The 55,820-nt window shown below is 72.4% G+C and carries 48 protein-coding genes and 4 pseudogenes (1 of these 52 cut by a window edge); 26 read left to right on the forward strand and 26 right to left on the reverse strand.

The annotated features are described in order from the left end of the window. Positions 1-92: 92 nt before the first annotated feature. The 3 genes from ACFWBW_RS01555 to ACFWBW_RS01565 are packed head-to-tail and all read right to left on the reverse strand — an operon-like array spanning position 93 to position 2,875. Positions 93-521: a hypothetical protein gene (locus ACFWBW_RS01555; protein ID WP_385367476.1), complete on the reverse strand. Its 429-nt coding sequence runs from the start codon at positions 519-521 to the stop codon at positions 93-95. A gap of 52 nt (positions 522-573) precedes the next feature. After that, positions 574-1,074 (reverse strand): NUDIX domain-containing protein, encoded by a 501-nt coding sequence (locus ACFWBW_RS01560; RefSeq protein WP_385367477.1) that lies wholly within the window; start codon positions 1,072-1,074, stop codon positions 574-576. A 37-nt stretch (positions 1,075-1,111) separates the two neighbouring features. Then, complete coding sequence (locus tag ACFWBW_RS01565) at positions 1,112-2,875, reverse strand: BCCT family transporter (RefSeq protein ID WP_385367478.1); 1,764 nt, start codon at positions 2,873-2,875, stop codon at positions 1,112-1,114. A gap of 144 nt (positions 2,876-3,019) precedes the next feature. On the opposite strand from ACFWBW_RS01565, the gene ACFWBW_RS01570 reads away from it, so the two are divergent. After that, the gene (locus ACFWBW_RS01570; RefSeq protein ID WP_385367479.1) at positions 3,020-4,168 is read left to right on the forward strand and encodes a glycerate kinase; all 1,149 of its coding nucleotides are present in this window, start codon (positions 3,020-3,022) and stop codon (positions 4,166-4,168) included. A gap of 202 nt (positions 4,169-4,370) precedes the next feature. Here the strand turns inward: ACFWBW_RS01570 and ACFWBW_RS01575 are convergent. Next, a pseudogene (locus ACFWBW_RS01575) lies at positions 4,371-4,958 on the reverse strand (cysteine hydrolase family protein); the annotation flags it as partial. A gap of 701 nt (positions 4,959-5,659) precedes the next feature. Here ACFWBW_RS01575 and ACFWBW_RS01580 point away from each other — a divergent pair. Both ACFWBW_RS01580 and ACFWBW_RS01585 read left to right on the forward strand, forming a co-directional pair. Further along, complete coding sequence (locus ACFWBW_RS01580) at positions 5,660-6,655, forward strand: GlxA family transcriptional regulator (RefSeq protein WP_385367480.1); 996 nt, start codon at positions 5,660-5,662, stop codon at positions 6,653-6,655. Continuing rightward, positions 6,652-9,486, forward strand: coding sequence for a SpoIIE family protein phosphatase (locus ACFWBW_RS01585; protein WP_385367481.1), 2,835 nt, complete (start codon positions 6,652-6,654; stop codon positions 9,484-9,486). Before ACFWBW_RS01580 ends, ACFWBW_RS01585 begins: the two co-directional genes overlap by 4 nt. 42 nt (positions 9,487-9,528) lie before the next feature. On the opposite strand, the gene ACFWBW_RS01590 is transcribed toward ACFWBW_RS01585, so the two are convergent. The 3 genes from ACFWBW_RS01590 to recQ form a co-directional block, all read right to left on the reverse strand. Further along, positions 9,529-10,128 carry a GNAT family N-acetyltransferase gene (locus ACFWBW_RS01590; RefSeq protein WP_385367482.1) on the reverse strand — a complete coding sequence of 200 codons (600 nt, stop codon included), beginning with the start codon at positions 10,126-10,128 and terminating at the stop codon, positions 9,529-9,531. A gap of 57 nt (positions 10,129-10,185) precedes the next feature. Continuing rightward, on the reverse strand, positions 10,186-12,237 hold the full coding sequence (locus ACFWBW_RS01595) for a SpoIIE family protein phosphatase (RefSeq protein ID WP_385367483.1): 2,052 nt from the start codon (positions 12,235-12,237) through the stop codon (positions 10,186-10,188). Between the two features lie 116 nt (positions 12,238-12,353). Then, positions 12,354-14,438: a DNA helicase RecQ gene (gene recQ, locus ACFWBW_RS01600; RefSeq protein ID WP_385367484.1), complete on the reverse strand. Its 2,085-nt coding sequence runs from the start codon at positions 14,436-14,438 to the stop codon at positions 12,354-12,356. 174 nt (positions 14,439-14,612) lie between these two features. On the opposite strand from recQ, the gene ACFWBW_RS01605 reads away from it, so the two are divergent. The 3 genes from ACFWBW_RS01605 to ACFWBW_RS01615 all read left to right on the forward strand — a co-directional run bounded on the left by ACFWBW_RS01605 (position 14,613) and on the right by ACFWBW_RS01615 (position 17,344). Then, entirely contained in the window at positions 14,613-15,383 is a 771-nt protein-coding gene (locus ACFWBW_RS01605) for a maleate cis-trans isomerase (protein WP_385367485.1), read from the forward strand. A 114-nt stretch (positions 15,384-15,497) separates the two neighbouring features. Next, positions 15,498-16,322, forward strand: coding sequence for a PP2C family protein-serine/threonine phosphatase (locus ACFWBW_RS01610; protein WP_385367486.1), 825 nt, complete (start codon positions 15,498-15,500; stop codon positions 16,320-16,322). A 74-nt stretch (positions 16,323-16,396) separates the two neighbouring features. Beyond that, positions 16,397-17,344, forward strand: coding sequence for an MASE1 domain-containing protein (locus ACFWBW_RS01615; RefSeq protein ID WP_385367487.1), 948 nt, complete (start codon positions 16,397-16,399; stop codon positions 17,342-17,344). 252 nt (positions 17,345-17,596) lie between these two features. Here ACFWBW_RS01615 and ACFWBW_RS01620 read toward each other — a convergent pair whose 3' ends face one another. After that, the gene (locus ACFWBW_RS01620; RefSeq protein ID WP_385367488.1) at positions 17,597-18,817 is read right to left on the reverse strand and encodes an aromatic amino acid transaminase; all 1,221 of its coding nucleotides are present in this window, start codon (positions 18,815-18,817) and stop codon (positions 17,597-17,599) included. Then, entirely contained in the window at positions 18,810-19,787 is a 978-nt protein-coding gene (locus ACFWBW_RS01625; RefSeq protein WP_385367489.1) for a DMT family transporter, read from the reverse strand. Before ACFWBW_RS01625 ends, ACFWBW_RS01620 begins: the two co-directional genes overlap by 8 nt. A 135-nt stretch (positions 19,788-19,922) precedes the next feature. Between ACFWBW_RS01625 and ACFWBW_RS01630 the strand changes: the two genes are divergently transcribed. After that, on the forward strand, positions 19,923-20,411 hold the full coding sequence (locus ACFWBW_RS01630) for an Lrp/AsnC family transcriptional regulator (RefSeq protein ID WP_385367490.1): 489 nt from the start codon (positions 19,923-19,925) through the stop codon (positions 20,409-20,411). A 69-nt stretch (positions 20,412-20,480) separates the two neighbouring features. Here the strand turns inward: ACFWBW_RS01630 and ACFWBW_RS01635 are convergent, their stop codons facing one another. The 3 genes from ACFWBW_RS01635 to ACFWBW_RS01645 form a co-directional block, all read right to left on the reverse strand. After that, positions 20,481-22,166, reverse strand: a complete 1,686-nt coding sequence (locus ACFWBW_RS01635; RefSeq protein ID WP_385367491.1) for an alpha/beta fold hydrolase — start codon at positions 22,164-22,166, stop codon at positions 20,481-20,483. 89 nt (positions 22,167-22,255) lie between these two features. Beyond that, on the reverse strand, positions 22,256-22,813 hold the full coding sequence (locus tag ACFWBW_RS01640) for a TetR/AcrR family transcriptional regulator (RefSeq protein WP_385367492.1): 558 nt from the start codon (positions 22,811-22,813) through the stop codon (positions 22,256-22,258). Positions 22,814-23,040: 227 nt separating this feature from the next. Then, a complete protein-coding gene (locus ACFWBW_RS01645; RefSeq protein WP_385367493.1) occupies positions 23,041-23,550 on the reverse strand; it encodes a hypothetical protein in 510 nt (169 codons plus the stop codon). 119 nt (positions 23,551-23,669) lie between these two features. Between ACFWBW_RS01645 and ACFWBW_RS01650 the strand changes: the two genes are divergently transcribed. The 4 genes from ACFWBW_RS01650 (at position 23,670) to ACFWBW_RS01665 (ending at position 27,087) form a co-directional block, all read left to right on the forward strand. Then, positions 23,670-24,179 carry a hypothetical protein gene (locus ACFWBW_RS01650; RefSeq protein WP_385367494.1) on the forward strand — a complete coding sequence of 170 codons (510 nt, stop codon included), beginning with the start codon at positions 23,670-23,672 and terminating at the stop codon, positions 24,177-24,179. Between the two features lie 3 nt (positions 24,180-24,182). Further along, positions 24,183-24,929 (forward strand): hypothetical protein, encoded by a 747-nt coding sequence (locus ACFWBW_RS01655; RefSeq protein WP_385367495.1) that lies wholly within the window; start codon positions 24,183-24,185, stop codon positions 24,927-24,929. 276 nt (positions 24,930-25,205) lie between these two features. After that, the gene (locus ACFWBW_RS01660; protein WP_385367496.1) at positions 25,206-25,649 is read left to right on the forward strand and encodes a hypothetical protein; all 444 of its coding nucleotides are present in this window, start codon (positions 25,206-25,208) and stop codon (positions 25,647-25,649) included. Between the two features lie 100 nt (positions 25,650-25,749). After that, the gene (locus tag ACFWBW_RS01665) at positions 25,750-27,087 is read left to right on the forward strand and encodes a Dyp-type peroxidase (RefSeq protein WP_385367497.1); all 1,338 of its coding nucleotides are present in this window, start codon (positions 25,750-25,752) and stop codon (positions 27,085-27,087) included. A gap of 20 nt (positions 27,088-27,107) precedes the next feature. On the opposite strand, the gene ACFWBW_RS01670 is transcribed toward ACFWBW_RS01665, so the two are convergent. The 3 genes from ACFWBW_RS01670 to ACFWBW_RS01680 form a co-directional block, all read right to left on the reverse strand. Next, positions 27,108-27,875, reverse strand: coding sequence for a hypothetical protein (locus ACFWBW_RS01670; RefSeq protein ID WP_385367498.1), 768 nt, complete (start codon positions 27,873-27,875; stop codon positions 27,108-27,110). 341 nt (positions 27,876-28,216) lie between these two features. Continuing rightward, positions 28,217-28,726 carry an O-acetyl-ADP-ribose deacetylase gene (locus ACFWBW_RS01675; protein WP_385367499.1) on the reverse strand — a complete coding sequence of 170 codons (510 nt, stop codon included), beginning with the start codon at positions 28,724-28,726 and terminating at the stop codon, positions 28,217-28,219. A gap of 65 nt (positions 28,727-28,791) precedes the next feature. Further along, positions 28,792-29,283 (reverse strand): MarR family winged helix-turn-helix transcriptional regulator, encoded by a 492-nt coding sequence (locus ACFWBW_RS01680; protein WP_385367500.1) that lies wholly within the window; start codon positions 29,281-29,283, stop codon positions 28,792-28,794. Positions 29,284-29,706: 423 nt separating this feature from the next. Here ACFWBW_RS01680 and ACFWBW_RS01685 point away from each other — a divergent pair. The 4 genes and pseudogenes from ACFWBW_RS01685 to ACFWBW_RS01700 form a co-directional block, all read left to right on the forward strand. Continuing rightward, a pseudogene (locus tag ACFWBW_RS01685) lies at positions 29,707-29,835 on the forward strand (inorganic phosphate transporter); the annotation flags it as partial. Positions 29,836-29,959: 124 nt separating this feature from the next. Continuing rightward, positions 29,960-30,166: pseudogene (locus tag ACFWBW_RS01690) on the forward strand (inorganic phosphate transporter); the annotation flags it as partial. A gap of 73 nt (positions 30,167-30,239) precedes the next feature. Continuing rightward, positions 30,240-30,539, forward strand: coding sequence for a hypothetical protein (locus ACFWBW_RS01695; RefSeq protein WP_385367683.1), 300 nt, complete (start codon positions 30,240-30,242; stop codon positions 30,537-30,539). 36 nt (positions 30,540-30,575) lie between these two features. Next, positions 30,576-31,739: an aromatic acid exporter family protein gene (locus tag ACFWBW_RS01700; protein ID WP_385367501.1), complete on the forward strand. Its 1,164-nt coding sequence runs from the start codon at positions 30,576-30,578 to the stop codon at positions 31,737-31,739. Positions 31,740-31,776: 37 nt separating this feature from the next. Here ACFWBW_RS01700 and ACFWBW_RS01705 read toward each other — a convergent pair whose 3' ends face one another. From ACFWBW_RS01705 to ACFWBW_RS01720, 4 genes are all read right to left on the reverse strand, one after another. Then, positions 31,777-33,198, reverse strand: a complete 1,422-nt coding sequence (locus ACFWBW_RS01705; RefSeq protein WP_385367502.1) for a phytoene desaturase family protein — start codon at positions 33,196-33,198, stop codon at positions 31,777-31,779. A 132-nt stretch (positions 33,199-33,330) separates the two neighbouring features. After that, entirely contained in the window at positions 33,331-34,155 is an 825-nt protein-coding gene (locus ACFWBW_RS01710) for an inositol monophosphatase family protein (protein ID WP_385367503.1), read from the reverse strand. A gap of 342 nt (positions 34,156-34,497) precedes the next feature. Beyond that, positions 34,498-34,779: a hypothetical protein gene (locus ACFWBW_RS01715; RefSeq protein ID WP_385367504.1), complete on the reverse strand. Its 282-nt coding sequence runs from the start codon at positions 34,777-34,779 to the stop codon at positions 34,498-34,500. Positions 34,780-34,939: 160 nt separating this feature from the next. Beyond that, complete coding sequence (locus ACFWBW_RS01720) at positions 34,940-37,402, reverse strand: tetratricopeptide repeat protein (RefSeq protein ID WP_385367505.1); 2,463 nt, start codon at positions 37,400-37,402, stop codon at positions 34,940-34,942. Positions 37,403-37,618: 216 nt separating this feature from the next. On the opposite strand from ACFWBW_RS01720, the gene ACFWBW_RS01725 reads away from it, so the two are divergent. The 3 genes from ACFWBW_RS01725 to ACFWBW_RS01735 all read left to right on the forward strand — a co-directional run bounded on the left by ACFWBW_RS01725 (position 37,619) and on the right by ACFWBW_RS01735 (position 39,639). Next, complete coding sequence (locus tag ACFWBW_RS01725; RefSeq protein WP_385367506.1) at positions 37,619-38,074, forward strand: carboxymuconolactone decarboxylase family protein; 456 nt, start codon at positions 37,619-37,621, stop codon at positions 38,072-38,074. Positions 38,075-38,145: 71 nt separating this feature from the next. After that, positions 38,146-38,637 (forward strand): iron chaperone, encoded by a 492-nt coding sequence (locus ACFWBW_RS01730; protein WP_385367507.1) that lies wholly within the window; start codon positions 38,146-38,148, stop codon positions 38,635-38,637. A 168-nt stretch (positions 38,638-38,805) separates the two neighbouring features. Further along, positions 38,806-39,639: a hypothetical protein gene (locus ACFWBW_RS01735; protein WP_385367508.1), complete on the forward strand. Its 834-nt coding sequence runs from the start codon at positions 38,806-38,808 to the stop codon at positions 39,637-39,639. A gap of 24 nt (positions 39,640-39,663) precedes the next feature. Here ACFWBW_RS01735 and ACFWBW_RS01740 read toward each other — a convergent pair whose 3' ends face one another. Then, positions 39,664-39,993: a hypothetical protein gene (locus ACFWBW_RS01740; protein ID WP_385367509.1), complete on the reverse strand. Its 330-nt coding sequence runs from the start codon at positions 39,991-39,993 to the stop codon at positions 39,664-39,666. Between the two features lie 173 nt (positions 39,994-40,166). Then, positions 40,167-40,523 (reverse strand): annotated as a pseudogene (locus tag ACFWBW_RS01745) (DNA-binding response regulator); the annotation flags it as partial. Between the two features lie 317 nt (positions 40,524-40,840). Between ACFWBW_RS01745 and ACFWBW_RS01750 the strand changes: the two are divergent. The 8 genes from ACFWBW_RS01750 to ACFWBW_RS01785 all read left to right on the forward strand — a co-directional run bounded on the left by ACFWBW_RS01750 (position 40,841) and on the right by ACFWBW_RS01785 (position 49,483). Further along, positions 40,841-41,452: a hypothetical protein gene (locus ACFWBW_RS01750; protein ID WP_385367510.1), complete on the forward strand. Its 612-nt coding sequence runs from the start codon at positions 40,841-40,843 to the stop codon at positions 41,450-41,452. Between the two features lie 108 nt (positions 41,453-41,560). Then, on the forward strand, positions 41,561-42,226 hold the full coding sequence (locus ACFWBW_RS01755; protein ID WP_385367511.1) for a toxin-antitoxin system, toxin component: 666 nt from the start codon (positions 41,561-41,563) through the stop codon (positions 42,224-42,226). A 2-nt stretch (positions 42,227-42,228) separates the two neighbouring features. Continuing rightward, complete coding sequence (locus tag ACFWBW_RS01760) at positions 42,229-43,437, forward strand: MAB_1171c family putative transporter (RefSeq protein ID WP_385367512.1); 1,209 nt, start codon at positions 42,229-42,231, stop codon at positions 43,435-43,437. Between the two features lie 40 nt (positions 43,438-43,477). After that, positions 43,478-44,659 (forward strand): MAB_1171c family putative transporter, encoded by a 1,182-nt coding sequence (locus ACFWBW_RS01765; protein ID WP_385367513.1) that lies wholly within the window; start codon positions 43,478-43,480, stop codon positions 44,657-44,659. 98 nt (positions 44,660-44,757) lie between these two features. Further along, on the forward strand, positions 44,758-46,020 hold the full coding sequence (locus tag ACFWBW_RS01770; protein WP_385367514.1) for an NADH:flavin oxidoreductase/NADH oxidase family protein: 1,263 nt from the start codon (positions 44,758-44,760) through the stop codon (positions 46,018-46,020). 177 nt (positions 46,021-46,197) lie between these two features. Then, positions 46,198-46,776, forward strand: coding sequence for a toxin-antitoxin system, toxin component (locus ACFWBW_RS01775; RefSeq protein ID WP_385367515.1), 579 nt, complete (start codon positions 46,198-46,200; stop codon positions 46,774-46,776). Next, the gene (locus ACFWBW_RS01780) at positions 46,773-47,945 is read left to right on the forward strand and encodes an MAB_1171c family putative transporter (RefSeq protein WP_385367516.1); all 1,173 of its coding nucleotides are present in this window, start codon (positions 46,773-46,775) and stop codon (positions 47,943-47,945) included. Before ACFWBW_RS01775 ends, ACFWBW_RS01780 begins: the two co-directional genes overlap by 4 nt. 92 nt (positions 47,946-48,037) lie before the next feature. Beyond that, positions 48,038-49,483 (forward strand): pyridine nucleotide-disulfide oxidoreductase, encoded by a 1,446-nt coding sequence (locus ACFWBW_RS01785; protein ID WP_385367517.1) that lies wholly within the window; start codon positions 48,038-48,040, stop codon positions 49,481-49,483. Between the two features lie 83 nt (positions 49,484-49,566). Here ACFWBW_RS01785 and ACFWBW_RS01790 read toward each other — a convergent pair whose 3' ends face one another. From ACFWBW_RS01790 to ACFWBW_RS01810, 5 genes are all read right to left on the reverse strand, one after another. Further along, positions 49,567-50,583, reverse strand: a complete 1,017-nt coding sequence (locus ACFWBW_RS01790; RefSeq protein ID WP_385367518.1) for a TIGR03842 family LLM class F420-dependent oxidoreductase — start codon at positions 50,581-50,583, stop codon at positions 49,567-49,569. Between the two features lie 42 nt (positions 50,584-50,625). Continuing rightward, entirely contained in the window at positions 50,626-52,029 is a 1,404-nt protein-coding gene (hydA, locus tag ACFWBW_RS01795; RefSeq protein ID WP_385367519.1) for a dihydropyrimidinase, read from the reverse strand. Between the two features lie 17 nt (positions 52,030-52,046). Beyond that, positions 52,047-53,342 carry an aspartate aminotransferase family protein gene (locus tag ACFWBW_RS01800; protein WP_385367520.1) on the reverse strand — a complete coding sequence of 432 codons (1,296 nt, stop codon included), beginning with the start codon at positions 53,340-53,342 and terminating at the stop codon, positions 52,047-52,049. Beyond that, entirely contained in the window at positions 53,339-54,181 is an 843-nt protein-coding gene (locus ACFWBW_RS01805) for a nitrilase-related carbon-nitrogen hydrolase (protein ID WP_385367521.1), read from the reverse strand. Before ACFWBW_RS01805 ends, ACFWBW_RS01800 begins: the two co-directional genes overlap by 4 nt. A 174-nt stretch (positions 54,182-54,355) precedes the next feature. Continuing rightward, positions 54,356-55,820, reverse strand: partial view of a hypothetical protein gene (locus ACFWBW_RS01810; RefSeq protein ID WP_385367522.1) — the 3' portion only. It continues 473 nt past the right edge of the window; 1,465 of the gene's 1,938 nt are visible here — the last part of the coding sequence; its start codon lies off the right edge, out of view — the gene reads right to left on this strand; it ends in the stop codon at positions 54,356-54,358.

The raw sequence follows: 55,820 nt of genomic DNA on the forward strand, positions 1-55,820 counted from the left end.
CTCCCGCGTACTGGACGTACTCGGGTGCCCCGGCAGTGCGGCGAGGTGCGGTGCCGGGCGGCGCGGACCCGGCAAGATCCGAAAGAGACGGCCTATATGACCACCAGCGGGACCAGCAGTGCGAAGGCGGCGCCGGCCTCGACCGCGTAGCCGTACAGGGACGGGTGCTGGACGGGGGCCGCGAGCAGGACCACGCTCTGCTGGGCGGCGGCGGCCCCCACCCAGTCGGCGTCGGCTCCGAGGCCGCCCTGGTACCAGCCCTCGCAGGCGCCGGGGCCGGTGACGGCGAGGACGTCGTCCTCGCGGCGGTAGAAGGCCTGCCAGCCCTCGGCCGGCACGGACCAGGCCTCGAAGTCGGTGAACTGGGCCCAGCCGCCGTCCCGGATCGCGGTGTCGAACATCCAGACCGGCACCCCCTCGGGAGTGACCTCGCCGCTCTCCTGCTGGTCGGTGGTGAAGTGGACCATGGGCAGCGCGTCGGGCCCGTCGGCGGTGCTGGGCCAGGCGTACATCGTGATCATCTGCTGAATTCTGTCCTGCTCGGTGTAGGCACGGAATAACGAGCGGAAGGGACTACGAGGCCTGCGGCCGGCGGCCGTTCTCCAGCTCGGCGGCGCCCTCGCCGGACCGCAGTACGCGGTACGCCTCCTCGGTGCGCAGGCCCAGGGATCCGAGCAGATGGTCCGTCAGCTCGGTGGGCTCCACCAGCCGCCACGAGAGCAGCTCCTCCTCCTGCAGCTTGATGGAGGCGAGCTGTGCGGCGTCGAGCACGCCGCCGTCGTAGAGGTAGGCGACGAGCGGGGGCCGGCCCGGGCCGGTCGACCAGTCGACGGCGAGCAGCCGGCCGAGCGGTACGTCTATGCCGATCTCCTCGGCGCTCTCCCGGCGGGCGGCCGTCCGCGGGGACTCCCCCGTGTCCGACTCGATGGTCCCGCCCGGCAGGGCCCAGCCCTCCCGGTAGTTGGGCTCGACGAGCAGCACCCGGCCCCGCTCGTCCCGGAAGAGCGCGGCAGCGCCGGCCAGCACCCGGGGCAGGCTCGCGATGTAGGTGGCGTAGTCATCCGTGGTGGTCACGCCGCCACCCTACCCAGCCGCCGCGGGCCCTCGGCGATCACGCTTCCGGGGTGGACCCTCCGCCGGCCGCCCCGCCGGGTCCGCCGCCGGATCCGTCCTCGCGGTCGCGGTTCCTCGACTCCGCGACGCGGCGCAGGCGCGGGTGGCGGGCCGGGCCCTGCTCGGTGATGGCGTCGCCGACCATGGCCTTGACCGCGTCCCGCAGGCCGTGCAGGGCGTGGTGGCGGACGGGTCCCGCGCCCGGGTCCTCCCGCAGCTCCTTCACCAGGGCCCAGCACAGGAGCAGCATCACGACCACGAACGGCAGCGCGACCAGGATCGTGGCCGTCTGGAGGGACTTCAGGCCGCCCGCGACGAGGAGTACGGCGGCCACGGAAGCCATCAGCACGCCCCAGGTGACCACGAGCCAGGTCGGCGGGTTCAGGGAGCCGCGGCTGGTGAGGGAGCCCATGACGAGGGAGGCGGAGTCGGCGCTGGTGACGAAGTACGTCATCACCAGGAGCATCGCGATCCACGAGGTGACCGTGCCGAGCGGGAGCGCGTCGAGCATCGCGAAGAGCGAGGCCTCGGTGCCCTCCTTGGCCTTGGCGGCCATGTCGGCGACGCCGGTGGAGTCGAGGCGGATCGCGGTGCCGCCCATGACGCAGAACCAGACGACGGTGGCTCCGCTGGGGACCAGGAGCACGCCGATGAGGAACTCGCGGATGGTGCGGCCGCGCGAGATGCGGGCGATGAAGGTGCCGACGAAGGGCGCCCAGGAGAGCCACCACGCCCAGTAGAAGATCGTCCACGCGCCGAGCCACGCGCTGTCGGTGAAGGCGCCGGTGCGGGTGGCCATCGGGAGCAGCTCGTGCAGGTAGCTGCCGACGCTCGCCGGGATCACGTCGAGGATGTAGACGGTCGGACCGAGGACGAAGACGAAGGTCATCAGGGCCGCGGCGAGCACGATGTTGATCGTGCTGAGCCATTTGACGCCCTTGTGCAGGCCGGAGAAGGCGGAGAGCACGAAGGCGGCGGACAGGGATCCGATGATGATCAGCTCGACGGTGGTCGAGTCCTCGATCCCCGTCGTGATGTTGAGCCCCTTGGCGACCTGGAGGGCGCCGAGGCCGAGGCTGGTGGCGGTGCCGAAGACGGTCGCGAAGACGGCGAGCAGGTCGATGGCCTTGCCGGGCCATCCGTTGGCCCGCTCCTCGCCCATGAGGGGGACGAAGGCGGAGCTGAGGCGGTTGCCGCGGCCCTTGCGGAAGGTCGCGTAGGCGAGGGCGAGGCCGGCGATGCCGTAGATCGCCCAGGGGGTGAGGGTCCAGTGGAAGAAGGAGTAGTCGAGCGAGGCACGGGCCGCGTCGCCGGTGCCGGGGGCGGCTCCCGAGGCCGGGGGCGGGTTCAGATAGTGGGTGAGCGGCTCGCCCACCCCGTAGAACATCAGCCCGATCCCCATGCCCGCGCTGAACATCATCGCGATCCACGCGAGGTTCGTGAACTCCGGCTCCGAGTCGTCCTTGCCGAGGCGGATCCGGCCGAAGCGGCTGATCGCGAGCACGACGCACATGACGAGGAACACATCGGCGGCGATCACGAAGAGCCACGCGAAGTTGCTCAGCACCCAGGCCAGCGCACTGCCCGAGGCCGAGTCGAAGGAACTCTTGCCCAGGGCCGCCCAGGCGACCACGGCCAGGACGGAGATCACTCCGATGGTGACGACGGTGTGGTCGGGGGTGCCGTCAGCGCCTCCGACGGGCCCTTCGGACCCGCCACCTGGGGAATCCGGACGTGGCTGTTCCAGTGAATCCGCGCTCATGCGGCCACACTATGCAGGCGTATATACCTATTTAGGGGTATGCCGCGCCGGGTGTGGCCCAGGCCACCCATGGGCATAGGAGGATCCTCCGGATAGGCTCATGGACGGCGCGACTGCACTGTTCGATAGCAAGGGATTAGCAAGGTGACGGACGGAGCAGTAACTGAGACCGCGCGCGTGCTCATCGCCGCGGACAAATTCAAGGGCTCGCTCACGGCCGTTCAGGTCGCTGAGCGGGTGACGGCCGGCCTTCGCAAGGCCGTACCGGGCGTGGAGATCGAGACCCTCCCCGTCGCGGACGGCGGCGACGGTACGGTCGCGGCCGCCGTGGCGGCCGGTTTCGAACGCCGGGAGGTACGGGTCACCGGACCGCTCGGTGACCAGGTCACGGCCGCTTTCGCCCTGCGCGAGGGCACCGCGGTGGTCGAGATGGCGGAGGCCTCCGGCCTCCAGCTGCTGCCGGCGGGTGTCTTCGCCCCGCTGACGGCGACCACCTACGGCTCCGGCGAACTGCTGAAGGCCGCACTCGACGCGGGAGCGCGCTCGATCGTCTTCGGCGTGGGCGGCAGCGCCACCACCGACGGCGGCGCGGGCATGCTGGCCGCGCTGGGCGCGGTGTTCCTGGATGCGAACGGTGAACCCGTCGGTCCGGGCGGCGGCGCGCTGGCGGCACTGGCCTCGGCGGACCTGTCCGGCGTCGACCCCCGCATCAAGGAGGTCGACTTCGTCCTGGCGAGCGACGTGGACAACCCTCTGACGGGTCCGAAGGGCGCTCCGGCGGTCTACGGCCCGCAGAAGGGGGCGTCGCCCGAGGACGTCGCGACGCTGGACGCGGCGCTGGCGCACTTCGCGGTGGTCCTGGAGAAGTCGATCGGCTCCCTGGCCGCCGAGGCGGCGGTTTCGCCCGGCGCGGGCGGAGCGGGCGGCATCGGCTACGGGGCGCTGCTGCTCGGCGCCTCGTTCCGTCCCGGCATCGAGCTGATGCTCGAGGTGCTCGGCTTCGCGCCGGCGCTGGAGCGGGCGACGCTGGTCATCACCGGCGAGGGTTCGCTGGACGAGCAGACCCTCCACGGCAAGGCGCCGGCCGGTGTCGCGGCGGCGGCCCGCGCGGCGGGCAAGGAGGTCGTGGCGGTCTGCGGACGCCTGCTGCTCACCGAGGAGGCCCTCCAGGCGGCCGGGATCCGGAAGGCCTACCCGCTCACCGGGATCGAGCCCGACCCGGCCGTGTGCATCGCCAACGCGGGGCCGCTCCTGGAGCAGGTCGCGCAGAACATCGCGGCCGAGGTCCTCTGACCCGGAGTCCGGCCCGTCCGGCGGCCCGGATCCCCTGACGGGGGTCCGGGCCGCCGGGGTTTCGCCGGCGGCCCGCCGTGCGGGGCGCGACCTACGCGGCCGCATGGGCACCGACCGCTTCGGAGCCGGCCGCTTCGGAGCCGGCCGCGTCGGAGGCCGCAGCTTCGGAGCCGGCCGCGTCGGAGGCCGCCCCGGAGGCGATCGCCTCGACGAGCTGACCGGTGGTGACGATCCGGGCGAACTGGCCGCCCTGCAGGTTGACGGCGGTGGCGGTGGCGAGTTGATCGGCCGTCAGCCGGGGCGCGCCCGGCGCGGCGGCGGCGACCAGGTCGAAGGTGTGCGTGGCGTCGAGCGGTACGAGGACGTCGTAGCCCAGGTTCCCCGCCATCCGCGCCGTGAGCTCCACGCACATGTTGGTCTGGATCCCGACGACGACGATCTGTCCGACACCCTGGGCGGTGAGCCACTCGGCGAGGTCCGGGGTGCCGTAGAAGGCGGAGTTGACGGACTTGGTGATGTGCAGGGCGGCCCCCTCCTCGCGCTCGGCGACGAAGTCCTTGAAGGGGTGGCCGGGCTGGTCCGGCCCGAAGATGGAACCGGCGGGCGACACGTGCTGGACGAGGACCACCGGGCGGCCCGATTCCTGCCACGCGTCCATCAGGGTGGCGATGTTGGCCTCGGCGGCCGGGTTGTTGCGCGGGCCCCAGTAGGTGGCGTCGTCGAAGCCCTTCTGTACGTCGATGACCAGCAGGGCACTGTTCGCGGCGATTTCGATCTTCTTGTTCGTCATGGCTCCATCCTCGGCCCGGCACGAGCCCCGGAACAGGGGCGGCGGGGACGCGAACCGATGGGATCGTGCCAACCTGGCAGCCCGCGGGAGAACCCCGCCGGCCGCCCTCGCCGAGAGCCCTGCCGAGCCCGCCCGGCCACCCCGCCGAGGCCGCCGGCCACCCCCACCAGGTCCGCCCTGACACCCCGTCGGCACGTTCCCGGGCGCCCCGCCGGAGTCCCGTCGGGCACGCCGCCAAGTCCGCCAGGGCGCCCCACCGGCTAGTGCTGTGGCCGGGAAGGTTTGCCGGGTCGCGGCGTCCGGTGCGGTGCATCGCAAGGCGGAGGGCCACGGCTCGTACCGGACGTACTTCCGCGGTCCGACAGCGCGGCGAGGCGCCGTGCCGGGCGAGGCGTCGCGACCCGGTGAACCTTCCCGGTCACAGCACTAGGTCACAGGTGCCCGGGCAGAGCCCCCCGGCGGAGCCCGCCAGGGGTCCCGCCGGGGGCCGCTTCGGGGCGCCGGGGGAACACCTCCGGCGTACGCCCTCCGCCCGAGCCCCGGCAGCCCCACCTGCCCCACGCGACCTCCAGGTGCCCCCACAGGCCACCGCAGGCTTCGCGCGGGCCTTCGCGGCCCGCTCCCGCCGGACGGCCCGCCGGAGCCCCACAGGCCCCTTCCAGCCCCCTTGTTCACCGGGGCGGGCGTGGCAGACTCACGCCATGCACCGCGTCGCGATCGTCGTACAGCCCGGCATCCGCGCCTTCGACCTGGCCGTCATCACCGAGGTCTGGGGCACCGACCTCAGCCGCCTCGGGGTTCCGCCCTTCGACATGCGCCGGTGCTCCCTGACCCCGGGGCCGATCCCGCTCCCCGGCGGGCTGACCCTGACCCCCGACCGGGGGCTCGACTGGCTCCACGGCGCCGACCTCGTCGTCGTCCCCGCGCTGGCCCGGCCCAGCGATCCGACGCCCGAACCCGTCCTCGCCGCCCTGCGGGACGCCCACGCCCGCGGCATCCCGGTGGCCGCCCTGTGCGCGGGCGCGTTCATCCTCGCCGAGGCGGGACTGCTCGCGGGCCGCCGGGCCGTGACCCACTGGGCGCTGGCCCCGACGCTGGCCGGCCGCCACCCCTCCGTACGCGTCGAGGAGGCCCCGCTCTACGTCGAGGACGACGGGGTGTGGACCTCCGCCGGGGTCGCCTCCGGCATCGACCTCTGCCTCCACCTGGTCCGCGACGCCCACGGCGCCGAGGCGGCCGCGGCCATCGCCCGGGCGATGGTGACGGGCCCTTTCCGCACCGGTGACCACGCCCAGTACCTGGACCGCCCGACCCCGGCCGCCGACCGGATCGCCGAGGCGCTGGCCGCCGTACGGGAGCGGGCGCTGGGGCGGCTGCACGAGGCGCTGGACGTGGCCACCCTGGCCCGGTGGGCCGGGATGTCGCCGCGCTCCTTCGCCCGGCACTTCGCCGCCGCGACCGGCACCACCCCGCACAAATGGCTCCTCGCCCACCGTCTGGACGAAGCCCGCAAACTGCTGGAACGGACCGACCATCCCGTCACCGAGGTGGCCCGGCGCGCCGGATTCGCCAGTGAGGTCACCTTCCGCCAGCACTTCACCGCGTACGTCGGCACGAACCCCCGCGCCTACCGCGCCGCGGCTACCGCACCAGGGCCTCCCCCAAACCCCGCGGACAGTGTTAGAAATGGCTCATGACCGGACGTTTTGGCCCACCCAGGGGCTCTGAAGGGGCGCCCGAGGACGGGCCCTCGTCCGAGCCGGGCCACGGCCGGGCCGCGCGCGGTGCCGGCCGCCCCTCCTCCCGGTTGTCCACGGGCCTCTCGCTCGGCGCGCGCACCGTCGCCGGCCAGGTCTTCGCCCTCCAGGCCGTCCTCGTCCTGGTGCTGATCACGGCGGCCGCCGCGGCCCTGTTCTTCCAGGCCCGGTACGACAGCCAGCGCGACGCCCGCAACCGCTCCCTCGCGACCGCCGAGGCCTTCGCCCACGCCCCCGGACTCCCCGCCGCGCTCAGGTCCGCCGACCCCACCGCCGAGCTCCAGCCGCTGGCCGAGGGCGCCCGCCGGGGCTCCGGCGTCGACTTCGTCGCCGTCATGACCACCGACGGGATCCGGTACACCGACTCCCGCCCCGAACTGATCGGCCGGCGCGCCACCGGCGACCTCTCCCGCGCCGTGGCCGGGCAGGCGTTCACCGAGACGTTCAAGGGGAAGCCGAGCGACGTGGTGCGCGCCGTGGTGCCCGTACGGGACTCCTCGGGCGCCGTGGTCGGCCTGGTCGCCACCGGCATCGAGGTCGCCAACGTCGGCGACGTGGTCGAGGGCCAGCTGCCCCTGCTCTTCGGCGCGGCGGCCGGCGCCCTGCTCCTGGGCACCGGTGGCGCGGCGCTCGTGAGCCGTCGGCTGCGGCGCCAGACCCGGGGCCTCGGCGAGGCCGAGATGACCCGGATGAACGAACACCACGAAGCCGTTCTGCACGCCGTCCGCGAGGGCGTGCTGATCATCGACAACGACGGCCGGCTCATCCTCGCCAACGACGAGGCCCGCCGTCTGCTCGACCTGCCGGCCGACGCCGAGCAGAGTTACGTCGGCGATCTCGGGCTCGACCCGTCCACGGCCTCGCTGCTGGCCTCCGGCCGGGTCGCCACCGACGAGGTGCACCGGTCGGGCGACCGGCTCCTCGCGGTCAACGTGCGCCCGACCAAGCCCTACGGCGGCCGCCCCACGGGCACCGTCACGACCCTGCGCGACTCCACCGAGCTCGCCGCGCTCTCCGGCCGGGCCGCGGTCGCCCGTGACCGCCTCCAGCTGCTCTACGACGCCGGTGTGCGCATCGGGACCACCCTGGACGTGGTGCGCACCGCCGAGGAGCTCTCCGAGGTCGCCGTCCCGCGGTTCGCGGACTTCGTCACCGTCGAGCTGCTGGAGCCGGTGCTGCGCGGCGAGGAGCCCGGCGGCGGGGCGCACACCGAGATGCGGCGGGCCGCCATCAGCGGGATCCGGGTGGATTCCCCGCTGCAGCCGGTGGGCGACATGATCCGCTTCGTGGTGCCGACCGCGCCGATGTCCGCGGCCCTGGACGCCGGGCGGGCGGTCCTCGCGGCCGATCTGAACCGCGCCTTCGGCTGGCGGGCCCAGGACCACGACGGGACCCGGGTGGCCCTGGACTACGGGCTGCACTCGCTGATCTCCGTACCGCTCCAGGCCCGCGGGGTGGTCCTCGGCATGGCCAACTTCTGGCGGGCCGACACCCCCGAGCCCTTCGACGAGGAGGACCTGTCCTTCGCCGAGGAGCTGGCGGCGCGGGCCGCGGTCTCCATCGACAACGCCCGCCGCTTCACGCGCGAGCACGCGGTGGCGGTGACCCTCCAGCGCAGTCTGCTGCCGCGGGTGCTGCCCGATCTGAGCGCCGTGGACGTCGCCTTCCGATACCTGCCCGCGAAGGCGGGGGTGGGCGGGGACTGGTTCGACGTGATCCCGCTCGCCGGGGCCCGGGTCGCGCTGGTCGTCGGCGACGTGGTGGGGCACGGAGTGCACGCCGCCGCCACCATGGGCCGGCTGCGGACCGCCGTGCACAACTTCTCCACCCTCGACATGCCGCCCGACGAGCTGCTGGGCCACCTCGACGAGCTGATCGACCGGATCGACCAGGACGAGTCCTCGGCCGACGAGGGCTCCGGGGAGGGCGAGTCCTCCGGCGTCACCGGCGCCACCTGCCTCTACGCGGTGTACGACCCGGTGTCCGGCCACTGCGCCATGGCCAGCGCCGGCCACCCGGGCCCGGCGCTGGTCGGGCCCGACGGGGAGGTGGAGTACCCCGAGCTGCCGATCGGGCTGCCGCTGGGCGTCGGCGGGATGCCCTTCGAGGCCGTGGAGCTCCAGCTGCCCGAGGCGAGCCGGCTCGTACTGTTCACCGACGGGCTGCTGGAGGACCGCGACCGGGACTTCGACACCGGCCTCGCGATGCTGACCGAGGCCCTGTCCCGGCCGGACCGCAGCCCCGATCAGGCCTGTTCCGACGTACTGGCCTCGCTGCTGTTCCCGGCACCGAGCGACGACATCGCCCTGCTCATCGCCGACACCCGGCGGCTCCCCGCCGAGCGGATCGCGGAGTGGGAGGTGTTCCCGGACCCCTCGGACGTGTCCCGGGTCCGCCGCGCCGGTTCCGCGCAGCTCTCCGCGTGGGGCCTGGGGGACGTCACCTTCACCGCCGAGCTCATCCTCAGCGAGCTGATCACCAACGCCATCCGCTACGGGACCCCGCCGATCCGGGTCCGGCTGCTCCGTGACCGCACCCTGATCTGCGAGATCTCCGACGGCAGCAGCACCTCACCGCACCTGCGCTACGCGGCCACGACCGACGAGGGCGGGCGCGGCCTGTTCCTCGTGGCCCAGTACGCGGAGCGCTGGGGCACCCGCTACACGGACCGCGGCAAGGTGATCTGGGCGGAACTCCCCCTGACGGGCGCGGCGGAGCCGGCGCCCCCGGCCGTGGTGGACCTGGACGCCCTGGAGGACCTGGCCTGGTAGCGGACGGGGCCGGTGACCCGCGCCCCGGTGCCCTCGCCCGGCTCAGAGACGGGCGGCCAGCCTGGCCTTCGCCTCCGGCCATTCGGCGGCCAGCAGGGAGAAGTACACGCTGTCGCGCCAGGTGCCGTCCGGGCGCCGGCGGTGACGGCGCAGGACGCCTTCGCGCTGTGCTCCGAGGCGGGCGATCGCGGCCTGGGAACGGGTGTTGAGGTGGTCCGTCTTGAGCTGGACCCGGCCCATGCCGAGGTCTTCGAAGGCGTGGGTGAGCAGGAGCAGCTTGGACTCGGTGTTGACGGCACTGCGCCAGTACGCGCGCCCGTACCAGGTCCAGCCGATCTCCAGGCGCTCGTCGGCCGCGCTGATGTCCATGTACGTGGTCCAGCCGACGGCCCGGCCGCTTTCGAGGTGGACGACGGCGAAGGGAACGTACTCGCCGCGCTCCGCGTCCTCCAGCAGGGAGTCGAGCGTGGCTCCCAGCTCTTCCTGCGACCGCGGTGCGCCGCCCACCCATCGCCACACCTCCTCGTCCCCGCCGCCGGCCGCGTACAGGTCGGGGAGGTGGCTGCGGGTGAGGGGCTCCAGGCGGACGTGGCGGCCGGTGAGCGTGACGGGGGACGGCGACTTGGCAGACGTGGCAGACATGACGGAAACGCTAGCCGCTCATTGCGCTAGACACAAAACATTATTGCACTAGTACATTCACGGTGTCCGGGCCAGCAGCACCGCCACGTCGTCCTGCGGGGCCTCCGGGAGGAGGCGCGCCAGGATCGTGTCGCAGAGGGCCTCCAGCGGCTCTCCCCCGCCCCTCAGGGCGTCCGCCAGACCCGCCATCCCCTCGTCCAGGTCACGGTCCCGGGATTCGATGAGGCCGTCCGTGTAGAGCACGAGCAGGCTGCCCGGCCCGAGCCGGACCTCCTCCGTGCGGAACTCCCGTCCGCCCGTGCCGAGCGGGGTTCCCGGCGGGCCGTCCAGGAAGGTCACGGCCCCGTCGGCAGTGACCACGGCCGGCGGCGGATGGCCGGCCCGGGCGATGACGCACGCGCCCGTCGCCGGGTCGTGGACGGCGTAGACGCACGTGGCCATCTCGTCCTCGCCGAGGTCGGCCACCACCGCGTCCAGCGAGCGGAGCATCTCCTCCGGGGTCACCTGATGCCGCGCCAGGGTCCGTACGGCGGTGCGCAGTTGGCCCATGACCGCGGCCGCGTGGATGCCATGGCCCATCACGTCGCCGATCACCAGGCCGGTCCGGCCGTCCGGCAGCTCGATCACGTCGAACCAGTCCCCGCCGACGTCGTGGTCGCTGGCCGGCAGGTAGCGGCCGGTCAGCTCCAGGCCGGCGACCTCGGGCAGCGCGTTGTTGGTGAGGCTGCGCTGCAGGGTCAGGGCCGCCGCGCGCTGGGTGGTGTACATCCGGGCGTTGTCGATGTTCAGGGCCGCCCGGGCCACCACCTCGTCGATCAGCACGCAGTCCTCGTGGTCGAAGACCTCGCGCCCGCGCACCCGGGTCACCACGATCACCCCGAGCACCCTCCCGCGGGCCACCAGCGGGACCATGCGGGCGCAGCCGAGGGTGGCCAGGTACGCGCGCAGCGCGGACGCCCGCGGGTCCTTGATCAGGGCCGGGATGTCGGCGGTGAAGAGGTTCATCGCCACGCCCTCGGTGATGACCTGCTCGTAGGCGGTGCCCGCCGGGATCTGGAAGGTCTGCCCGGCGGTCAGTTTGGCGGTGGGCGCTGCCGGGTCCGGAAAGAGGGAGGCCAGGCGGCGCAGCACGCCCCGTGTCGAGGCCCCGGCCTCGTCGGGGTCCAGTACGGCTTCCAGGAGCTGCACGTCGGCCGAGTCCGCGAGCTGCGGCACCAGCACCTCCACGATCTCCTGGGCCGTCTGCCCGAGGTCGAGCGTGGTGCCGATGCGGGTGCCGGCCTCGGAGAGCAGGGCGAAGCGGCTCCGCGCCCGCTCGGCCTCCGCCTGGGCGCGCTGTCCGTCGGTGATGTCGATGAGGGAGGCGATCAGGCCGAGCCGCCGCCCGGAGCCGTCCAGCAGCGGGGCGTAGGAGCAGGACCAGGTCCGGTCGTGGTCGGGGTCGGCCGGGGTGCGGCCGGTGCGGCGGACGTCCACGACGGCGGAGCCGCACTCCAGCACCTTGCGCATGAGCCGTTCGAGCGCGGCGGCGTTGACCCCGGGCACGACCTCGGTGAGCCGTTTGCCGACGTGTTCGGCGGCGGACACCCCGTTCATCCGGGCCAGGGCGTCGTTGACGCGCAGGAAGCGCAGGTCCGGGCCGAGGGTGCCGAGGCCGATCGGCGACTGGGTGAACAGGCTCTGCAGCGCGGCGAGCGAATCGCGCATCCGCAGGACCTCGGAGGTCTCCACGGCGATGAGCATGGAACCGGTGCGCCCCTGCGGATCGGGCGAGGGCAGGATCCACATCTCCATCGCGACCTGGTGTCCGTCGCGGTGGCGCACGGGCAGGGTGCCGACGACGGTCTCCCCGGCCTGGACCCTGCGGGTCAGCTGGTCGGCGAGCTCGTGGTTGGCCTCGGGGACGAGCACGGCGGAGCCCGGCCGGCCGAGGATGTCCTCGGGGCGGTGGCCGAGCAGGTCCTGGGCGGCCAGCGACCACTCGACGACGAGCCCGTCGGCGTCCTCGCGCCACAGGGCGATCGGCAGCAGCTCGCTCAGTACGCCCGCGTACCCGACAGCAGCCACCGGCTGGTCCGGTACCTCGCTCGTCTCCTGGTACGTGTCCAATGCGCCGACCTCACCCCAGGGGGCCTGATTCCTACCGATTCACACTATCCGAGCCTTCGCCGAGCGGCGCTGTGTCGCGCCGGATTCCGGCTTCGGGTGGAGCCGGCGCCCGGCGTCTACTCCCAGTCGTCCCACGGCGGGTCGATGTCCTCGTCCTCCGGGCCGAAGAGCGACTTCTCCGCCCGCGGGGCCGCATGCGCCTGGGCGGGCACGGCGGCGGGGGCAGCCGGCGCGGGCACGGCGGCGGCCCGCGTGGCCGCCACCGGGGTGGCCGCCACCGGGGCGGCCACCGCCGCGGCGGCTCCGGTCTCCGCCACCGCGGCCGCCGCACCCGGCTCCGCCTGCGCTCCGCCCAGGGTCTTCAGGATGCCCTCGGCGTACTTGGCCAGCTTCGCCTCGCCGACTCCGTTGATCGTGCCCAGCTCCGCGACCGTGGCGGGCAGCTGCGTCGCGATCTCCCGTAGCGTCGCGTCGTGGAAGACGACGTACGCGGGCACGCCCTGCTCCCGCGCGGTCTCGGCGCGCCACGCGCGGAGGGACTCGAACACCGGCACGGCGGCCGCCGGCAGGTCGACCGGTACCCGGCCGCCCTTCCCGGAGCGCGATCCGCCGGATTCCCTGCGGGACGAACCGGCCGCCGGCGCCGTCTCCTTGCGCATCGGGACGCTCCGGCGGCCGCCCAGCACCTCGCCGCTGGCCTCGGTCAGCACGAGCGTGCCGTAGTCGCCCTCCACCGCCAGCAGGCCGAGCGCCAGCAGCTGCCGCACGACGCCGCGCCATTCGTTCGTGCCCAGGTCCGTCCCGATGCCGAACACCGAGAGCCCGTCGTGGTCGAACTGGATGACCTTGGCCGTCTTCTTGCCCTGAAGGATGTCGATGATCTGGCCGGCGCCGAACTTCTGGCGCCGCTCCTTGGCCAGCCGCCACACCGTGGACAGCAGTTTCTGCGCCGCGACCGTCCCGTCCCAGGACTCGGCCGGCGTCAGGCAGGTGTCGCAGTTCCCGCAGTCCGGCGCACCGGTCTGTCCGAAGTACGCCAGCAGCCGCACCCGGCGGCAGCCGACCGTCTCGCACAGCGCGAGCATCGCCTCGAGGTGTCCGGCCAGCGCGCGGCGGTGCGCCTCGTCGCCTTCGGAGCCCTCGATCATCTTGCGCTGCTGCACCACGTCCTGGAGCCCGTACGCCAGCCAGGCCGTGGCGGGCTCCCCGTCGCGGCCGGCACGGCCGGTCTCCTGGTAGTAGCCCTCGACCGATTTGGGCAGGTCCAGGTGGGCCACGAAGCGCACGTCCGGCTTGTCGATGCCCATGCCGAACGCGATCGTGGCCACCACCACGACCCCGTCCTCCCGCAGGAACTTCGACTGGTTCGCCGCGCGCGTCCGGGAGTCCATGCCCGCGTGGTAGGGCACGGCGTCGATGCCCTGCTCGACCAGGGCGGCCGCCGTCTTCTCCACCGAGGCGCGCGAGAGGCAGTAGACGACGCCCGCGTCCCCGGGGTGCTCGGTGCGGATCAGCTCCAGCAGCTGCTTGACCGGGTTGTTCTTCGCCACGATCCGGTACTGGATGTTCGGCCGGTCGAAGCCGGCCACGAAGTGCCGGGCCTCCTCCAGGCCGAGGCGCGCCGCGATCTCGGCGTGCGTGGCCTCGGTGGCCGTCGCGGTCAGCGCGATCCGCGGCACCTTGGGCCAGCGCTCGTGCAGCATGGACAGCGCGAGGTAGTCGGGGCGGAAGTCGTGGCCCCACTGGGCGACGCAGTGCGCCTCGTCGATGGCGAAGAGCGAGACCGTGCCCCGGTCGAGGAGCCGCTGCGTCCCTTCGGTGCGCAGCCGCTCGGGCGCCAGGTAGAGCAGGTCGAGCTCGCCGGCGACGAAGGCCTGCTCGACCGCGCGCCGGTCGTCGGACAGCTGCGTCGAATTGAGGAACCCGGCCCGCACCCCGAGCGCGTTCAGGGCGTCCACCTGGTCCTGCATGAGCGCGATCAGCGGGGAGATCACCACTCCGGTACCTGCTCTGACCAGCGCCGGAATCTGGTAGCAGAGCGATTTGCCGCCGCCGGTGGGCATCAGCACCAGCGCGTCGCCGCCGCCGGCCACGTGCTCGATGATCTGCTGCTGCTCGCCGCGGAACGAGTCGTACCCGAAGACGCGGTGGAGCACCTGCTGGGCGTCGGGGATCTCGACGTCTGCTTCCGAAGTGGTCATCCCAGAAGCCTAGCGACCTCCTCGGACACATCCGCCCGGATCCGCCCGACCCTGTGGACATCCCGGAAGGACCCACCGCCCCGCACGGGGCGGCGCGGCCGTGCGCCCCGGCGGCCCGACCGGTGACACAGTGGAGGATCTCCCGTATCTCCCGGCCTCCGAGAGGAACACGCGATGTGGCAGCCCGACGGGTGGGACGTGCGCGTCCGCCTCGGCGTCCTCACCCCGCACGCCGATGTCGGCCCCGAGTCCGAGCTGCGCGCCATGGCTCCGGCCGACGTGGGCCTGCACGCCGCCCGGGTGCCGTTCCGCGCGATGGGGCGCGGCGGCGCGATGGACCCCACCATTCCGCTCGCCCCCGTACGGGCCTTCGCCGAGCCCCCGCACGTGGACGAGGCCGCCGAGCTGCTGGCCGCCGCCCCGGTGTCGGTGATCGCCTACGCCTTCACCAGCTCCGCGTACGTCATCGGCCCGCGCGGGGAGCGGTACATGCTGGACCGGCTGCGCGAGCGCACCCACGGACTGCCCGTGGTCGCGACCTGCGCCGCCACCGTCGAGGCGCTGCGGGCGCTGGAAGCCGGCCGGCTCGCCCTCGTGGACCCGCCGTGGTTCGACGAGACGCTGAGCGATCTGGGCCGGGGCTACTACGAGGACGCCGGCTTCGAGGTCCCGTACGCCGCCCCCTGCGGCCTTCCCAGCGGGCAGAGCCTCATCGGGCCGCGGGCCCTGCACGACTGGGTGGCGGAGCACGTCCCCGACACGGCGGATGCGGTCGTCATCGGCGGCAACGGCTTCCGCGCCGTCGGGGCGATCTCGGCCCTGGAGGCCACGCTGGGCCGCCCGGTCCTGACCGCGAACCAGACCCTCCTGTGGGCGGCCCTCCGCGCTGCGGCCACCCCGACCACCCCCATCACGGCGTACGGCCGGCTCTTCTCCACGGCTTGAGGGCCTGCGCCGCCTCCCGGCCGCCTGCGCGCCGTGCGCCGAGCCGAAATATGATGGGCCCGGGTCTTTCGCGCAGCGGAAGCAGAGGCACATGGACGTTTCCCGGAGCGGTTCGTGACCCCGCGCCGGCCTCCCCGGCCCGCCAGCGCGGATCTGCTGAGCATGCTGGGCCGGCTCACCGCGCAGGCGCGGGAGGGCGCGGAACTGCAGCGGGCCCGGGTGGAGCTGGCCGAAGCCCTGCAGCGCGAGCTGCTGCCCGCCTCCCTGCCCGTACTGCCGGGGCTGAGGACGGCGGCCCGGTACGCGCCCGCCCGGCACGGCCTGGACATCGGCGGCGACTGGTACGACGGCTTCCGGGTGGCGGGCGGGGCCCTCGCCTTCTCCATCGGCGACGTGCAGGGGCACGACGTGGCGGCCACCGCCTTCATGGGGCAGGTCCGGGTGTGTCTGCGTGCCGTGGCCGCCGTCGTCCTCGATCCCGGCGAGGTGCTGAGCCAGGCCAATGAGGTACTGCTCTCGATGGACAGCGAGCTGTTCGCGACCTGCAGTCTGCTCCGCTTCGATCCGCGCACGTGGGAGATCCAGACGGCCCGGGCCGGCCACGTCCCCACCGTCTGGGCCACCGTCGACGGCCGGTACGGCATCGCCGAGGACGCCGGCGGTCCGCCGCTGGGCACGGTCACCGGGGCCCGCTACCCGGTGACGCGCCGGAGGCTGACGGAGGCGGGCTCCCTCGTCCTGGTCACCGACGGGGTGGTCGAAGGGCCGTCGTTCCCGATCGAGGAGGGGCTGGAGCACGTGGCCCGGATCGTCCGGGAGGCGGCGGGGGCCGATCCCGACGAGCTGGCCGCCGAGGTGATGAAGGTGACCGATTTCACCGGCCACGCCGACGACGCCGCGGTGCTCGTCCTCAGCCACGACGCGGCCGGACCGCGCTGACCCTCCCCCGGCAACCAGCCGCCCGTCCACGCGTGTCACGCCCTGCCAAGGCGCCCGGGCCGTTGTCTGATGCAATGGTGCGCACCGTGGAATGGCGACGTCCGGCCGAAGCTCTCCTTCAGGTCCTCGGGGTCTCCGTCGCCTACTACGCGACCGGTCGGCTCGGCCTGCTGCTGCACGTGAGCGTAGACGGGGCGGTCGTCACCCCCCTGTGGCTGCCCACCGGGATCGCCCTCGCCTGCCTGCTGTGGTTCGGGCCCCGGATCTGGCCGGGCATCGCGCTCGGGACCTACTTCGCCATCGAGCAGCTCAGCGCGTTCGATCTCGTCGACGTCGGAATCGTCGCGGGCAACACCCTCGCTCCGCTGTGCGCCTACGCGCTGCTGCGCCGGGCGGCCTTCCGCCCGGAACTGGACCGGCTGCGGGACGGGCTGGCGCTGGTCTTCCTCGGCGGCCTGCTGCCGATGCTGATCAGCTCCACCACCGGGACCTGGACGCTGGTGCTCACCGGCGACCTGCCGATGGCGAGCTTCTGGCCGGTGTGGTCGGCCTGGTGGGCCGGCGACACGATGGGCGTCCTCCTGGTGACCCCGCTGCTGCTGGTGCTGCGCCGGGCGCGGCTGCCCCGGGACCCGTACCGGGCGGCCGAGGCGGCGGCTCTGGCGGTCTCGGTCGGCGGCATCACCCTCGCGGCCACCCGCAGCTCCCTGTCCCTGCTCTTCCTCGTCTTCCCCCTGCTCATCTGGGCCGCGGTGCGCTTCCGGCTCCCCGGCAGCGCACCCTGCGCCCTGCTCGTGTCCGTCCTGGCGATCACGGCGGCGACCGACCGCGCCGGACCCTTCGCCGGCCACACCCTCCTCGAGGTCATGGTCAACCTCCAGGCGCTCAACGGTGCGGCCGCCCTGACCGCACTGCTGCTGGCCGCCCTCGTCACCGAGCAGGACAACGTCCGCATGAAGATCGAGGAGGTCTGCGAGGACCTGGCCGACGTGGTGGCCCGCCTGGCCCCGCCGAAGGAATGACAAACGGTGGAACAAACCCTTGACTAAGGCGAAATAGGGAGGAAACTCGTCAATACACCGGAATACCGGATAGAGCCGCACCTCCTTCTGGAGACGTCCAGAAGCCCGCGTGACCCTTTTCCAGGCTCTGGCCAGGCCCCCGGCAGCAGATGTCGACCATGGGAGCCGTCGGCGACGGCGGATGGCTCGTGGAATCGACGAACTGCCGGGGACTGTCTTGTCCACGGCCCCCGGGCCGGCAGGATCACAGCACTAGGCCGGCAGGATCACCCGCGGCGCGTCGGCCGTGTCGAGCACCGCCGCGATCCCCTGTGCGAGGCGGGGAATGCGGTTCGCGGGGATTCCCGCGATGTTGATCCGCCCCGAGGTGGTGCCGTAGACGGCGTACTGCCGGCGCAGCCGGAGCATCTGGTGCGGCGTGAGCGGCAGCATGGAGAACATCCCCTTCTGCCGTGCCAGCGACCGCGCCCCTTCCGTATGGCCCAGCGCGCTCAAGTGGGCGACCAGATCTGCCCGGTTGGCCATGATCCGGCCCCGCATGACATCGAGTTCCGCCCGCCAGGCGGCCCGTAGGCCCTCGTCCTCCAGGATCGTGGTCACGACGGCCGCGCCGTGCTCGGGCGGCATCGAGTACAGCGTCCGGGCCGCGTTCTGCAGGGCCGTCTCGGCGTGCCGCACGTCCCGGCCCGAGGCGCCGAGGACGATGGCGCAGCCGACCCGGTCGCTGTAGAGGCCGAAGTTCTTCGAGCAGCTGACGGCGATCAGCATTTCGGGCACGCGCGCCGCCAGCATCCGCGTGGCCAGCAGGTCGGCTTCCAGGCCGTCGCCGAGGCCGTGATAGGCGAGGTCGACGAAGGGCACCCAGCCGCCGTGGGCGGCCGACTCGGCCAGCGCCTCCCAGTCGGCCGGCAGGGGGTCCACGCCCGTGGGGTTGTGGCAGCACCCCTGGAGCAGGACGACGTCGTCCCGCCGGGCCTCGCGCAGTTCCCGCAGCACACCGGCCGTGTCGAAGCCGCCCTCGGCGTCGCGCCAGCCGTAGGGGCGGACCTTCAGCCCGGCGGCCTCCAGGATGGGCCGGTGGTTGACGTAGGCCGGATCGCTGACCCACACCGTGGTGCCCGGGCGGGTCCGCCAGATCAGGTCGGCCAGGAGCCGCAGGGCGCCGGAGCCGGCGACGGTCTGTACGGCCGCGGCCCGGTCGGCCGGTCCGCCCGGGCCGCGGCCCAGGACCAGGTCCAGCAGGGAGCGGTTGAAGGCGGCGTTGCCGGAGAGCCCGCGGTACTCCTTGGACTCCGAGCGCTCCGCCAGGCGCATCTCGGCCTCGCGTACGGCGGCCATCACGGGCGTGGTTCCCGTCTGGTCCCGGTAGACGCCGAGGACGAGGTTCATGCGTTCGGGCCGGTCGTCGGCGCCGAACTCGTAGGTCAGGTCCCACAGCGGGTCGGTGGGCGGCGGCGGGAGGAGCTCAAGCATCTGCGGGAACCTCGGGTCGGGGGCGGCGGTTGGCGAGGACGACGCCGGCGGTGATGAGGGGCACGCCGACCAGCACGGCGAGGGTCGGCGATTCGCCGAGCAGCGGGATGGCGAGCAGGACGACGGCGACGGGGCTGAGGCTGCCGACCACGGAGCTGCGCTCGGCGCCGAGGCGGCGGATGGCGAAGGCGTACAGCAGGCCCGCGCACAATCCGACCCCGAGCCCCTGCACCACCAGGAACAGCACGATGTCGCTGCCGGCCGCGTGCACGATGCCCGTCGGGAGCACCCCGGTCAGGGCCAGGACCGCGATCACCGCGAAGGAGGGCAGGCACAGCAGTCCGATCGACCCGACGGGATCGAGGTCCACCTCGCGCAGTCCCACCGTGTACAGGGCCCATAGGCCGCTGGCCACCAGGAGCGTGCCGGCGCCGGCGAGGACGTCCGTGTCCACCGGAACGACGTAGCGCCAGACGAGGGCGACCACACCGGACGCGATCAGCGCGAGCCCGATCGCCTGCGTTCCCCGCGGGGCGCCGTGTCCGCGGCCGACCATGATGGCGGAGACGAACAGCGGGACCATCCCGGGGACGATCGAGCCGACGAAGGCCGCGGAGGTCAGGGCGCCGCCGTGCATCGCCGCCAGGAAGAAGGGCACCCCCGCACCGCAGATGATCTTGAGGGCGACGCCCGGCCGCACCGCGGCGATGCGGCGACGGCGCCGCCACAGGGCGGGGAGCAGGACGAGGAGGGGGACGCCGAACCGCAGCAGGGCCGCGTCGGCGGGCAGGAGGGAGGAGGCGCTCAGGGCGCGGGCGCTGAGCGCGAAGGCAGCCCAGATCGCCACGGTCAGCAGGAGGGCCAGCATGCCCTCGGCCTGCGGGGAGAGCCCGAACCGGCCGGGGTGTCCGGCCTTCGGGCCCGCCGCGTCGGGAGGCGCGGTCGCCGGGGTGGTGTTCGTCGCGACCAAGGAAATTGCTCCAGCCTCTGAGAGCGGACCGGTCCGGCCCGCTCCCGGGCAACGCTAGGGCTTCGCCCGGGGCAGTCGATTGCCAGTTCTGCCTCTTAGACATACGTTTGGGGCAGAATCTGCCAAGGAGTGGCCATGGACGCAGTCGATCTGCAGATCATCAGGGAGTTGCAGGCCGACGGACGCCTGTCGAACCAGGATCTGGCCGACCGCGTCCGGCTCTCCCCGTCGCCCTGTCTGCGCCGGGTTCGACGCCTGGAGGAAGCGGGCCTCATCCGCGGCTACACCGCCATGGTCGACCAGGTCGCCTTCGGGCTTCCGGTCACCGTGTTCGTCCGGATCCGCCTCGAACGCCACACGGCGGAAGCGGTGAGGCTGTTCGAGGAGCACGTCGCGGTCATCGAGCACATCCAGGACTGCTATCTGATGGCAGGAAGCAGCGACTACCTGCTCCGCGTCGTGATCGAGGACCTCGAAGCCTACGAAGCCCTGGTGCGCCACCGCATCCACGCCATTCCCGGCATCGCCTCGATCGAGTCGAGCTTCGCGTACGGCAGCGTCAAGCAGTCCAGGACGTACCCGCGGCCCGCCCCGGGCGCATCGAGGCGAACACGGCCCTCCTGAGCCGGTCACGGACGGTCGCCGGCTCACCGGGCCCGGCAGAGCAGGCCGACCAGGCCGGTCATCCGCCGGTCATCCGCCGATCGGAGCGGAGGCGGCGGCGAGGTGGCGGGCGACCTCGGAGGGGTGGGTCAGCTGGGGGTAGTGCCCGGCCGCTTCGATCACGGCCACCGGGTGGCCTGCGGCCTCAACCAGCGGGTCGGCCGAGCCCACGACGATCCGGACCGGGACGCTCACCCGGTCCAGCAGCGCCCGCGACCGGCCGCGCTCGGCGAAGTCCGTACGGAGGGCCTCGGTCACCCGGCGCGCCACGCCCCGACGGCGCAGGTCCGCCGCGGCGCTCTCCACCTCCGGCCCCTCCGGGACGCCGAGCGCCCGGGCCAGCCGGTCGGCGGACATGCGGCGCATCAGCGGTGCGGCCAGGCCCGAGCGGGTGAGCCTGGGGGCGGGTGCCTGCAGGAACGCCGGGGAGATCAGCACGAGACCGCCGACGCGGTCCGGATGATCGGCGGCGAAGCGCAGTGCGGGGCCGCAGGCCAGGGAGTGTGCGACCAGCACGGGGCGGGTCCGCACGGGGCTCAGCATGTCGGCCAGCCACTCGTCCACCGGCCGGGTCGTGGCGGCCGAGCGGCCCAGGCCGGGCAGGTCGGGGGCCAGGACCGGGCCGGGGAGATGGCCGGCCAGGGGCGCCCAGAGGTCGGCGTTCATCGGGAGTCCGTGCAGCAGGACGTGGTCGGGGCGGTGGCGCTCACCGCTCACCCAGGTGCGGCTGCCCGCCACGGAGTGGAAGCCGTACGGGCTCAGCCAGGGCGATGCGGCACCGAAGCGGGCGGCCACCAGGTCGTCGGCCCACGTGCGCAGGACGCCGGCGACCGGGGGCATCTCCAGACCGGCGCTCTCGGCGAAGGCGCGGGCGGAGGCCGTCGGGTAGCGGTCGGACGACAAGAACGCCAGCGTCTCGGGATCGGCGCCGGTCACCTTGCGCGGCAGGCGCCGCAGCAGGCCGGCGGGAACGGTCCGCCGAGGTGCCCGTACGCCGGTGTGGTCGGCGATCGCACCGATCAGCTCGGGCAGGAGCGGAGTGCTGTCGTCGAGCACCCAGTAGTGCTCGCCCGCGGGCGATGCGGGGGCCTCCGCGAGGAACCGTACGAAGTAGTCGATCGTGGTGATCGGCAGGAAGGTGTCGCGGCCGCCGGGCAGCGCGGGGAGCCTGCCGTTCCATAGGTCCTCGACGAGGGCGGCCAGACCGATGTACTGGCCCGGCCCGATGACCGTGCTGGGGTTCGCGATGGTCAGCGGGACCTCCAGTTCACGGGCCCGGGCGCGCACCGCGAGATCCCCCTCGACCTTCGACGCCTCGTACGCGCCCAGCCCGGCGTAGTCGGGTTGGCCCCCGGACCCGCTCACCCGGTACCCGCTGATGTGCACCAGCCGGCGCAGCGCGGGGAGTTCGGCCGCCCACTCGACCACGTTGAGCGCCCCGGTGACGTTGACCGCCCGCGCCTGCGGCACACCGAGGCCGAAGGCGAAGCGACCGGCCGCGTTGTAGACGTCGCGCACCTCGGGCAGCCCTGAAAGCGGCTCCGTGATGTCGGCGGCGACGATGTCCAGCCCGCCGGTGTCGACGCCCTGGGAGGCCAGCCAGGGGGTGAGGGTGTCATTGCGTACGGCTGCCGCCACCCGCTGCCCCCGGGTGAGCAGCTCGGCGACGAGCGAGCGGCCGATGAAGCCGGTCGCGCCGAAGACGATCGCGTCCATGAAAGCTCCCAAAATAGATCGGTCTACATATTTTTAGCGCGAAAGAGAAGCCCGCCGGTGACGGCGGGCCGTATCGGCCATCAGCCGCATCAGCCCAGCAGGACGCCGATCTGACGGGAGACGCTGTCCAGTGGCGCCCTGCTGCGGTGCGCCCGGGCCAGCAGGAGCGCCCCCTCCACCAGAGCCAGGACGGTGACCGCGAGGTCGTCGGCGTCCGGACGGCCCGCCAGCCGTGCGCGCAGGGCCTCCTGCCACGAGGCGTAGACCTCCGAGCACGCCTCGTGCAGCGGGTCGCTGGTGGCGGCCATCTCCAGCGCCACGGTGGCCACCGGACACCCCTTGCGCCAGCCCGACTCCTCCAGCCGGTCACCCAGGTGCCGCAGCACCCCGCCGACGAACTCCGCCGCCGACGGGCTGGTGTCGGCCAGGCCCCCCAGGGCATCGCCGATCATCCCCCCGGCCCGCCGGACGGACTCGCCGACCAACTGGTCCTTGCCGCCGGGGAAGTGGAAGTAGAGCGAGCCCCGGGGCGCGCCGCTGGCCGCGATCACTTGATTCAGCCCGGCACTGAAATAGCCCCCGGTCTCGACCAGTTCCTGCGTCGCGTCCAGCAGTCGGTCCCGCGTCTCGGCGCCCTTCTGTCCCATGGCGTCAGACTAGACCGGTCTACATATTCTTTCAACCGCCCCCTCGGACCGACCGGGGCGGTCAGGCTCCCACCGCTGCCGCGAAGGCTTCGTAGGGGACGCCAGCAGTTCCGAGCGGTCCTCGTCCCGCGACGAGACCGGGCCGACCGTGTGAAGGGTTTACCCATGCCCCAGGCCGTCAGGGCTACCGTCTGAGCCTGGCGCCCATAATGGCCGCGCCACAGGCGTCAGTGTCCGGTGGCGGCCTTGACCACCGCGACCGCCGTCCCGATCGCCGCGTCGATCGCGCCGGCAATCAGCGCGAATACCGTCCCTCCGCCCATGCGGATCCCGCCATAGCACCCCCACGCGAACAAGGTGGCGACGTTGACCCCGGCCGCCGTGAGCAGGGCCGTCTCCAGGCCCATCGCTCCCAGCGCCGAGACACCGATCAGCACGAGGGGTCCCACAGCGGACAGCAACAGCGGGCTGCTGACGAAGAGCATCGCGCGCAGTTCCCGTCCCCGCGCGAGAGCGCCGTGCATCACACGGTGGGCCTGTTGATCGGCGACCAGCGCGGCCAGCCACAAGCCCACCGAGGCGGTCGTGACCGTCGCAGCGGCTCCGGGGACGGCCACGTGGCTGCTGCCCGCGAGCCCGATGACGACGGAGATCATGGTGATCGTCGCGTAGATCCGCTCCTTGAGCTGGGCCGCGGCCGTCTCCGTGCCCGTTGCGCCCGCCACATGTTCCGTCACAAAACCCACCGTAAGGCGCGGGCGTACGGGGCACCGGGAACAACACCTGCCACCCCGGGCGTCGCGGACCCAGGGGTACTCGGACTGCGCGCGAGGCGGGTGGGTGCCAGCATCGGGTCATGACGTCACAGCAGGCGGAAGCGGCCGGGGCCGGTCGTCCCGGTCGGCGCAAACGCGTACTGCTCGGTGCCGGGGCGCTGGCCGTGCTCGTCGTGGCCTACTTCATCCTGGCCGCGACCATCCCCCGCTGGTGGTCCCAGCGGGTGGGGGCGGCGGTGGACGGCCACCTGGGCACCGGGCTCGTGCTCGGGCTGGCCTTCGGAATCGCCTGCACGCTGCTGCCCCTCATCGTGGCCTGGATCGGTCTGCACAAGCGGCGCCCCTGGAAGGCCACGGCCGGGTGGCTGGCCCTGGCCGTGGTCCTCGCCCTGCCGAACCTGTGGACGCTGAGCGTTGTGGCAGGCGGCGGCAGCGCCTCGCACGCCGGGCAGCGGGTCATGGACGTGGAGGCGCCGTGGTTCCGCGGCGCCACCCTGGCGGGTGCGATCGCCTCGGTGGTGGCCTTCGCCGGGTTCCTGGTCTACGCCTGGAGGCGGCGCGGCCGCCCCGCCACCGAGCGCGCGGCCTGACCGATGGGCGACTGGTACCGGCGCGAGATCCTGGATCCGGGCAAGCAGCCCCTGTTCTTCCTGCTGCTGGGCTTTCTCGGGGCGTTCCTCTTCATCCGCCTCAGTGTCCGGATGATCCGGGCGGAGGTCTCCTGGTGGCCGAAGAACGTCACGCCCGGCGGACTGCACATCCACCACGTGGTCTTCGGTGTGGTCTTCATGATCATTGGCGGGCTGGGGCTGGCTTCCCCGATCGGCGGTACGCGTCCGTGGGCCGAGATCGAGGCTGCGCTCTTCGGCATCGGCACGGCGCTGGTGCTGGACGAGTTCGCGCTGATCCTGCACCTGCGGGACGTCTACTGGTCCGAGGAGGGAAGGCTGTCGGTGGACGCCGTGGTGGTCGGTGCGGCGGTGTGCGGCCTGCTGCTGCTCGGCGCGGCGCCTTTCGGGGCCACCGAAGCGTCGGTGGACGGGGCGCCCGTCTCCGGCTGGACGTACGCGACCGTGATCGCGGTCAACGCGGGATTCGCGCTGGTGGCGCTCACCAAGGGCAAGGCCTTCACCGGCCTGCTGGGGATGCTGGTCCCGGTCCTCGCCGTGGTCGGGGCGGTGCGGCTGGCCCGTCCCGGATCCCCTTGGGCCCGTCGCCGTTACCCGGCCGGTAGCGGGAAGGCCGAGCGGGCGCGGGCCCGCGAGGAGCGCGGGGGATGGCAGCGCCGCCTGCGCGTGAGGGTGTACGACGCCATCGCCGGAAAGCCCTCGAATTCCTAGCTTCCCCCGGTGCCCCCGATAGCGGCCTGGAGGCTTGGGGAGCCGGCAGGGTGATCTTCCGCCCTCCCCGGGATGTCCCCACCGGGCCATCGGGCACGCACAGGGCACCATGCCGATGGCACAGGACGACTCGTCGATCCTCCCGTTCGCCTGATCTGCGACCTCGTCCTCTTGGCGACGGTGCCGACGGGGACAGGCATCGATGTCGGACCAGCGACTTCAGCGCAGAGAGGGCCGTGAACGATGGCGACTCAGGCACAAGAGGCACGCCCCGGGATGAGCCGGGGACCCACGAACGAGTTCACCCTCATCTTCAAGATCAAGCCGGGGCAGGGACAGCAGCTCCGAACGGTCCTCGGCCAGAGCAATCTGGAGCGGGAGGCGGTGATCCAGGCACGGATCGGGACGCTGCACGATGCCCGATGGGTGCTCTTCGACGACGACACCCGGCTGTTGTTCGCATCGAACTTCGACGGCGACTGGGATGTCTACATCGATGATTTCGCTGCCCTGATCCCCGATGTGTTCGACGGCATCCTTCAGCACACCGAGGACTACCCGGGCATTCGCGACCCGAAGATCAAAGACTTCGTCATGGCTCACCAGCACACCGCGGCCGGGTACTCCCGGGCCATCCCCGACGCCACGGTGAAGGAGCTCAAGAAGGCGCTGCGGGTGAACCGGGCGTTCCAGGAGCTTCTCGACGCGGGAGCGACCTGACCGCCGGTACCAGGCAGCATCTCTCGACGGTTTCCGGGCCGGCGGACGGCAACAGGTGACCCGGACGAGACAACGGACGAGACAGACGGGACGGCAGCGGATGACGACGGTGGGCACCCCCGCGCTCGAGCTGGACGACATCCAGGGCGGCATCCTGGATCCGCGGCCCTCGCCGTACGTCGGCCGGTACTTTCTCCTACGGATCGACGACCGCCGTGCCGGGCGCGCGTTGCTGCGGCGGCTCATCCCTGCGATCAGTTCTGCCGCCGCCGCACCGGACCCGGACCAGAACGTGTGGGTCAACGTAGGACTCACCTACGAAGGCCTCAGGGCGCTGGGTGTGCCGCCCGAGTCGCTCGAGAGCTTCGCTCCGGAGTTCCGGCAGGGCATGGCCGCGCGGGCGGAGCTCCTCGGCGACGTCGGCGACAGCGCGCCGGCCCACTGGGAGAAGCCCCTCGGCACCGCCGATGTCCATGTCGCGGTGGCCTGCCTCTCCCCCGATGCGACGCGTCTCGACGCGGTCCTCGAGCCGGCTCTCGCCGCCTTCGAAGAGCTCTCCGGCGTCGAGATGATCTTCCGTCAGGACTGCTACCAGCTGCCGACCGGGCGCACCTCGTTCGGCTTCAAGGACGGGATCAGCAATCCGGCGGTGGAGGGCGGGCCGCCCGGCCCGCCCAGCCAGGAGCGGCCCGTCAAGGCCGGAGAGTTCGTCCTGGGCTACCCCGACGAAACCGGGAACCTGCCCCCGATGCCGTACCCCGAGGTACTCGGCCGCAACGGCACGTACGCCGTGTTCCGCAAGCTCCACACCCGCGTGGCGGCATTCCGGCAGTACCTCCGCGACCACTCGGACGGACCGGAGGCCGAGGAGCTCCTCGCGGCGAAGATGGTGGGACGCTGGCCGAGCGGCGCACCGCTGGTGCTCTGCCCCGAACGGGACGACCCCGCACTGGGCGCCGACGCTCAGCGCAACAACGACTTCCTCTACTTCGACGACGACGAGCGCGGGTTCAAGTGTCCGGCGGGTGCGCATGCCCGGCGGATGAACCCGCGCGACGCCCTCAAGGGCGAGGTGGTCGACGTCAACCTCCACCGCCTGATCCGACGGGGTACCAGCTACGGTCCGATGCTCCCCGACGGCGTCCTCGACGACGACGGTGTGGACCGGGGCATCGTGTTCATCTTCGCCGGAGCGCACCTGAAGCGACAGTTCGAGTTCGCCAAGACCCAGTGGGCCAACGACGGAATCTTCATCGGCTACGCCGAAAAGGACCCGATCGTCGGGGCGAACGACGAAACCGGCACCTTCACCGTCCCCGCACGACCCGTCCGCCGACGCCTGCAGGAACTCCCGCGGTTCGTCGTCACCCGCGGCGGCGAGTACTGCTTCATGCCCGGACTGCGGGCCCTGAACTGGCTCGCCGACCTCGACACCTGATCCGGGGACGGCCGGCGCCTTCACTGCAGGATGCCCACCGCCCGGGACACCACCAGCAGCACGATGACCAGCGACACCGACGTCTGCACCATCATCAGCAGCTTCGCCCACGTCGTCAGCGGCATGGTGTCGGTCGGGCTGAAGGCGGTGGCATTGGTGAAGGCGACGTACAAGTAGTCCCCGAAATAGGGCTTCCAGTCGGGGGAGGCGATCCCCTGCTGTCCCATCTGCGGGAAGAGGAAGTCCGGGTAGTCCTTGGTCGCCTGCGCTCTGGCCACCGGGCCGCCCCGGTCCCACTCCCAGTACCAGAGCGCGAAGGCGACCACATTGGTCACCCAGACGGCGCCGGCCGTGCTGAGCAGCGCGAGCGCCCCTTCCGGTCCGGTGCCGTGCAGCAGTTCCCGTACGAGCTTCACGGCGGACCAGGCGTTGGCCAGGCTGATGGAGGCCACCAGGCTCAGGCTGAGCCCGCGCAGCAGGATCGAGCTGCGATCGAAGCGCCGGTGCGGGTCGACGGCGGCCAGCGCCAGCAGCAGGGTGACCTCCAGTGCCGGGAGCAGCCAGTGCGGATCAAGGGTCAGCCGGTCCGGCAGGACCATCTGCAGCCCCACGGCGACCAGGATCGCCACGGTGACCGCCCACCGTTCCTCTCCCTCGGTGGGCTGCCGCCAGGCCGGTCTCTCCTCCTCCGATCCGGCGGCACGTTCGACCAGGTCCTCGATCCGGTCCAGGCGGCGGTGCAGCCGCTCCACCAACTCGCGGTCCGCTCCCGCGTTGCTCTCGCTCATGGCCCACAGTCTGCGGCGGCCGGCCGGCCCGCTGACGGAGCCCCGCCCCGGACTGCCCTCATGGCCACCCCGTCACAGGAGTGCGGCCTCTGCGTGTCAGGCCGAGGCCTGTTCTCCAGCGGGCTCGGCCGCCTCTTCGAGCCGTGAGTTCTTGCGGCTGTAGAGGAGGTGAACTGTTCGGCCTCGACCTGGACGACCCGGACACCCGCCTCTCCAGCCGGCTCCACCTCCGCACCGGAGCCGGCAAAGCAGGCCGCTCCCAGTCCTGGCCCGCCGGCAGACAGTCGGTCGGTCGGTCGCTGAAGCGCACGGGGGTGGATGCTCCACACCGCGCCCGCGGTTCAGGCCAGGGCCGCCTCGAAGGCCGCGTAGGCCGGGGCGTCGAAGAGGACGAAGCGGACCTCTTCCACGGCCGTCTTCGTGGCGCGCACCGTTTCCACCGCGATGCGGGCGCCGTCGGCCATCGGCCAGCCGTAGATCCCCGTCGAGATCGCCGGGAAGGCCACGGTTCGAGCACCCAGTTCGTCCGCGACACGGAGCGATTCCCGGTAGCACGAAGCCAGCAGTTCCGAGCGGTCCTCGTCCCGCGACCAGACCGGGCCGACCGTGTGGATCACGTGCCCGGCCGGAAGCCGGCCGGCTGTGGTGGCGACCGCGCGGCCCGTCGGGAGCCCCTTGCCGTAGTGGGAGCGGCGCAGGTCCTCGCAGGCCGCCAGGATCTCCGGGCCGCCGCGCCGGTGGATCGCCCCGTCGACCCCGCCGCCGCCGAGCAGCGAGGAGTTCGCGGCGTTGACCACGGCGTCGGCAGCCTCGGCGGTGATGTCGCCCTGGACCAGGGTGATGCGCGGCATCGGGTTTCCTTCCTTCGCGGACGTGCTCGCACGCTATCGGGGGTCAGCGCGGCCACGCCCGCCGATTAATCCGCCTCCTCCAGGCGGGCGGCGAGGCGAGTGAGGGCCGGCAGGGCCGCCCGGAGCGCCGTACGGTCGGCTTCGGGCATGGCCGTCAGCGCGTGCTCCAGGCGGCGTTCGTGGGCGCGGGTCCAGGCGGCCAGCCGCAGCCGGCCGGCGTCGGTGGCGCTGACGGCGGCGGCGCGCCGGTCCTCGCTGTCCACCTCGCGACGGACCAGCCCGCTCGTGGCGAGCTGGGTGATGAGGCCGCTCACCGTGGACTGGGCCAGGCGCGTGCGGGCAGCGAGTTCGCTGACGCGGACCGGGGAGTGTTCGACGCAGACCTGGAGGAGTTCCACCTGGGCCATGGGGAGCTGTTCCCAGGGGTATTCCGTACGGATCGAGGCGCGCAGCGCGCGGCGCAGCCGGGTGACGGCCGCGGTCAGCGCCGGGGCTTCGGGTGAGCCCTCGCCGGGCCGCGCGTCCGGGGCATCGGGCACGCCCTGCATGCGTGACATGCCGACCACGCTACTCGCGCTCCGCCGCGGCCGGGGCTCCGGCGCCGCCGCGCCCGGAGCCCGTGGCGGCCAGGGCGGCCATCGTTCAGATTGCATCGGACACCGATCCATCAGATTCCGAAGAAAAGGGAGCCTCCACGACGCTCATCGCGATCACGATCGCTGTGGCCCTGCTCTTCGACTTCACCAACGGGTTCCACGACACGGCGAACGCGGTGGCCACGGCCATCGCCACCGGCGCATTGCGGCCCAAGGTGGCTGTGGCCATGTCCGCGGTGTGCAATCTCGCCGGGCCGGCGCGTTCGTTTCGGTGGCGGTCGCCAAGACGATCTCCGGGGGATCATCGACGAGCACGCCGGAATTCGCCCGCCGGTCATCCTCGCGCCGCTGGCGGGGGCGGTCCTGTGGAATCTGGCGACCTGGCTGCTCGGAATTCCCAGCAGTTCCTCGCACTCCCTCGTGGGCGGGCTGATCGGCGCCACCGTCGCCTCGGTGGGCCTCCAGGGGGTCAACGGGACGGCCGTGGTCGGCAAGATCCTCGTCCCGGCCGCACTGTCCCCGCCGATCGGCGGACTCGTGGCGTACGCGGCCACGCGGGCGGCGGGACGCCTGCGCGGCCCGGAAGCCGCCGGGGACGGCGCAGGGAACGGAGCGGGACGCGGCACGCGCCGGGCAGGTGCTCGCGGCCGCCCTGGTCTCCCTGGCGCACGGCACCGGCGACGGGCAGAAGACCATGGGCGTGATCACCCTGACGCTGGTCACGGCGGGCTCCCTGCCCTCCGGGTCCGCTCCCCCGCTGTGGGTCATCGCGGCCGCGGGGCTCACGATGGCCCTGGGCACCTACACGGGCGGCTGGCGCATCATCCGCACGCTCGGCACGGGCCTGACCCGGCTCGGCCCGCGGCAGGGCTGCGTGGCCCAGACGAGCGCGGCGGCCGTGCTGCACCACCTCGCACCTGGGCTTCGCGGTGTCCGCCACGCACGCCGTCACCGGCAGTGTCGCCGGCGCCGGGCTCGCGACCCCCGGCGGGGTGCTGAGCCGCAGGACCGTACGGGCCATGCTCGTGTCCTGGCCGCTCACGCTGCCCACCGCGCGGATCGTCGCCGCCCTGGCCGTCCTGCTCACGGAGCAGGGCCCCTGGGGCCAGGACGCCACGGCCGCCCTGCTGTTGTGCGCGACGCTCGGCTTCTGGGCCCGGTCCCGCCGTACGGCCGTCACCGCGCGGAGCTTCGCGCCCGAGACGGCCGCCGCCTGAGCCCGACCACGCAGAGTGTGACGTAAGGTCCCGAAAATGAAGGTACCCGGCATCACGGTCGGAGCAGGGGGCCTGCGGTCCCGGATGACCGCCGGCTTCGGCGACGGAAGCATGGTCCTGCGCGCCGCGGTCTCGTCGGGACTCGCCTGGTGGATCGCCTCCGTGCTCCTGCACTCCGAGTCGGCCTCGCTCGCCCCCGTCGGCGCCATCCTCGCCACGCAGACCACGCCCTTCGCCACCGCGCGCAAGAGCCTGCAGCGGGCGGCCGGCATCCTGTTCGGCTTCCTGCTCGGTGTGGCGGCCACCGCGTCGATCGGCACGAACACGGTGAGCGTCGCCCTCGTGGTCCTGGCCGGCATGTACGCGGGACGCGTGATGAACCTCGGCTCGCAGATGCACCAGATCGCGCTCACCGCCGTGCTCGTGATGGGCGCCGCCACCACCTTCGGGTACGGGGCCGCCCGGCTGGAGGACAACGTCGTCGGCGTGCTCGTCGGCACGTGCGTGGGCCTCGCGCTGCCCGCGCCCGGTTTCACCCGCCGCGCCGGTGAGGAACTGGCCCGCCTGAACCGGCAGATGGCCGCGCTACTAGCGGAGATCGCCCGGGGGCTGGCCGGGGACGACTGGTCCGCGCGCACCGGGGACTGGGTCCGGCGCGCCCGCTCCCTGGCCAAGGACCTCGACACGGTGCGCCAGGCCGTCCGCGAGGCGGAGGACGCGGTCCGCTGGCGGCCGCGCGGCCGGCTCGCACGGCCCCGGCTGGACCGGCTCGCCGAAGCCACCCAGTGCCTCGACCACGTCGGCCACCAGGTCCGGGGGATCACCCGCGGCCTGTACAACCTGACCTTCCGCGAGGGCCGCCCGCCTGCCCTGCACTGGGCGCAGCACGAGGAACACCTGCTGCCCCGGCGGGCGCAGGCCCCGGCCGGGCTGGACGGGGTGCTGGCCGCGCTCGCCGCGATGCTGGGCGACCTGGCCGACGTACACGTACGGGAGGACGCCCCCTCGCCCGAGATGCGGGCCCGCCTGGCGGGGCTGCTCGGCGAGGCCGAGACCTGCTTCCTGCGGACCGCGCTGGCGCAGTCCCCCGGCTACGCGGACTGGCGGGTCCTGTGCACCGCCGGGATCCTGGAGGACGCCCGGAAGATGCTCCACGAACTCGACCCCTCGATCGGCCCCCACAAGGGCGCCTTCGGGTAGGCCGTCCCGAGCCCCCGGGCGGGTGCGGAGCGCGCCCTCAGGCGCCCTTCGCGCGCAGGTGGCGCCAGACGGCCTTGGCCGCGTTGTGCCCCGACATGCCGTGCACGCCGGGGCCGGGCGGGGTGGCCGAGGAGCACAGGAACACGGCCGGGTGGGCCGTGTTGTACGGGGACAGGGTCAGCTTGGGGCGCAGCAGGAGCTGGAGCCCGGAGGCGGCCCCGCAGGCGATGTCGCCGCCGACGTAGTTGGGGTTGCGGGCGGCGAGCTGCGGCGGACCGGCCGTGGCGCGGGCGAGCACCAGGTCGCGGAACCCGGGGGCGAAGCGCTCCAGTTGGCGCTCGACGGCTTCGGTGAGGTCGCCGTCCCAGCCCGCCGGGACGTGCCCGTACACCCAGAAGGTGTGCTTGCCCTCGGGCGCCCGGCCGGGGTCGACCAGGCTGGGCTGGGCGGCGATGAGGAAGGGGGTGCGCGGGACCCGTCCGCCGGAGGCCAGTTGCAGGGCCGCGTCGATGTCGCGGGTGTGCGGACCGATCTGTACGGTGCCGGCCCGGCGCGGCTCCTCGGCGGTCCAGGGGACGGGGCCGTCCAGGGCGTAGTCCAGCTTGAACACGGAGGCGCCGTAGCGGTAGCCGTCATAGACCCGGCCCAGGCGGGCGATGCGGGCCAGCGCGGTCGGGGAGGTGTCGAAGACGTACGCCCGGGCCGGCGGCAGGTCGTCGAGCCGCTTGACCTCGAACCCGGTGTGGACGGTCCCGCCGAGGTCCCGCAGGTACCCGGCGAGGGCGTCGGAGATGGACTGCGAGCCGCCGCGCGGCATCGGCCAGCCGTTCGCGTGCGCGGCGAGGGCGAAGACCAGGCCGACGGCGCTGGTCCCGATCCCGCCGAGCGGGGCGATGACGTGCGCGACGAGGCCGGCGAACAGGGCGCGGGCGCGGTCGTCGCGGAAGCGGCTCAGCAGCCAGGTGGAGGGCGGCAGCCCGGCCAGCCCGAAGCGGGCGAGGGTGAGCGGGTCACGGGGCAGCGCGGTGTCCGGCAGCGACATGAAGTCCCGGGCGAGGGTGTCCCACTTGCCGAGGAACGGCTCGACCAGCCGCCGGTACGTGCCCGCGTCGCGGGCCCCGAAGGACGCGGCCGTCTCCGCGACGGAGCGGGAGAGCACGGCCGCCGTGCCGTCGTCGAAGGGGTGCGCCATGGGCAGCGGGGCGTGCAGCCACTCCAGCCCGTACCGCTTGAGGGGCATGGTGGAGAATACGGGGGAACCGGCGCCCAGCGGGTGTACCGCCGAGCAGGGGTCGTGCCGGAAGCCGGGGAGGGTGAGCTCCTCGGTCCGGGCCCCGCCGCCGACGGTGTCCGCGGCTTCGAAGACGGCCACCGAGAAGCCGCGCCGGGCCAGTTCAACGGCGGCCGTGAGCCCGTTGGGCCCGGCCCCCACCACGACCGCATCGAGGATCGACGGCACTTGCGACTCCTTCGTCCGGCGGCGCCACCGCCCCCAGGGTATTGCGCCTGTCCATAGGCGGGCTGCGCGATCCGCGCCGACTCCGTTCGCCCTGGGCTCAGCGGACGGATCGGCTGTGGAGCCACCTGGGGCTCACTCGCCCCGCAGCAGCTCCCGGATCCGTACGGCCGTGGCCTCGTCCCGGCCGACGGCGAACGGCAGCGCGTTGTCCCGGTCCACCCTGAAGGGGACCCGGTCGACGGTGCTCTGGGAGCCGCCCGCCTCGGCGACCAGGAGCAGCCCGGCCGCGTGGTCCCAGGCCGAGGGCCAGTTGAAGGCCAGGCAGTCCATCTCTCCCCGGGCCACCTTCAGGTACTCCAGGCCCGCCGAACCGCACGCGCGGGAGGCCACCCCGGGGACGTCCAGGCGCGCCAGGATCCGGCGCTCCTCCTCGGTGGTGTACAGCGGGTGAGCGGTCGCGACCCGCAGCTCGGCGCCAGGCTCCGGCGAACCGCTGAGGATCCGCTCGCCGTTGACGTACGCGCCCTGTCCGCGCACCGCGGTGGCCATCTCCTCCAAGGCCGGAGCGAAGGTCCAGGAGGCGAGGAGCTCCCCGCGGTGCGCGAGCGCGACCAGGGTGCAGAACGCCGCGTCCCCGTGCACGAACTGCCGGGTCCCGTCCACGGGGTCCACGATCCACACCGGGGCGTCGGCGCGCAGCGCCCCGTACACCCCGGGGTCGGCGTGCACCGCTTCCTCGCCCACCACCGCCGAGCCCGGCAGCAGCCGGGTCAGGGCGGCCGTGAGGTACTCCTCGGCCTTGCGGTCGGCGTCCGTCACCAGGTCGTGCGGGCCGCTCTTCTGGTCCACCTCGTGGTCGGCGAGCTGGCGGAATCTCGGCATGATCTCGATCGCCGCCGCTTTGCGAACGGCTTCGTCGACGTCGGACAGGTTCCGGGCGAGGAATTCATCGATCATGCCTCCAGCAAAGCACGCCCGGCTGACAATCCCCACTGCCCGGCCCGACGGGCGGCCGGACCCGGGGTGGACCGCGGGTGAACGCGCCGCGGGGCGGGCGGCGGCCCGGGAGGACACGCGGAGTCACGGCGAGCTACGGGGAGCCACGGGGCGGGAGGCCCCGTGGCCCCCTCCGGGCTGGGCCGCCTCTTTCGGATCTTGCCGGGCCCGCGACGCCTGGCACCGCGCCCGGCCGCACTGCCGAGGCGACCACGTACGTCCAGTACGCGAGCGCCCCGACAGCACGCCCAGGCACGGCACCAGACGCCACGGGCTCAGCCGACAAGATCCGAAAAAGACGACCTAGTGGGTGGCGAGGTCGCCTACGACGAGGGGCTTCGGGAAGAAGTGCTCGTACGCCCCGTCCGCCATGTGCTGCGGGCTCAGGTGCTCGAAGTCGCCCTCCGTCAGGAACTTCGGGCCCTGGTCGCCGAGCGTGCCGAGCTGCGGCGCCGTGTGCTCGAAGGCTCCGTCCTGGCCCTGCGGTGCGACGCTGATGTGGTTGTCCGCGAAGGCCGGGCCCGCGCCCAGTCCGGCGAGGGCGAAGGCGGCGGTGGCGGCTATGGCGGCGGCTCTGATGTTCATGCTGGTCCCCCCGGTCCGGCCGGCCCCTGGTCGGGCCGGCTCGGGAACAGGCTGTCAGGCCCCGCCGTAGTCCTGCAACAGCATCGGGAGGATCCGCCCGGCCGGCCCCGGAGACGGGCCCGGACCGGCCCGGCTCCCCTTCGCCCTGCGGGCGCCCCGCTCAGCGCGCCCCCGCGCCGAGCTCCTCCAGGAGCGAGCGTCCCGCCGTGCGGTGCTCGGCGGCCGCGGCCGGGTCCTTGTCCTCGAGCAGGACCGCGATCCCCTCGTGGGCCAGCGCCTCCTCGTGCCGGTAGCCGAGCCCCGGGGCGAGCTCCAGCGTCTGCCGGTGCAGGCGCAGGGCCTCGTCGGGCAGTCCCGCGAGCCGGCAGGTCTCGGCGTAGCCGCCCAGGAACCGGACCTTCCAGTGCTCCTCGAACAGCTCGTCCAGCAGCGCGAACGCCTCCCGGTGGCTGGCTAGGGCCTCCTCGTACCGGCCCATCCGGCGCAGCCCGACGCCCAGGCAGTTGAGGGACCAGGCCTCGTTGTTGACGTGCCCGTCCTCTCGGGCCAGTGCCAGCGCCCGGTGCAGGTGCTCCGACGCCTCCTCGGGCGACTGTGCCGCGATGGCCATGCCGAGGGTGATGCGGGCCGTCAGGGTGGGCGGCCACGCGGGGTCCGGGTGGGAGACGTCCAGCACCTCCCGGGCCCGCCGTGCCGCCGCCTCGCGGTCTCCCAGCTGGAGCAGCGCCCAGGCCTCCGAGGCGGCCGCGTGGGCCGCGCCCGCCGGGAGCCCGGCTTCCCCGTACAGCTTCCCGGCCAGCCGGAAGAGTTCCAGCGGCTCCTCGGCGCTCCCACGACCTCCCTGGTCCCAGCTCAAATAGCCTCGGCGCAGGGTCAGTTCCGCCTCCGAGCGGGTGTCTCCCGTCTGCGCGACCCGGAGGCCGGCCGCCTCGTACGCGGCCGCGGCCTCGGCCATCCGGCCGGCGTTGTAGCGCGCGAAACCCAGGTCGCTGTAGGCCTCGGCCAGGCGCTGCGGATCCCCCAGGCGTTCGGCGGCGGCCAGCGAGCGTTCGAAGAGGTGGTTGAGGTGGGTCGTGCCGCAGCGCCGTGCGAAGTAGGCGCGCAGGAAGCGCGGCAGCTCGCACACGTGCGCGTCCGCCCCGACGGCGACCGCCGTCTCGAAGGCGGCGATCATCGTCTCGTACTCGGAAGTGAGCCAGGAGCAGGCCGCGTTCTTGTCGGCGAACCGCGGCAGTGCGGCCGGGGCCCGGCCCGCGGTGGGCGGCCGTCCCGGTGAGAGCACCGGCATCGCGGCGTCGGCCGCGGCGGCGGCGTGCACGAAGTAGTCGAGGAAGCGGCCCAGTGCGCGCTCCCGGTCGGCCTGGGAGTCCTGCTGCGCGCAGGCGCCGCGCGCGTGCTGGTGCACCAGGTCGTGCAGCCGGTACCGGCCCGCCGTCGGCTGCTGGACCAGGTGCGCGTCGACCAGGTCCTCCAGTGCCTCCCGGGCACTGGACAGCGGTACGTCCGCCAGAGCGGCCGCCGCGTAGGCGTCGAAGGAGCCGCCGGGCAGCATGCCCAGCATCCGGAACAACCGGGCCTGGCCCCGGTCCAGTTGCCGTACGGACATGGCGAAGGCGGTGTCGAACTCGCTCGCCCCCTCCGCCAGCCGCTCCACGAGGATGCCCACCGTCCAGCCCGGCCGGTGCCGCAACCGGGCCGCGGCCAGCCGCAGGGCCAGCGGCAGGTGGCCGCACAGCCGCAACACCTCGGCGGTGGAGTCCGGTTCACGGGCGAGGCGGCCTTCGGGCCCGCCGGGGTCTCCGCTGGCCCGCGCCAGCAGCTCCGCGCTCTCGCGCGGGCTGAGCACGTCCAGCGACACCGGGGGCACCTCGTCCAGGCCCAGCAGGCGGTTGCGGCTCGTGATCAGGACGACGGAGTCGCCGGCGCCGGGCAGCAGCGGGCGGACCTGGTCCGCGTCGACCGCGTTGTCGACGACCACGACGGCCCGCCGGCCTGCCAGTTCGGCCCGCCAGCAGGCCGACAGCTGTTCCAGGCCCTCCTGCGGGACCCTCTCGGACGGTACGTCGAGCGCCCCGAGCAGCATCCGCAGCGCGGAGCCGGGATCGAGGGGGTCCCGGCCCTCGGTGAATCCGTGCAGGTCCACGTAGAGCTGGGCGTCCGGGTAGTCGTCGGCGAGCCGGTGCGCGGCGTGCACCGCGAGACAGGTCTTCCCCACGCCCGCCATGCCGTCGACGGCGACGCCCCGGTGGCTGTCCACCGCGGCCAGCACGGAGGCGAGTTGGGCCTCGCGGCCGGTGAAGTCCGGTACGTCGCGCGGCAGATCGTTACGGGGTCTGGGCTGGACCTGGCGGCTGGCCTTCGGGGGCGCCGGCAGCGGGTTGGAGGAGCAGAGTTCCCAGAGGGGGCGCAGCGGGCGCGGATCGCGTTTGACCAGTCGGCAGAGGGCGAGCACCGCGGGCCAGGGCGGCACGGTCTGCCCGCCGAGGTAGCGCGAGAGCGAGGAGGAGCTCAGCCCCGTATCCCTCGCGAGGGCCCGTACCCCGAGCCCGGAAAGCTCCTGGAGCAGCCGCAGCCGTGCGGCCAGCTCGTCCTGCGGGTCGGCCTCGGCCGTCCGCCGTTCCATGTCCACGGTTCCCCCCGTATCCCTGTCCCGCCGGGCCCGAATTATCCCGGGCCGCATATCCGCTGGTCAAGGATGTTCCGCCTGTCCCAGGGTGTCCCACCGCCATCGCCGCGGCGGGCCACTGCGGCTGTTATGGAGTCACACCCCGAGGGGGGAACGGAAACCGGGAAGACCCGGAGACCGGAAGAGCCAGTCCCAGCAGAGGAGCACACCGAGATGCAGTCCCGCATGCAGAACCCCGCCGTCGTCCTGTCCGGTGCGATGCAGCCCATCCAGGACATCTTCAAGGCAGTGCACTCCGGTGGAGTGGACGGGCAGATCCTGGAGCTGGTGCACCTGCGGGTGAGCCAGATCAACGGGTGCAGCGCCTGTGTGGACGGCGGCGCCAAGTCGGCCCGCAAGGCCGGGGTGAGCGATGAGCGGCTGGCCACGGTCGCCGCCTGGCGCGAGACCCCGTACTTCACCGAAGAGGAGCGGGCGGCCCTGCTGCTCGCCGAGGCGGCGACCCGGCTGGCCGACCGTCCCGACGCGGTGAGCGACGAGGTCTGGGACACGGCCGCGACCTACTTCGACGAGAAGCAGCTGGCCGCGATCGTCCTGATGATCGGTGTCACCAACATGTTCAACCGGCTCAACGCCACGACCCGCCAGATCGCCGGCGCGTGGGGATGAGGGGCGCGGACCGCCTCGCTTCCTAGTATGAAATCCCGTCCAACACCCCGACTGACGTGAGGAACCCCGCGATGACGAACACCCAGAAGCCCGCCAAGACCACGACCCCTGCCAAGACCCCGGCCGCCGGCCCGTCCGCGAAGTTCACGGAGGAGGAGCGGGCGGCGATGAAGGATCACGCCAAGGAGCTGAAGGCGGCGGCCCGCCGCGGATCGCGCGCCGACAAGGCGGCCGCGGAAGAGGCCGACGTGGTCGAGAAGATCGCCGAAATGCAGGACTCCGACCGGGTCATGGCGGAGCGGATCCACGCGATCGTCAAGGCGAGCGCACCCGACCTCGCGCCGAAGCTCTGGTACGGGATGCCCTCGTACGCCCGGGACGGCAAGGTGGTCTGCTTCTTCCAGAGCGCGGAGAAGTTCAAGGCGCGCTACGCGACGCTCGGCTTCAGCGACCAGGCGCACCTCGACGAGGGCTCCATGTGGCCGACTTCCTACGCCCTGACGCAGCTGACGGCCGCGGACGAGGCGAGGATCGCCACGCTCGTGAAGAGCGCGGCACACTGATACCCGGCCCTGCCGCCACCCGGTCCGGCCGACAGCCGGCGCGGGACGGAGGAGAACGTCGATCGTGGTCAAGGTCCTTGCCCTCACGATCGGTTCGGATCCTCCGCCCGCCGTGGACGCGCCCGTGCCCGTGCCCGTGCCCGTGCCCGCAAGAGGAACGAGGAACCCGTGAACCATCTCGATGTCGTCCGGCTACTCGGTCTGGCCGCCCCCGGGCGACCGGAGGGCGAAGGATACGGGCAGTTCGTGCCCGAGGACTTCGAACTGCTGCTCACGGCCCTGCCGAAGGGCGTGATCGCGGCTTCCGTGAAGCTCACCCGCTGCGAACTCCCCGTGCGTTCCCGGCGCACCACGGATGACGGTGTGCTGCTCTGGGACACCACCGCCCCCGACACCGCGGACTGGACGACCGTCCTCGCGGATGCCGATTTCCAGATCTGGTTCGAACTCCCCTTCACCACCTCGGAGTTCATCGCACAGGAGATAGCGGGGCGCGCCGAGGGGACACCCGTGTTCGAGACGGGCGCGGAGTACATGACGGGCTCGTGGCACAGGCTCGCCGAAGACAAGCGGGCGACGGCCAGGGCGCTGGCTGACCGGGACATCGGCGCACTGGACGAAGTCCTCGTCAAGGTGCGGAGCCTCGGCATCCCGGGCATCCGGCAGTACGCGCGCGAGCTGGTGGACCGGGCGCGGGACGGGTCGCCCGCCGCCCTCCCGGAGGACTACCTGGCGATCATGCGCGAATTCCCCGGCGGGATCATCGCGGGCGCCCGGGTGTTCCCCGTCGCAGAGGTCGCCTGGCCGGCCGAGGACCGGCCGTTCCTGCAGTGGGGAGAGGTGGAGGGCAGGGCCATCGGCTGGCTCACCACGAAGAGCGACCCCGAGGACTGGCGGATCGCCTACGCCGCGCCGGGCGGCAGCTCCCTCACGCACCTCGAGGAGCAGACCTTCGCCACGCTCCTGCGACGCCGGCTGCACGGCAACAACTCGCTGTTCTGACGGAGGCCGCGCTTCCCGCCCCCCTCATGGCCTTCCCGAGTCCCCCTCGGGGCCGGCATGGGCCTCGCGCGCTGCCAGTTGGCCTTGGACGTACGCGTCCGTACGGGGCGTGTAGGGGCCGCCGTGGTCGAAGAGCAGCTCCGTGATGCGCCGCCATTCCGCGACGGCGCCGCGGGTGGCGGCATCGGCTTTCTGCAGATCGCCCGAGGCCTCCTCGGCAGCCGCCTCCGCGGCTTCGAGCGCCGACTCGCAGTCGTGGTGGGTCAGGCCGGTTGCCTGCTCCCGCACCCGGGCGCGGGCCGCGCGCTCCGCGTCGGAGGGGGCGTGCGGCTCGTTCGCGGCGTCCTCGGTCATCGTGGTGCTGCCTCTGCTTTCTGCGGCGGGTCCCACTCGCCGTCCGAACTGACGGGCGGGACGTGGGGCACGGCGATCTCTGCCGTGGAGGGCACCTGCCCCCGCCTCGCGCCGCCATGCCCGCGCCGGGGATCGTCCCCGGCGACCGCCGGGTTTCCTACGGCGCGATCAGGCACCCGGATCGCGTAGCGGGTCAGCTCCAGGCGGTTTCGCATGCCCAGCTTCTGGAGCAGGTTCGCCCGGTGGCGCTCCACCGTCTTCGCGCTGATCACCAGCAGGTCCCCGATCTCCTTGGACGAGTGGCCTTCGGCCACGAGCTTGAGGATCTCCTCCTCGCGCTCGGTGATCGCCCGGGCCGGCAGCGGATGCCGCCCGCGGGCGCGGTCGAGGTAGTTGCGGATCAGGGTTGTCTCGGCGCCCGTGTAGATGAAGGGCTCGTCCCGGATCGCCGCGCGGCAGGCTTCGACGAGGTCGCGGTCGGCAACGGACTCGGGGACGTAGCCGGCGGCTCCGGCCTTGAGGGCCTCGAAGCCGGCCGCCGCCACCCTGGCCGCGGTGCCCACGCGGCCGGGACCCCCGCAGGACCTCAAGGCGCAGGCCCAGGAGCAGGATCCGGCCCAGGCACAGGATCCGGCCGGCCGCTCGTGAGCGAGGGCGGCAGGCGGTCCCCGCCGGCCGCACCCGTAGAGGAGGGCACTCCCCCCGTGCCCCCGGGAGGGCACCTGCTACCCTGCGCGTGAAACGATCATTTCATTGCGGACCCGGCCGTTCCGTGATCTAGTGACAGCGGGGGCTGGGCGGGCTCGTCTCAACCACAAGTTCCCCTTCCAACCCACCGGGAGGGTCTGTGAGCGACGGGTACGAGCACCTCGCCAGGACCGTGAGAGAGGTCGAGGAGCTCCAGTCGGAGGCGGGACTCGACCGGGCGTCGGTCTTCAACCTGCGGGACCTCTCCTTCCACAGCTCCCTTCCGGAGGCCGACATCCGGCGGCTACTCGACGGCGAACCCGTCGAAGCGCCGGGGAACGCCGCGGCCGAGCTGGCCCGCCGCATCGCGTTCCTCAGGGAAACCCGGCTGACCGTGGACAAGAACACGGGCAGCCGGCGTCAGTACACCACCGCCGAGATCGCCGCCGGCAGCGGGATGACCCCGCAGTGGCACGGCAAGTTGCTGAACCACAGCACGCCCAACATCTGGCACGGCGCAGGCCTCGCCAAGTTCTTCGGCGTCCCCATGGAGTACTTCACCCAGACGCCGCCGGAGGCCGTGAAACGGGTTCTGGACAGCAAGGTCATCCCGAACCTCACGGCGTTCCTCAGGAACCCTTCCGCGGCCGTGAGGAATCGCCACGCCATGCAGGTCCAGCTCCGTCTCGGCGACAAGGAGCTGTCCCCGAGCCTGGAGACGGCCTTGATGGCCTTCATGGACGCGATCACACGAGAAGACTCCGGACCCTAGGGTCCGGTCCGGGCGCAGCGACTGACCTGACCCTCGGTCACCGTCAGCGGCAGGGCGGGCCGCGGCTTCACCGCCCGTCGGAGGGGAACTCACAGTGGGGGCATTCGGATGAACGAGGGGAAGATGGCGGGCTTTCACAAGGGGGTACTCGCGACTCTCGACAGGCTGCCGTCCCATCAGGGCCTGCTCGCCGCACCAAGAGCCCACCTGGCGCGGCGTTCCACCGTGCGGAGGGTCTCGAAGTTCTGCGACGCGGTGCTCGCGGGTCTCGACAGGCCGATCCCCTCGGATCCGGACAGCCTGTTCGCGGTGCTGAGGGCCGATGTCGAGCGGCGCCTCAACGAGGACGGTGCGCTCCCGTTCCATCCGGTCTTCCTGTACTTCCGCGAGTTCCCCGAGGAGACGGCCAGTGGCCTCACGGCGAAGTTCGACGACCGGATCGTCATCGTCGTCGAGAGTCAGACGACCACGCTTCACCAGTTCGTGATCTTTGCACACGAGATGTGGCACGCCTTGATGGGAGAGTGCCTGTCCCACGCGTCCCACCACGACGTCGCCGCGGCCGCCGCCAGGTCACTCGGTGGTGAACTGGTGGGCGAGGACCTCGTCGCCCTTGCGGCGAGGAGCCACGTCGACACCCAAGAGGAAGTCGACGCGGAGGAGTTCGGGCTGCAGATGGGAGCCCGGCTGCGAGAGTGTCTGAAAGGGTGCGGCGCCGTGCCGACAACCGGTTTGGCTGGCCGGATCCAGTCCAGCATAGGCAGAGGCTACTGAGCATGACCGGATCGGACTACTACATTCCCGCAGGCGTCCTGGCGATCGCTCTGGTGGTGAAGTCCCCCTCGTTCTGGCGCGGCTGGAATTCGCCGATGTCGAAGTCGATCTTCGTGATCCTCGCGGCCTCCGCGGGAGGCTTCGTGTTCGGTGCCCCGCCGACGATCGAGCGGGTCAACCGGCTCACCGGCGTCCCGAACGTCTCGGCGCTCATCGTCTACTGCATCCTGTCGTGCCTGTCGTGCGGCTCGATCGTGCTCCTCATCCACTGGCGAGGGGGGCCCGAGGAGATCCTCCGCAGGCACACCAGGATGTGGATCGCGGCGACCGCCGTGATGATCGCGACGTTCTGCGTCCTCTTCTACCTCAGCAGCGTGCCCATCGAGCAGCAGCGCGACTTCGACACCTTCTACGCGAACACCCCGTACGTGCGGGAGATGATCGTGCTCTATCTGACCTCGCACATCGCCATGAGTCTCGTGGTGGCGGCGAAATGCTGGCGGTGGGCCCGTGAGCTCCGGGACCTCCAGGCGGCGTGGACCCATTGGGGCCTGCTCATACTCGTGGCCGCGTTCAGCATCGGCTTGTCGTTCGCCCTGCTCAAGTTCCTGGCTGTCGGTGCCCGCTGGGCCGGTACGGACAGATGGGACTCGCTCAGCACCGACGTCGCCCCACCCCTCGCGGGACTGGGCGCCGGCATGACGACGATCGGCTTCCTGGTGCCGGTCGTCGGGCCGCGGCTGGGATCGATGTGGGGATCCTGGCGGGCCTACCGGGCGATGGAGCCCCTCTGGCGTGCGCTCGAGCCCTTCGCGGGACCCGGGAAGCCCACCTGGGTTCGTTTCACCTCGTCACCGGAGATCCGGGCGATGGCCAGGTCCACCGACATTTCCGATCGCCTGCTCAACCTGGCGCCCCACCTGGACAGCAGCCACCGCGAGGCAGCCGAGCGCTACGCCTCCTCGCAAGGCTGCGAGCCGGAGGCGGCGCTCATCTTCGCCGAGGCCGCTACGATCCACGCCGCCCTGGCCGCTGCGGAGGCCGCCGGGAGGGCGTCGTCCGGGCTGGCGGCCCTCGCCGCCGAAACGGGCGCCACCATCGACACCCGTGTGTCGGGAACGAATGGTCTCGCCCGGCTGAGCATCCAGTTCTCCAAGATCCGCCGCTCCGACCTGCCCGTCGGCGGCGCCGCCCGATCCGAGGGCAACTGACCATGCCCGCTCTCCCCCACGCGGCTCACGGGAGCCGCCGGTGAACGCGGGAACGGCGTACCTGTCCGTGGCCGCCGGCTTCATCGTCGCCACCGCCGTCAAACTCTGGGCGCTGCGGAAGAAGCCTGGAGACCCGCTCCTGAGGGCCGTCGCGGCGACCCTCTTCGTCGCCGCGTTCCTGTTCGTCACGGCCGCTCCCCCGAACCTCGCGATCATCAACGAGATGCTCGGCATACCGAACGTCGCGGCGCCCATCGTGTACTCGATCCTGAGCGCGTTCGACGGCATCAGCATCGTGCTGCTCATCCACTGGCGGGGGAACGAGGACGCGCGCGTCACCCTGCGGCAGACACGGCTGTGCCTGACCACCTACGCCGCGGTGATCGTCGCCACATGGGCCCTGTTCGCGCTGGGCGACGCACCGGTCGAGCGGCTCCGGGACCTGGACACCTACTACTCCAGCACGCCCTGGATCCGCGAAATGATCCTTCTCTACCTGGCGGCGCACAGCGTCGCGGCCGTCACCATGGTGCTCCTCTGCCTGCGTTGGTCGCGGCAGGTCCCCGGCACGCTGAAGGCCGGGCTGCTGCTGATCACCGCCGGGGCGGTGTGCATGTTCGGCTACGACCTCTTGAAGTTCACGGCGATCGTTGCCCGCTGGCTCGGCCACGACTGGGACTGGCTGAGCACCAACGCCGCCTTCTCCCTGGCCGGTTTCAGCGCCTTGCTCATCTTCGCGGGTTTCATGCTCCCGCCCATCGGACAAGGCGTGGGCTCCCGGTGGCGGGCTCTGCGCCGCTTTCGCCGGCTGCAGCCCCTCTGGCTGGAGATCCGCCCGGAGATACCGCCCGCGAGTCCACCGCCGATGCCGTGGTGGCAGCCCGTGGAGCGCCGGCTCATGCAGCGCGAGAGGGACATCTTCGACGCGATACTGCGGCTGACGCCCTGGTTCGACCGGTCGGCCGGCACGGAGGTCTACGCGCTCGCCCTGGCCGAGCACTCCGAGGTCCGCCGTGCCCGCGGCGAAGCCGATGCCTCGGTGATTGCCCGCGCGGTCGTCCAGAAGGGGTACGCCGTGCCCGCCCTCGCTCCCGAGCATCGATGGACGGTCAGCTCCATCGAGGATTCCGAGGACCTCGTGGACATGTCCGCGGCCATGCTGCGCTCCCCGCAGGTCGAAGCGGCGCGGCAGTCCACGGCAAGGGCAGAGCACGGCGCATGAGACGGGACCCGGCCCTGGCCGGGCATGGACCGAGAATGGCACCGTACACGCGCGCCACAGCCGGACGTCACGTGACGAAATCCAGAGGGGAATCTTCTATGCACCTGTCCACACCTCTCGTACTGCAGAGCGGCGCCCGCATTGCCAACCGGATGGCCAAGGCCGCCATGGAGGAGAGCCTCGCCCGCCAGCCCGGCCAGCTGCCCGGGCCGGAGATCGAGGAGCTGTACCGCAGATGGGCTGGCGGCGGAAGCGGATTGATCATCACCGGCAACGTGATGATCGACCGGCGGGCCCTCACGTCTCCGGGAACGATCGTGCTCGATGCCGAAACCGACCTGGAGCCCTTCCGTCGCTGGTCCGCGGCGGCCGGCTCGGGGGGCGGACAGGTGTGGATGCAGATCAACCACCCGGGCCGGCAGGTCCGGTCGGACCTGCGCGGTGTGGCATGGGCGCCGTCCGACATCGGCGTCAGCCTCGGGAAGCACACGAGCGTCTTCGCCCGCCCGACGGCGATGACCGAGGAGGACGTCCGGGCCACGATCGGCCGGTTCGCCACAACGGCACGCCTCGCGCAGGAGAGCGGCTTTCACGGCGTCCAGATCCATGCGGCCCACGGCTACCTCCTCAGCCAGTTCCTCTCCCCTCTGGTCAACCGCCGCACCGATCAGTGGGGCGGCAGTCTGGAGAACCGGGCGAGGATGCTCGTGGAGGTGGTGCGAGCCGTTCGCGCGGTCGTGTCCCCGGACTTCACCGTCAGCATCAAGATCAACACCGCGGACTTCCAGCGCGGCGGCTTCGACGTCGACGAGGTGGAAAAGGTACTCGCGTCCCTCGAAGGCCTCGGCGTGGACCTGGTGGAACTCTCCGGCGGAAGCATGGAGAGCGCGGCGACCATGGGCCGCACGGCCGATGACAGGAAGCTCGGCCGGGAGGCCTACTTCCTGGCGATCGCCGAGCGGCTCGTCGCATCCGCGCCCATGCCGCTCATGCTGACGGGAGGAATCGGCCGACGCGCCTCCGCCGAGCGGGTCCTGACGAGCGGATTCGCGATGGTCGGTCTGGCCACCGCCCTCGCCCTCCACCCCGACCTGCCCACACGCTGGCAGGAGGGCGATGACATCGAGGTTGCGGCACCGCGCCTCGACTGGCGGGACAAGGACATCGCCAGCGCGGGCGTACTGGCCGTCGTACGGGCGCACATGAGCCGCATCTCCCGCGGCCTGCCGCCCCGCGCCCGGACCTCCGCGCACTTCGCCCTCATCCGCGACACGCTGCGGAACCGGGGGATGACCCGGGCCTACGGGCGGTGGCTTTCCCGGAACCCGGCGCCGGAGGCGACCATGCCGCTCAGCGGCTGACCTCATCGGTTCGTCGCCGTCCGGGGTTTCTCCGAAACCCCGGCCTCGACGCGGCTCCTCCTGAGCCTAGTCTTGGACGTGCAGCCGAGTCCGAGGTGGGTGCACGCCCGCGCCGGACCCACAGAGGAACACGGATCAACGCCGAACGGCATGGAATGCGCAGGTGAGGAGTCAGGGATGAGAATCGTGAGGAACCGGCGGCTGGAGCAGGAGATGGTACGGCTGTGCGACGAGCTGTACGCCGGCCTGGGTGAGCCCGCACCCCGCGACATCACCGAGCTGATCGACCGAATAGCCGTGCATCTCACCGCCCACCGCGGCGATCCCGGACGGCCCGTGCGCATCGTGCGGCGGGACTTCCCGCAGGGCCTCGGCACCGTCTCGGGGCTCTGGCTCGACCGCGAGACCGAAGACATCATCGTCGTCGCGAAGAGCACCAGTCCCTTCCATGCCCTGGTCATCCTGGGGCACGAGATCTGGCACATGATCAAAGGCCACTGCGGTACGTACGTCCTGGGTTCGCAGGTCGCCACGCGTCTGATCGGTGACGACGTCCTGACCCCGGAGGACCTCGACGAAGCCGTGCGTCTCGTCGCCGCGCGGACGCACGCCGCGGGGGGCGACGAGGCCGAGGCCGAACAGTACGGCCGCATGCTCGGCCGGCGGTTTCGCCACCTGGTCGAAGTCGACTCCACGCAGCGGGTCCTCCAAGGCCCGGCTGCCCGCATCCAGGCCTCTCTCGGCAACGGCTGGTGAACGGCTCGGACTACTACATCCCGGCGGCGGCGCTGGGCATCGCCTTCCTCTCCAAGCTCCCCGGACTGATCCGGCAGTGGAGCAACCCCATGGCCCGGTCCGTCGCGGGGCTGCTCCTCATGGCCAGCGCCGGATTCGCTTTCGCCGCTCCCCCCACGATCACCGTGGTCAACCGATGGGTGGGGCTGCCTAACGTCTCCGCGCCGTTGGTCTACGCCATCCTCAGCGTGTTCAACACGTGCTGCATCGTGCTCCTCGCGTACTGGCGCGAGGGATTCGGCACAGAGGTTCAACGCCGCGTGCGGCAGTGGTTCGCCGTCTGCGGCACGGTGGTCGCCCTGATCTCCCTGTGCTTCGTCCTGGGCGATGCCCCGGTGGAACGGCTGCGGGACCTCGACACCCATTACGCGTCCACGCTCTGGATCCGCGAAATGATCGTCATCTACCTCTCCTGGCACATCGTCGTCGGCACGGTCGTACCGGTGATGTGCTGGCGGTGGTCGCGCGTGGTGGGCGGGTGGCTCCGGGCAGGCCTGCTGACCCTCGTGGCCGGTTTCGTCTTCAGCACCGGTTTCGGGCTCGCCAAGGCCGCTGCCGTCGTCGCCCGCTGGGCGGGCGGCGACTGGGACTTCCTCAGTACCGATGTCGCCCCGCCCCTGGCCAGTGTCGGAGCCGTCCTGACCACCTCCGGCTTCCTGCTGCCCCAGGGCCGTCGCCTGGCCGAGGCCTGGGAGACATGGCAGACCTACCGGTGGATGGGGCCGCTGTGGCGCAGGCTGCGCACCCTCATGGGCCTGCCGGCGTCGGCCGGCTGGTGGACATCGCTCGGATCCCGGCTCTTCGATCGCGAAACGGATATCTACGATGATCTACTGGCTTTGGCCCCGTTCTGCGACCTTGAGATCATGACGGCACATCACTACAGGGCACTGGACGACGGTGTCTGCCCCAAAGAGGCATGGGCGACGGCCGCGGCCATGATGATCGCGGCCGCCATCGAGTCCAAGGAATCCGCTGCGGAGAGCGGCGTGGAGTACCCGGAACAAGGCACTGCCGCACTCAGCGCCGTACTCGGCACCGGCACCAGGGGCATCGCCCGCATCTCCCGCCAGTACGGAGCCCTTCACCGCCGGACCGCGGCCGCCCCGTCAGGACGGCGTTCCCCGTGAACTGCCGGCCTCGTCATCCTTTTCCAGCCTCTGTCGATACTCCCCGTCGTCCGAGCCACCCGCGAAGCGGCAGTCCTAGAGAGCAACACACGATGACCCAGCAGCCCCACGGCACTACCGGCACCACCCGCGCCGTCATCCTCGGCGGCAGCCTTGCCGGTACACTCGCGGCCGCCGCACTCGCACCCCACTTCGCGGACATCCTCATCCTCGAACGCGACAAAAAGCTGCCCAATACCGCAGAGCCCCGGCCCAGACTTCCCCAGGCCGCCCACGCCCACATGCTGTGGTCGGGTGGCGCCGACGCGATCGAAGCCCTGCTTCCCGGTACGACCGACCGGTGGCTGGGGGCCGGAGCCCACCGAGTACCGATCCCGAACGGCATGGTCTCCTACGCGCCCGCGGGCTGGTTCCGGCGGTGGACCGAGACCCACTACCTCATCGGCGCCAGCCGTGACCTCGTCGACTGGGGCATACGCACCGCGGCCCTGGAGATCCCCAACGTCCGCGTGCGCACGGGCATGACCGTCACTTCGCTGGCGGGCAGCGCGTCGAGGGTGTGCGGTGTGCACGTGCGGGACGAGGGCGGCGAGGAAGGCAGGATCGACGCCGACCTCGTGATCGACGCGACCGGTCGTGGCTCCAAGGTCCTGGAGTGGCTCGCGCGGATCGGCGCCCCCACGGTGAGCGAGACCGTCGTGGACGCCGGCGTACGCTACGCCAGCCGCCGCTACCGCGCCCCTCTGGGTGCCGAATCCGACTGGCCCGTCATCCACATCCAGGCCGACCCGCGGCAGGGCAAGCCCGGCCAGGTCGTCTCGATCATCCCCATCGAAGACGGCCAGTGGCACGTCAGCATCTCCGGCACCCGCGGCGGCGAACCGAGCGCCGACGAGGACCTCTTCGAAGAGTTCGCCAGAGGAGTCCGCCACCCGCTGGCCGCCGAATTCCTCGCCCGTGCGGAGCCGATCAGCGACGTCGTCGTCTACGGCCGGACCGCCAACCGGCAGCGGCGCTTCGAGAAGGCCGCCATGCCCGCCGGCTTCATCGTCCTCGGCGACGCCGCCACCAGCCTCAACCCGGTCTACGGCCACGGGATGTCCGCCGCCGCCCTGGGAGCGCTCGCGCTGCGCGAAACCGCGGCGAAGACGCCCGTGACGGCGCCCGGGTTCGCCGCCCGGGCCCAGAAGGCGATGGCCCGCCCCGCTGCCGCGGCCTGGCTGCTCGCCGTCGGCCAGGACCGCTTCTATCCGGGTGCCGTCGGCAGGACGCCCAACCTGGCCGACAAGCTCGCAGCACGCTATGTCCACCGCCTGAGCCACACCGCCATCGGGAACTTCCTGGTCGTCAAGGCACTCACGGACGTCATGACGATGCACAAGCCCGCCTCCGTCCTCGGCACCCCCGACGTCCTGATCGCCGCGGCACGCGGCCCGCGCAAGCCCCTGCTCGACGGTCCCGCCCTCACCACGAGGGAGCAGAGCATCCTGGACCGCGAGCCCCTCCGCCGGGCAGAGAAGATCAAGACCTCCGACTAGAAGAGTGCTCGCCGTACCGGGAGGGGCCATCAGGTTCACTACGCGGCCTCAAGGTGTAGCCGTCACGGGGCCGGCCCGGGTCGTCAGTCGCGCAGCACCGGAATGATGTGCTGACCGTACGCGTCGATCGTCGCCTCCCTGGCGTCGTGCATGTCGTAGACGGCGAACTGGTCGACGCCGAGGGCGCGCAGGGCACGCAGCTTCTCGACGTGGGCCTCCGGCGGGCCCAGCAGGCAGAAGCGGTCGACGATCTCGTCCGGGACGAAGTCGGTCGACGGGTTCCCGGCGCGGCCGTGGTGGCTGTAGTCGTAGCCGTGCCGGGATTTGATGTACTCGGTGAGCTCCTCGGGAACCATCGAGGAATGCTCGCCGTAGCGGGAGACGAGATCGGCCACGTGGTTGCCGACCATGCCGCCGAACCAGCGGCACTGGTCGCGGGCGTGGGCCAAGGCCTGCGCCGAGTCGTCGGCCGTGACGTACGCCGGGGCGGCCACGCAGATGGTGATCGAGTCGGGGTCGCGCCCGGCCTCCACGGCGGCCTGGCGGACCGCCTTGACCATCCACTCGGTGAGGTAGAGGTCCGCGAGCTGCAGGATGAACCCGTCGGCCTTCTGGCCGGCGAGCGCGAGGGCCTTGGGCCCGTACGCGGCCATCCAGACGGGCAGCTTCCCGTCCGTGATCCAGGGGATCCGGATCGGGTTGCCGTCGACCTGCGCCTCGCGGCCCTCCGCCAGGTCGCGGATGACGTCGATGGCCTCGCCGAGCCGGGCCAGGGTGTTCGGCGCGCGCCCGGCGACCCGCATCGCCGAGTCCCCGCGCCCGATCCCGCAGACCGTGCGGTTGCCGTACATGTCGTTGAGGGTGGCGAAGGTGGAGGCGGTGACCTCCCAGGTGCGGGTGCCCGGGTTGGTGACCATCGGACCCACGTGCATGTGCTGCGTGTTGGCGAGGATCTGGCTGTAGATGACGAAGGGTTCCTGCCAGAGGACCGCCGAGTCGAAGGTCCAGCCGTAGCGGAAGCCGTTGCGCTCCCCGCGCTTCATGAGGCTGACGACCTGGGAGGCCGGCGGGTCGGTTTGCAGGACGAGGCCGAAGTCCATGCATGGCTCCTTGCTGCTGCTGCGTGCGTGCGGGCTTGCGGCTTACAGGTACTGGCAGGTGGAGCGGGGGATGAAGGCTCCGTGACCGGCTCGGCCGGTGAACTCGCGCCGGTCGATGACGAGTTCGCCCCGGGACAGGACCGTGTCGACGCGTCCGGTGATCCGCTTGCCCTCGTACGCCGAGTAGTCCACGTTCATGTGGTGCGTCTCGGCGGAGATGACCTGCTCGGCGTGCGGATCGTAGAGGACGATGTCGGCGTCGGAGCCCGGCGCGATGGTGCCCTTCTGTGGGTAGAGCCCGAACATCCGGGCCGGGGTCGCGCACGCGATCTCGATCCAGCGGCGGCGGCTGATGTGCCCGTCCAGGACCGCCTGGTGCAGGAGGTCCATGCGGTTCTCCACGCCGGGAAGACCGTTGGGGATCTTCGAGAAGTCCCCGCGGCCCAGCTCCTTCTGGCCCCGGAAGCAGAAGGGGCAGTGGTCGGTGGAGACCACCTGGAGGTCGTTCGTCCGCAGCCCCCGCCACAGCGCCGCCTGGTGCTCGCGGGGGCGCAGCGGGGTGGAGCAGACGTACTTGGCGCCCTGGAAGTCGGGCTCCTCCAGGTTGTCCGTGGAGAGGAAGAGGTACTGCGGACAGGTCTCGCCGAAGACCGGCAGCCCCTTGTCCCGGGCCGCCGCCAGCTCCGCGACCGCTTCCTCCGCCGAGACGTGGACGACGTAGAGGGGGGAGCCGGCCACCCGGGCGAGCTGGATGGCGCGGTGGGTGGCCTCCGCTTCCAGGAGGACCTTGCGGACCTCGCCGTGGTGGCGGGGGTCCGTCTCCCCGCGCGCCAGTGCCTGTTCGACGAGCACGTCGATCGCGATGCCGTTCTCGGCGTGCATCATGATCAGCCCGCCGTTGCCCGACGCCCGCTGCATGGCACGCAGGATCTGCCCGTCGTCGCTGTAGAAGACCCCGGGGTACGCCATGAACAGCTTGAAGGAGGTGACCCCCTCCCCCACCAGGTGGTCCATCTCCTTCAGGGTCCGCTCGTTGACGTCCGAGAGGATCATGTGGAAGGCGTAGTCGACGGCGCACTTGCCGTCGGCCTTGTCGTACCAGGTGTCGAGGCCCTCGCGCAGGGCGTGGCCCGGCGTCTGGACGGCGAAGTCCACGATGGTGGTGGTGCCGCCCCAGGCGGCGGCCCGGGTGCCGGTCTCGAAGGTGTCCGAGGCCGCCGTGCCGCCGAAGGGCAGCTCCATGTGGGTGTGGGCGTCGACCCCGCCGGGGATGACGTACTTCCCGCTCGCGTCGATCGTCCGGTCGGCCGTCCAGGTCTCGGCGGCCGCCGTGCCGTGTGCCGCGAGGGCGGCGACCCGGCCGTCCTCGATCAGGACGTCGGCGTGGAGCTCGTCGGATGCGGTGATGACGAGCCCGCCGCGGATGAGGGTGCGGTTGCTGCTCATGTACGTCTCCCCCGGTGCTAGTTGAGGGTGCGGAGGGCCTCGGCGAGGATTTCGGCGCCCTCTTCCGCCTCGGCGACGGTGAGGGAGAGCGGCGGCGCGATGCGCAGCACGCTGGTGTTGTGGCCGCCGCCCTTGCCGAGGAGCAGGCCGCCGGCCCGGGCGGCTTCCAGTACGGCGGCGGCCGCGTCCGGGTCGGCCTGGTCGGTGCCGGGTTTCGTCAGCTCCAGGCCGGCCATCAGGCCCCGGCCGCGCACCTCCCGTACGGCGGGCACGGTCGCGGCGATGGCCCGCAGCCGCTCCAGCAGCAGGCCGCCGACGCGGCGGGCGTTGCCCTGGAGGTCGTGTTCGAGGACGTAGGCGAGGTTGGCGACGCCGGCGGCCATGGTGACGGGTGAACCGCCGAAGGTGGAGATGGAGTTGGTGTCGAGGCAGTTCATCACCTCGGCGCGGGCCACGACTCCGCCGATGGACATGCCGTTGCCGATGCCCTTGGCGAAGGTGAGGATGTCCGGCGGGCCGTTCTGGGCGTGGGCCTGCCAGCCCCAGAAGTGCTCGCCGGTACGGCCCCAGCCGGTCTGCACCTCGTCGCTGATCCAGAGGATGCCGTGCCGGTCGAGGACCCTGCGGAAGGCCCCGTAGAGCCCGTCGGGTGGTGAGGTGAAGCCGCCCACGCCCTGCACCGGTTCGGCGATGAGCGCGGCGACCCCGCCGCGCGCCTGGCCGAGTACGTCTTCCAGGTCGGCGACGGACGCGGCGGTGAAGGCGGTGTCGTCGAGGTGGGCGAACGGGCCGCGGGTGCGGACCGCGCCGTGGACGTAGTACGTCTGGAGCGGCGAGAGGCTGGTCGGGGACCAGCCGCGGTTGCCGGTGATCGAGACGGTGGAGAAGGACCGGCCGTGGTAGCTGTTGCGCATCGCCAGGATCTGGTTGGAGCGGCGGTACGTCGTCGCGAGCAGCAGGGCGGTGTCGTTGGCCTCGGTGCCGGAGGTCGTGAAGAAGACCCGGGCGTCGGGGATGCCGGACAACGCCGAGACCCGCTCGGCCAGTTCGATCATCGGGCGGTTGAGGTAGAGGGTGGAGGAGTGGATGATCCGCGCGGCCTGTTCGGAGACGGCCTTGGTGACCTCGGGCAGGGCGTGGGCGGTCATCGTGGTGAGGATGCCGCCGAAGAAGTCCAGGTAGCGGTTGCCGTCCGCGTCCCAGACGTGGCGGCCCTCGCCGTGGGTGAGTTCGAGGGGGCGGTCGTAGTAGAGCGCGAGCCAGTCGGGCAGGACGGAGCGGTGCCGGCTGTGCAGGGGGATCGGGTTGGTCACGGCTGTACGAGTCCTCCGTAGGCGTCGGGGCGGCGGTCGCGGTAGAAGGCCCACTGGTCGCGGACCTCCTTGATGAGGTCGAAGTCGAGGTCGCGGACGAGGAGTTCCTCTTCCTTGTCGCTGGCGACCTCCCCGACGAACTGACCGCGCGGGTCGACGAAGTAGCTGGTGCCGTAGAAGTCGTTGTCGCCGTACTCCTCCTGGCCGACTCGGTTGATGGCGGCGACGAAGTACTCGTTGGCCACGGCGGAGGCGGGCTGCTCCAGCTGCCACAGGTATCCGGACAGGCCGCGGGAGGTGGCGGACGGGTTGTAGACCAACTGGGCGCCGTTGAGACCCAGTTCGCGCCAGCCCTCCGGGAAGTGCCGGTCGTAGCAGATGTAGACGCCGATCCGGCCCACGGCGGTGTCGAAGACGGGGAAGCCGAGGTTGCCCGGGCGGAAGTAGTACTTCTCCCAGAAGCCCCTGACCTGGGGGATGTGGTGCTTGCGGTACTTGCCGAGGTAGCTGCCGTCGGCGTCGATGACCGCGGCGGTGTTGTAGTAGAAGCCCTCGGACTCCAGCTCGAAGACCGGTACGACGATCACCATGCCGGTCTCGCGGGCGAGGGCCCGCATGCGCTGGACGGTGGGGCCGTCGGGGACGGCCTCGGCCCAGCGGTAGTGCTCGGGCTCCTGGACCTGGCAGAAGTAGGGGGCGTTGAAGACTTCCTGGAAGCCGATGATCTGCGCACCCTGGGCGGCGGCCCGGCGGGCGTGCTCCTCGTGTTTGGCGATCATCGACTCGGTGTCTCCGGTCCAGGTGGCCTGGACGAGTGCGGCGCGGACGACTTGGGCCATGAGCTGCTCCTCGCGACGGGGTACGCCGGCTTCTACGCACGTAGAGGGTGTACGACGGCTGCGCGTAGGGAGTTGAAGGTAGGCCTCGGCCAGGCCCGGGGCAAGACCGCCTTGCGCGGTTGGAGTAGTCGATCAGCAAACGCAGGAGTTACGTCGACACGTGGTCGTTTCCGGTCAGGCGACGGGCAGATTCGCGACTCGAAGGGCGTGCAACAGGTCACGGTGATGAGCCCCCGAGAGGGCTTCGGCGGCGCGGAGCAGCCGGGGCGCGAACCACCGGGGGTCCCGGCGGGCGAGCCGGGCCGACTCCTCTGCGGTGCGGACCCGGACGAAGGCGGCGAGCAGCGCGTCGGCCTCCTGGGTGTGGCCGGCCGTCCCGAGCACGAGGGCGATCTCGGCGATCTCCGCCGCCGGACGGGCGGCGCCCTGGCGCAGCAGGGCGCCCTGGTCGGCCGGCCCGAGCGCGGCGGCGGCCGCGGCGAACCGGGCGGGCGGCAGCGAGGCCGCCTCCCAGAGCAGGGTGGCCCAGTCGGCGGCCAGACCGGCCCGCCGCAGCTCCTCCCCCAGCAGGGCCAGCCGCTCGGCGGGGCCGGCGGCGGCCTCGCAGAGCAGCACGTGCGCCTCGCCGCTCCGCCCCTGCCCGCGCAGGGCCACGAGCCCCTCCACGAAGCCACCGGAGGCACCGGGAGCACCGGCCCATGAGGCGGGCGCGCCGTGCGGTGCCCCTCCGGGGGCGGAGCCGGGCCCGACGGGAGCACCGGCCCACGGGACGGACGTGCCGTGGGGGTCGCCTCCGGGGGTGGAGCCGGGCCACTGGGCGGAGTCTCCGGGCGAGCCGCCGGCGCGGCCCAGGTCCGGCCACGGGGTGGGCTCGGCCTGCGGGTGGGGCCCGGGCCCCGGTTCGGCGGCGGGGGTGTACCCCGCGCTCCAGGCCGGGGTGCCGGGCGGGCGTCCGCCCTGCCCCGCCGAGCCGGACCCCCCACCCGCCCGACCGGAGGCCGGACTCCAGGCCACCTCGGCCGAGGCCTCGGCCCCGGAGTGGCCACCTGCGGGCCCGGACCCGGGGTAGTCGTCCCGGCCGGAAGCGGCGGGGGTCTGCTCGGGGCCCTGGCCTGCGGAGCTCGCGTTGGCGGGCTCGTGCCGGGCTCCGCGGGCCGGGTCCGGCTGCCCGGCCGCGCCCGTCGGAGCCTCCGCCGGGGCGGGCTCGGCCGCCGGGCGGGCGGGGCGTCCGAAGCGGGCGCCGCGCAGGGGTGTGTCGGATGACGGCTGCCCCGGGGGCATGGTGACGGCCTGGGCTTCGGGCGTCGCCGCGCCCGCGTACCGGGCTCCGCCGCTGCGCCGCGCACCGCGCAACCACCGCCCCTCGGCCCGCCGGACCGGCTCCTCCACTCCTTCCGCCACAGGGCGGCCCGACGTCGGGGCCGCTGTCGCATCAGGGGTCGTGCCCGGCAGCCGGTCCGATGTCGCGGCCGCCGTGTCCGGGGACTCCGGCCGCATGCCCTCCCGCGGACCCGGCCATGCCGCGGCAGGCCCCGCACCCGGTGACGTCGCCGCACGCTGCGCGGGCACGCCGTTCAGGGGGGCCTGCTGCATCGGCGACGGGCGTCCGGTCCCCAGGGCCGCCTCCAGGCGGGCCGTC

This window comes from Streptomyces sp. NPDC059957, assembly GCF_042730015.1.
Lineage (GTDB): Bacteria > Actinomycetota > Actinomycetes > Streptomycetales > Streptomycetaceae > Streptomyces.

Excerpts from the sequence above, each read along its gene's own strand:
- ACFWBW_RS01615 (WP_385367487.1), top strand. The coding sequence starts at position 16,397 with ATGGTGCGCACCGTGGAATGGCGACGTCCGGCCGAAGCTCTCCTTCAG.
- ACFWBW_RS01710 (WP_385367503.1), bottom strand. The coding sequence starts at position 34,155 with ATGATCGATGAATTCCTCGCCCGGAACCTGTCCGACGTCGACGAAGCC.
- ACFWBW_RS01730 (WP_385367507.1), top strand. The coding sequence starts at position 38,146 with ATGACGAACACCCAGAAGCCCGCCAAGACCACGACCCCTGCCAAGACC.
- ACFWBW_RS01605 (WP_385367485.1), top strand. The coding sequence starts at position 14,613 with ATGTGGCAGCCCGACGGGTGGGACGTGCGCGTCCGCCTCGGCGTCCTC.
- ACFWBW_RS01670 (WP_385367498.1), bottom strand. The coding sequence starts at position 27,875 with ATGAGCGAGAGCAACGCGGGAGCGGACCGCGAGTTGGTGGAGCGGCTG.
- ACFWBW_RS01640 (WP_385367492.1), bottom strand. The coding sequence starts at position 22,813 with ATGGGACAGAAGGGCGCCGAGACGCGGGACCGACTGCTGGACGCGACG.
- ACFWBW_RS01650 (WP_385367494.1), top strand. The coding sequence starts at position 23,670 with ATGACGTCACAGCAGGCGGAAGCGGCCGGGGCCGGTCGTCCCGGTCGG.
- ACFWBW_RS01555 (WP_385367476.1), bottom strand. The coding sequence starts at position 521 with ATGATCACGATGTACGCCTGGCCCAGCACCGCCGACGGGCCCGACGCG.
- recQ (WP_385367484.1), bottom strand. The coding sequence starts at position 14,438 with ATGACCACTTCGGAAGCAGACGTCGAGATCCCCGACGCCCAGCAGGTG.
- hydA (WP_385367519.1), bottom strand. The coding sequence starts at position 52,029 with ATGAGCAGCAACCGCACCCTCATCCGCGGCGGGCTCGTCATCACCGCA.
- ACFWBW_RS01580 (WP_385367480.1), top strand. The coding sequence starts at position 5,660 with ATGCACCGCGTCGCGATCGTCGTACAGCCCGGCATCCGCGCCTTCGAC.
- ACFWBW_RS01770 (WP_385367514.1), top strand. The coding sequence starts at position 44,758 with ATGCACCTGTCCACACCTCTCGTACTGCAGAGCGGCGCCCGCATTGCC.
- ACFWBW_RS01680 (WP_385367500.1), bottom strand. The coding sequence starts at position 29,283 with ATGTCACGCATGCAGGGCGTGCCCGATGCCCCGGACGCGCGGCCCGGC.
- ACFWBW_RS01590 (WP_385367482.1), bottom strand. The coding sequence starts at position 10,128 with ATGTCTGCCACGTCTGCCAAGTCGCCGTCCCCCGTCACGCTCACCGGC.
- ACFWBW_RS01790 (WP_385367518.1), bottom strand. The coding sequence starts at position 50,583 with ATGGACTTCGGCCTCGTCCTGCAAACCGACCCGCCGGCCTCCCAGGTC.
- ACFWBW_RS01720 (WP_385367505.1), bottom strand. The coding sequence starts at position 37,402 with ATGGAACGGCGGACGGCCGAGGCCGACCCGCAGGACGAGCTGGCCGCA.
- ACFWBW_RS01760 (WP_385367512.1), top strand. The coding sequence starts at position 42,229 with ATGACCGGATCGGACTACTACATTCCCGCAGGCGTCCTGGCGATCGCT.
- ACFWBW_RS01630 (WP_385367490.1), top strand. The coding sequence starts at position 19,923 with ATGGACGCAGTCGATCTGCAGATCATCAGGGAGTTGCAGGCCGACGGA.
- ACFWBW_RS01775 (WP_385367515.1), top strand. The coding sequence starts at position 46,198 with ATGAGAATCGTGAGGAACCGGCGGCTGGAGCAGGAGATGGTACGGCTG.
- ACFWBW_RS01755 (WP_385367511.1), top strand. The coding sequence starts at position 41,561 with ATGAACGAGGGGAAGATGGCGGGCTTTCACAAGGGGGTACTCGCGACT.
- ACFWBW_RS01665 (WP_385367497.1), top strand. The coding sequence starts at position 25,750 with ATGACGACGGTGGGCACCCCCGCGCTCGAGCTGGACGACATCCAGGGC.
- ACFWBW_RS01700 (WP_385367501.1), top strand. The coding sequence starts at position 30,576 with ATGAAGGTACCCGGCATCACGGTCGGAGCAGGGGGCCTGCGGTCCCGG.
- ACFWBW_RS01585 (WP_385367481.1), top strand. The coding sequence starts at position 6,652 with ATGACCGGACGTTTTGGCCCACCCAGGGGCTCTGAAGGGGCGCCCGAG.
- ACFWBW_RS01785 (WP_385367517.1), top strand. The coding sequence starts at position 48,038 with ATGACCCAGCAGCCCCACGGCACTACCGGCACCACCCGCGCCGTCATC.
- ACFWBW_RS01620 (WP_385367488.1), bottom strand. The coding sequence starts at position 18,817 with ATGCTTGAGCTCCTCCCGCCGCCGCCCACCGACCCGCTGTGGGACCTG.
- ACFWBW_RS01740 (WP_385367509.1), bottom strand. The coding sequence starts at position 39,993 with ATGACCGAGGACGCCGCGAACGAGCCGCACGCCCCCTCCGACGCGGAG.
- ACFWBW_RS01725 (WP_385367506.1), top strand. The coding sequence starts at position 37,619 with ATGCAGTCCCGCATGCAGAACCCCGCCGTCGTCCTGTCCGGTGCGATG.
- ACFWBW_RS01660 (WP_385367496.1), top strand. The coding sequence starts at position 25,206 with ATGAGCCGGGGACCCACGAACGAGTTCACCCTCATCTTCAAGATCAAG.
- ACFWBW_RS01805 (WP_385367521.1), bottom strand. The coding sequence starts at position 54,181 with ATGGCCCAAGTCGTCCGCGCCGCACTCGTCCAGGCCACCTGGACCGGA.
- ACFWBW_RS01655 (WP_385367495.1), top strand. The coding sequence starts at position 24,183 with ATGGGCGACTGGTACCGGCGCGAGATCCTGGATCCGGGCAAGCAGCCC.
- ACFWBW_RS01565 (WP_385367478.1), bottom strand. The coding sequence starts at position 2,875 with ATGAGCGCGGATTCACTGGAACAGCCACGTCCGGATTCCCCAGGTGGC.
- ACFWBW_RS01675 (WP_385367499.1), bottom strand. The coding sequence starts at position 28,726 with ATGCCGCGCATCACCCTGGTCCAGGGCGACATCACCGCCGAGGCTGCC.
- ACFWBW_RS01635 (WP_385367491.1), bottom strand. The coding sequence starts at position 22,166 with ATGGACGCGATCGTCTTCGGCGCGACCGGCTTCATCGGCCGCTCGCTC.
- ACFWBW_RS01715 (WP_385367504.1), bottom strand. The coding sequence starts at position 34,779 with ATGAACATCAGAGCCGCCGCCATAGCCGCCACCGCCGCCTTCGCCCTC.